We start from the raw sequence: 55587 nt of genomic DNA on the forward strand, positions 1-55587 counted from the left end.
CTTTTAAAAGGCCTCGAAAGTTCACCCTCGCCAGCTCTGTAGGCCGACTCTGTAGCGAAACTTCCCATTCTCGATCCCCTTTGTAAGGGGCTCGCGTTGAAGCGGATAAACAAGGCAAGATTTAGACCATGGCGTTGCGCTATCACCCACTCTTCGATGAACGTCGAGGTCGTTAGCAGGCTAAGGGGATGGCGCTGCTGCACTGAAAAATGGCACATTGACGCACCTGCCCGTGTGCACCCTCTGTTGTACGGAAATTCTCATGGCTATCAGCAATGCCCAGACCGGCGCTACGCCGGCATCCGCGACCCCGCAAACCAGTCCTTTAGTGATGCGTATCATCGGCGCGGTGGCGCTGGCGCACTTGATCAATGACTTGATTCAGTCAGTGCTGCCGTCGATTTATCCGATGCTCAAGGCCAACTATGGCCTGACATTCACCCAGGTCGGCCTGATCACCCTGACATTCCAACTGACGGCCTCGCTGCTGCAGCCGTGGGTCGGTTACTACACCGATCGCCATCCCAAACCTTGGCTGTTGCCGGCCGGGACGGTGTGCACGCTGATCGGCATTCTGATGATGTCAGTGGTCGGCACTTTTCCATTGATTCTGCTGGCGGCGGGATTGATCGGCATCGGTTCCTCGACCTTTCACCCGGAAGCTTCTCGCGTGGCGCGACTGGCCTCGGGCGGGCGCTTCGGCTTGGCGCAATCGACCTTCCAGGTCGGCGGTAACGCGGGTTCGGCGTTCGGCCCATTGCTGGCGGCGGCGATCATCATTCCCTACGGCCAGGGCCATGTCGCGTGGTTCGGGTTGTTCGCGGTGTTTGCGCTGTTCGTGCTCTACCGTATCAGCCGCTGGTACGCCAACCACTTGAACCTGTTCAAGCTCAAGCAAGGTCAGGCGGCCACCCACGGCTTGTCGAAAAACCGGGTGATCAGCGCGCTGGTGGTGCTCGGGTTGCTGGTGTTCTCCAAGTATTTCTACATGGCGAGTTTCACCAGTTACTTCACCTTCTACCTGATCGAGAAGTTCGACCTGTCGGTGGCCAGTTCACAGCTGCACTTGTTCCTGTTCCTGGGCGCGGTGGCGGCGGGGACGTTCTTCGGTGGGCCGATTGGCGACAAGATCGGGCGTAAGGCGGTGATCTGGTTCTCGATCCTCGGCGTTGCGCCGTTCACCCTGATCCTGCCCCATGTCGACCTGTTCTGGACCAGCATCCTCAGCGTGGTCATCGGCTTCATCCTGGCCTCGGCGTTTTCCGCCATCGTGGTGTACGCCCAGGAATTGGTGCCGGGTAATGTCGGGATGATTGCCGGGGTGTTCTTCGGCTTGATGTTTGGTTTCGGCGGGATTGGCGCGGCGCTGCTGGGGCATCTGGCGGATGTCCACGGGATTGAATACGTGTACTTCCTGTGTTCGTTCCTGCCGCTGTTCGGGGTGTTGGCGATCTTGTTACCGCGTACCAAAAAGGCCTGAACCCACACCATTCCCCCTGTGGGAGCGGGCTTGCTCGCGAAGGCGGTTTAACATTCAACGATGATGTTGACTGACACACCGCCTTCGCGAGCAAGCCCGCTCCCACAGTTGTTCGGTGGTGTGGCACAGGATTATTTCAGGGACAAAAAAGCCGCGTATCAAACGCGGCTTTTTCTTGGGCAGGTGCTTCGTGCGAAGACTTAGACGTTGAAACGGAAGTGCATCACGTCGCCGTCTTTCACGATGTAGTCCTTGCCTTCCAGACGCCATTTACCGGCTTCTTTGGTGCCGGCTTCGCCCTTGTACTGGATGAAGTCGTCGTAGGCGATGACTTCGGCGCGGATGAAGCCTTTTTCGAAGTCGGTGTGGATCACACCAGCGGCTTGTGGTGCGGTGGCACCGACGCGCACGGTCCAGGCGCGGACTTCTTCGACACCGGCGGTGAAGTAGGTCTGCAGGTGCAGCATCTCGTAGCCGGCGCGGATCACGCGGTTCAGGCCAGGTTCTTCGAGGCCCAGGGCTTCGAGGAACATGTCTTTCTCTTCGCCGTCATCCAGTTCGGCAATTTCCGCTTCGATCTTGTTGCAGACCGGAACCACCATGGCGCCTTCTTCTTCGGCGATGGCTTTGACGATGTCCAGCAGCGGGTTGTTCTCGAAACCGTCTTCAGCGACGTTGGCGATGTACATGACCGGCTTGGTGGTCAGCAGGTGGAAGCCACGAACCACTGCTTTATCGTCGGCGCCCATGTTCTTCATCAAGGTGCGCGCTGGCTTGCCGAGGGTGAAGTGAGCGATCAATTGCTCCAACAGGCCTTTCTGGACTACGGCGTCCTTGTCGCCACCCTTGGCGTTGCGCGCGACTTTCTGCAGTTGTTTCTCGCAGCTGTCGAGGTCGGCGAAGATCAGTTCCAGGTCGATGATTTCGATGTCGCGTTTCGGGTCGACGCTGTTGGAGACGTGAATCACGTTCTCGTCTTCGAAGCAGCGGACCACGTGGGCGATGGCATCGGTTTCACGGATGTTGGCCAGGAACTTGTTGCCCAGGCCTTCACCTTTCGAGGCGCCGGCAACCAGGCCCGCGATGTCGACGAATTCCATGGTGGTCGGCAGGATGCGTTTTGGATTGACGATGGCTGCCAGGGCTTCCAGGCGCGGATCCGGCATCGGCACGATACCGGTGTTCGGCTCGATGGTGCAGAAGGGGAAGTTCTCGGCCGCGATCCCGGATTTGGTCAGGGCGTTGAATAGGGTGGACTTGCCGACGTTAGGCAGGCCGACGATGCCGCAATTGAATCCCATGGTGTTTTCCCCGAGGAGTGAGTCAGGCCTTCTGGCTGTGCAGGTTTTTCATCGCGCGGTTCCATTCCCCGGCGAGGATATCCGGCAGCACGCCGAGGGCAAAGTCGATGCTGGCATCGAGTTTTTCCTGTTCGGCGCGTGGCGCACGACCCAGGACGAAATTTGAAACCATACTGGCAACGCCCGGGTGGCCAATGCCAAGCCGCAAGCGATGAAAGGTATTCTGATTGCCCAGTTGCGCGATGATGTCGCGCAACCCGTTGTGACCGCCATGGCCGCCGCCCTGCTTGAGCTTGGCAACGCCCGGAGGCAGGTCGAGTTCGTCATGCGCCACGAGGATTTCTTCAGGCGTGATGCGGAAGAAGCCAGCGAGTGCCGCGACGGCCTGGCCGCTGCGGTTCATGTACGTGGTGGGAATCAGCAGACGAACATCCTGACCCTGATGCGAATAGCGCCCGGTCAGGCCGAAATATTTGCGATCCGCCACAAGGTTTACGCCTTGTGCGTTCGCGATGCGCTCAACAAAAAGGGCCCCTGCGTTATGCCGGGTCTGTTCGTATTCAGCGCCTGGATTTCCCAGGCCAACGATCAGTTTGATGGCAGTCACGATAGGGGCCCTTCCTTGGAGTGGTGGATAACATCGCCGCAATCAGGGAGTGCGGCGAAAGTGGACGACAAGTGCTCATTTACCATTATGTAAACTCCGCGTTCTCGCCCGCTTTCTCGCTACGTTCTAGTCCGCGATGTTTCCGGTCACTCCGGCGAACAGAGTGAAATTACTCTGCTGCGCCTTCTTCGGTAGCTTCTGGAGCAACACGTGGAGCGTGGACGTTGGCAACAGCCTTGTCATCACCGTGTGCCAGAGCAACAAACTCAACGCCTTTAGGAGCTTTGAGGTCGGACAAGTGAATGATCGAGCCGACTTCGGCGTTAGCCAGGTCAACTTCGATGAATTCAGGCAGGTCTTTTGGCAGGCAGGTCACTTCGATTTCCGAAACAACGTGCGAAACTTCGCCGCCTTTCTTGATCGGGGTTTCTTCACCAACAAAGTGCACAGGCACGATAGCGGTCAGTTTCTGGCCGGCTACTACGCGTACGAAGTCAGCGTGCAGCACGTGGCCTTTGGCCGGGTGACGCTGCAGGGCTTTGATGATGACGTTCTGCTTGGTGCCGCCAACGTTCAGCTCGATGATGTGGCTGTAGGCCGCTTCGTTTTCGAGCAGTTTGGCAACTTCTTTAGCCAGCATGCTGATGGATTCAGGGGCTTTTTCGCCACCGTAAACTACAGCTGGAACCAGGCTTGCGAGACGACGCAGGCGGCGGCTCGCACCTTTCCCCAGGTCGGAACGCACTTCAGCATTCAGAGTAAAATCGTTCATGTTGTATCTCCAAAATAACCACATTCGCCCCAGCGGTTGCGACCAGCGCTAAAGGCGATATGGGCAAAAAAGCCCCGCCCCGACAGGAATGCCGGGGCGGGGCGCTTTTCGTCAACGAGACATTCGAGAAGGGCAGGGCCCTTAGCGGAACATCGCGCTGATCGATTCTTCATTGCTGATGCGGCGGACCGCCTCGGCAACTACCGGCGCGATATCCAGTTGACGAATACGCGAGCAGGCTTGAGCAGCAGCGGACAACGGGATGGTGTTAGTCACCACCAGTTCGTCCAGCATGGAATTTTCAATGTTTTCGATCGCCCGACCGGACAGCACAGGGTGTGTGCAGTAGGCGAAAACCTTGGCAGCGCCATGCTCTTTCAGGGCCTTGGCCGCGTGGCACAGAGTGCCGGCGGTATCGACCATGTCATCGACCAGAATACAGGTACGCCCTTCGACATCACCGATGATATGCATCACTTCAGAGTGATTGGCTTTCTCACGGCGTTTGTCGATGATCCCGAGATCCACGCCCAGGGATTTGGCAACAGCCCGTGCACGCACGACGCCGCCAATGTCCGGGGACACGATCATCAGGTTTTCGAAGCGCTGATCTTCAATGTCATCCACCAATACCGGGGAGCCGTAGATGTTATCTACCGGAATATCGAAGAAACCCTGGATTTGGTCAGCATGCAGATCAACCGTGAGAACACGATCGATGCCGACTACGGTAAGCATGTCAGCAACGACTTTCGCGCTGATAGCCACACGTGCGGAACGCGGACGGCGATCCTGACGGGCATAACCAAAGTAAGGAATAACAGCAGTGATACGAGTAGCCGAGGAGCGGCGGAAGGCATCAGCCATCACTACCAGTTCCATCAGGTTATCGTTGGTCGGAGCGCAAGTCGGCTGAATAATGAAGACATCTTTACCGCGGACGTTTTCATTGATCTCGGCTGTAATTTCGCCGTCGGAAAACTTGCCGACAGAGATGTCACCGAGAGGGATATGCAGCTGACGTACAACACGCCGAGCCAGATCGGGGTTAGCGTTCCCCGTAAAGACCATCATCTTGGACACGCGCAGTACCTGAAGGCTGAGGGTAACCTGGATGAGTATAGGAAAATGGCAGGGGCGGCTGGATTCGAACCAACGCATGGCAGGATCAAAACCTGCTGCCTTACCGCTTGGCGACGCCCCTGTATCTGTTGCAACGATTACCCAGTAATCGGTTCCTTTAGAGCAGATTTTGCAGCTTGCGATGCAACATCGAAACGTTGCTTCCTTTTGCTACAAACCCTGTAAGGGTCTCTGTAAGAAGGGCCGAGACTTTATCAGCTTCAGCTTTGCTTGGGAAGCCCCCAAACACACAACTTCCAGTGCCGGTGAGTTTTGCTTCGGTAAATTTACCTAACAAATTCAATGCGTTACGTACCTCTGGATAACGCCTTGCTACTACCGGCAAGCAGTCATTACGACTGTTTCCCTTGGGAACGGGGCGCACTTTAATGGGAGAAGAGTTACGTGTCAACAAAGGATCTGAAAAAATTTCTGCTGTACTTACAGATACTTGCGGCACGAGCACGAGATACCACGGTTCTTCGGGGTCTACAGGGGTGAGTTTCTCCCCGACACCCTCGGCAAAAGCGGCGTGTCCACGGACAAAAACCGGGACGTCGGCGCCCAGCGTCAGGCCCAGCACGGCTAGCTGATCCTCGTCCCAGCCCAGCTGCCACAGGTGATTGAGGCCGAGCAATGTCGTCGCGGCATTTGAGCTGCCGCCGCCGATTCCACCGCCCATGGGCAGGATTTTATCGATCCAGATGTCGATGCCGAGGGCGCAACCGGATTGCGCCTGGAGCTTTTGCGCCGCTCGAACAATCAGGTTGCTGTCGTGGGGAACACCCTCGAATTCGGTGTGCAAACGAATCACACCGTCGTCGCGAACGGCGAAGGTGATTTCATCACCGTAATCGAGAAACTGAAAAATCGTCTGCAACTCGTGATAACCGTCTTCACGGCGCCCAAGAATGTGCAGCATCAGATTGAGCTTGGCCGGCGAGGGCAGCGTCAAGCGCGGAGCCGTCATGTTCACTGCCCCAGTTTGCGTGGTTGCCATTCCTTGATCACCAGCGTGACATCAAGGTCGGTGCCGTGCAGTTTGATCCGCTCGGGCAGCCAATAGCCGTTTTGTTCGGCATAGCTCAGGTATTCGACCTGCCAGCCATCCTGCTCGAGGTTGGCCAGATGGCTGTCGGCGTCCAGGGTCAGGCGGCTTTTGCTGTCCGGAGCCGGGAGCCCGCGAACCCACCAGGCCAGGTTGGACACTGGCAACTTCCAGCCCAGTTGTTCTTCGAGCAAGGCTTCAGGAGAGGTTGCGTCATAGCGGCCCTGGTTGGCGACTTCCAGCGAGACCTTGCCGGGACGTCCGGTCAGGCGTGCGGCACCGCGGCCCAGTGGGCCGGAGAGGCGGATGTCGTAGTAATCCTGACGCTGCAGCCAGAACAGCGTGCCGCTGCCCGAATCCTTGGGCGCGCGAATACCGATCTTGCCGTTGATCTGCCAGCCGTCGAGGGCGGTCATCTGCTGTTTGTAGGTGTTCCATTGGGCCGGGTTTCCCTGGCCCTGGACCGACTCACGGGCGCCGAAGCCCGCGCAACCGGCGAGCAGGGCAATGAAGCTGAAAACGATAACGTGGCGCAAAAACATAATCTTAAAGAGTCTCTGATCCGGTCAGGCGCTTGATGGTGCCGCGCAGGGTAGGGCTGTCGGGTTGGTCCTTGAGGAACTTGCCCCAGATTTGCTTGGCTTCCCGCTGTTTGCCGTTGGCCCACAGGACTTCGCCCAGGTGAGCGGCGACTTCCTGATCGGGAAAGCGCTCCAGCGCCTGACGCAAGTAGCGCTCGGCTTCATCGAGGTTGCCCAGGCGGAAATTCACCCAGCCGAGGCTGTCGAGAACCGCCGGGTCTTCCGGATTGAGCTGGTGCGCGTGCTCAATCAGGGCCTTGGCTTCTTCGTAACGGGTCGTGCGGTCGGACAGGGTGTAGCCGAGGGCGTTCAGCGCCATGGCATTGTCCGGGTCGCGCTTGATGATCAGGCGCAGGTCTTTTTCCATCTGCGCCAGATCATTGCGTTTTTCCGCGAGCATGGCCCGGGTGTAGAGCAGGTTCAGATCGTCCGGGTATTGTTGCAAGGCTTTCTGCAACACGCCCCAGGCCTTGTCGCCCTGCTTGTTGGCGGACAGGGTTTCGGCTTCGATCAGGTACAGCTGAATCGCGTAATCGGGTTGCGTGTCGCGTTCGACCGCCAATTTGCTTTGGGCCTCGGCGGTCTTGCCGTTGTTCATCAGGATATCGGCCTGGCGCAATTGCGCCGGCAGGTAATCGTTGCCGGGGCCGACCTGGGCGTACTCGATCAGGGCGCCTTGCGGGTCGTTGCGCTCTTCAGCGATACGGCCGAGGTTCAGGTGCGCCGAGTCCACATGGCTTTCCCGGGCAATCAGGTCTTCCAGATAACCCTTGGCCTCGTCCCAGGCCTTGGCTTCCAGGCACACCAGTGCCAGGGAATAACGCAGTTCGTCGTCTTCCGGGTATTGCTGAACCAGGCTGGAGAACTCGACCTTGGCGTCGTCCATGCGGTCCTGCTCAACCAGCATGCGCGCGTAAGTCAGGCGCAGGCGTTTGTCGTCCGGGTATTTCTTGATACTTTTTTGCAGCAGCGGCAGGGCTTCGCTGCCACGGTTGAGTGTTTGCAGCAGGCGCGCCCGCAGCAGAATCGGGGCGATTTCGCCTTCGTCCGGCGGATTGTCTTCCAGCAGGGTCAGCGCGCCTTTGGCGTCGCCGTCCTGTTGCATCAACAAGGCCTTGCCGAAAATCAGCTGGCCGTTGTTCGGATGGCGCTGCAACAAACGGTCAAAACTTTTCATCAGACCGTTGCGAGTGTCCTGGTCGGTATCCGCTGCGGACAGGGCGAGGAAGTCGAAATGCGTGTCGCCCTTGCCCAGCAGGACTTTCTCCATATAGACCATGGAGTCGTCATAGCGCCCGGCGCGCGCCAGTTGCACGGCGGCTGCGCGTTGCGCTTCGAGGTCGTCCGGAGCGTTTTTCGCCCAGATCAGCGCGGTATCCAGGGCGGCCTGATCGGCGCCCAGGTACTCGGCGATGCGGAATGCCCGCTCGGAGACGCCCGGATCCTGCGTGTTGATCGCCTGGGTGACGTAGTTGTCCAGCGCAATGTCGAAACGATTGCGTTGGCCAGCCAGTTCGGCGCTCAACAGACTGAAGACGGTTTCTTCACTGAATGAGCTGTAAACCTTGGGCTTTTCAGGGGCCGGAGTGCTGTCTTCGACCGACGGCGTACCGTCCGGTGAAACGGGTGCCATAGCCTGGCAGCCGCTGAGGAAGACAAAAGCGAGGAGCAACGCGGAAGATCTATTCATATAGGAGAAGGACGACTAACCTGCGGTCGGATCATCATGACACAAGCCTTCGGCCAAACATAACCGAGTCTCAATTGATGCCTTTATAGAGGCAAGTGATTGGGACAATAGTCAGCGGTAGTTGTTCTGTCTGTGTCGAAGTAGGACAATTGCCGGCTTCACGTCACCATCAGCGACCTTGAATGGCCTTCCTTGCACTCGGTATTAACCACAAGACTGCTTCAGTAGACGTCCGCGAGCGCGTGGCCTTTACCCCTGAGCAGCTGGTGGAGGCGTTGCAGCAGCTCTGCCGACTCACCGACAGCCGCGAAGCTGCGATCCTTTCCACCTGCAATCGCAGTGAACTGTATATAGAGCAGGATCACCTTTCGGCGGACATCATCCTGCGCTGGCTCGCCGATTATCACCATTTGAGCCTCGAAGAGCTGCGCGCGAGCGCTTATGTGCACGAAGATGATGCGGCAGTTCGTCACATGATGCGGGTCGCCTCCGGGCTTGATTCGCTGGTGTTGGGCGAGCCGCAGATTCTCGGCCAGATGAAATCGGCATACGCCGTGGCGCGTGAGGCCGGCACCATCGGGCCGCTGTTGGGCCGACTGTTCCAGGCGACGTTCAATGCGGCCAAGCAAGTGCGCACTGACACCGCCATCGGCGAAAACCCGGTGTCCGTGGCGTTTGCCGCGGTCAGCCTGGCCAAGCAGATTTTCAGTGACTTGCAACGCAGCCAGGCCTTGCTCATCGGTGCCGGCGAGACCATCACCCTGGTCGCCCGTCATCTGCACGAGTTGGGTGTGAAGCGCATCGTCGTCGCCAACCGCACCCTGGAGCGCGCCAGCATCCTGGCCGAACAGTTCGGCGCCCACGCCGTGCTGCTCTCGGACATTCCGGCGGAACTGGTGCGCAGCGATATCGTGATCAGTTCGACCGCCAGTCAGTTGCCGATTCTCGGTAAAGGCGCGGTGGAAAGTGCCCTGAAGCTGCGCAAGCACAAGCCGATCTTCATGGTCGACATCGCCGTCCCACGGGATATCGAGCCTGAAGTCGGCGAACTCGACGACGTTTACCTGTACAGCGTCGACGATCTCCACGAAGTGGTCGCCGAAAACCTCAAGAGCCGCCAGGGTGCAGCCCAGGCCGCGGAAGAGATGGTGTCGATTGGCGCCGATGACTTCATGGTGCGCCTGCGCGAACTGGCGGCGGTGGATGTGCTGAAAGCCTACCGCCAGCAAAGCGAGCGCATGCGTGACGAAGAATTGCAAAAGGCCCAGCGCATGCTGGCCAACGGCAGCAGCGCCGAAGACGTGCTGGTGCAACTGGCCCGTGGCTTGACCAACAAACTGTTGCACGCCCCCAGCGTACAGTTGAAAAAGTTGACTGCCGAAGGCCGCCTCGATGCGCTGGCCATGGCCCAGGAACTCTTTGCCCTCAATGAGGGCTCGTCGGATAGCTCGGATAAAAAACCGCAATGAAAGCGTCACTGCTCAATAAGCTGGACATCCTCCAGGACCGTTTCGAGGAATTGACCGCTCTGCTTGGCGATGGCGAGGTCATTTCCGATCAGGCCAAATTCCGCGCCTATTCCAAGGAATACGCGGAGGTCGAGCCGATTGTCGACACCTATAAACAGTTGCTCAAAGTACAAGGCGACCTCGAAGGCGCCCAGGCACTGCTCAAGGACAGCGACCCGGACATGCGCGAAATGGCCGTGGAAGAAGTTCGCGAAGCCAAAGAGCAACTGATCGAAATCGAAGCCCGGCTGCAACGCATGCTGTTGCCCAAGGACCCGAACGACGGGCGCAACGTGTTCCTCGAAATCCGTGCCGGCACTGGCGGTGACGAAGCGGCGATTTTCTCCGGCGACCTGTTCCGCATGTATTCGCGATACGCCGAGCGACGTGGCTGGCGCGTGGAGATCCTCTCGGAGAACATCGGCGAGCACGGCGGCTATAAAGAAGTCATCGCCCGGGTCGAAGGCGAGAACGTCTACGGCAAGCTGAAATTCGAATCCGGCGCACACCGCGTGCAGCGGGTTCCGGCCACTGAATCCCAAGGTCGCATCCACACCTCGGCGTGCACCGTGGCCGTGTTGCCCGAGCCGGACGAGCAGGAAGCAATCGAGATCAACCCGGCGGATATACGGGTCGATACCTACAAGTCCTCCGGCGCCGGTGGCCAGCACGTCAACAAGACTGACTCGGCGATCCGCATCACGCATATACCGTCCGGTATCGTCGTTGAATGCCAGGAAGAACGTTCCCAGCACAAGAACCGCGCCCGGGCGATGTCCTGGCTGTCGGCCAAACTTAACGACCAGCAGACCAGCGCCGCCGCGAATGCCATCGCCAGCGAGCGTAAACTGCTGGTGGGTTCGGGTGATCGCTCCGAGCGGATCCGCACCTACAACTTTGCCCAGGGTCGGGTCACCGACCACCGGGTCAACCTGACGCTGTATTCCCTCGACGAAATCCTCGCCGGTGGCGTCGATGCGGTGATCGAGCCGTTGTTGGCCGAATTCCAGGCCGATCAATTGGCGGCGATAGGTGAGTAAATGACGATCATTGCCAGTTTATTGCGTGCTGCCGAACTACCCGACTCGCCGACGGCGCGCCTGGATGCCGAACTGTTGCTGGCCGCTGCGTTGGGCAAGTCCCGCAGCTTCCTGCACACCTGGCCCGAGCGCATTGTGCCGAGTGAAGCGGCACTGACCTTTGCCAGTTATTTGCAGCGTCGTCGCGGCGGTGAGCCGGTGGCGTACATCCTAGGCCAGCAAGGTTTCTGGAAGCTCGATCTGGAAGTCGCACCGCACACTTTGATCCCGCGCCCGGACACTGAATTACTGGTGGAAGCCGCGCTGGAGCTGTTGCCCGCGACCCCGGCCACGGTCCTCGACCTTGGCACCGGCAGCGGTGCGATTGCCCTGGCCCTGGCCAGCGAACGCCCGGCCTGGAAAGTCACCGCCGTGGATCGCGTGATCGAAGCCGTGGCGTTGGCCGAACGCAATCGCCAGCGCCTGCACCTGAGCAACGCCACGGTGTTGAGCAGTCATTGGTTCAGCGCCCTCGAAGGTCAACGCTTTCAACTGATCATCAGCAACCCGCCGTACATTGCATCTGCCGATCCGCATCTGGCGGAAGGCGATGTGCGTTTCGAACCGGCCAGTGCCTTGGTCGCCGGTATCGACGGGCTCGACGACCTGCGTTTAATCGTCGCCCAGGCCCCGGATTACCTCGAAGCCGGCGGCTGGTTGATGCTGGAACACGGCTATGATCAAGCCGACGCGGTGCGCGATCTGCTGCTGACCCGCGGTTTCGAAGAAGTCCACAGCCGCACCGATCTGGGCGGTCACGAACGAATCAGCCTGGGGCGCCTGCCGTGCTGAATGACCAGGAATTGTTGCGCTACAGCCGACAGATTCTGTTGCAACACGTCGATATCGACGGCCAGTTACGGCTTAAGGAAAGCCGTGTGCTGATCGTCGGACTCGGCGGTCTTGGCTCGCCGGTGGCGCTGTACCTGGCGGCGGCCGGGGTCGGTGAGTTGCATCTGGCGGACTTCGACACGGTCGACCTGACCAACCTGCAACGCCAGATTATTCACGACACCGACAGCGTCGGCGTGAGCAAGGTCGATTCGGCGATCCGTCGTTTGAGTGCGATCAATCCCGAGATTCAACTGGTGGCCCATCGTGCGGCGCTGGACGAAGATTCCCTGGCCGCCGCCGTCGCGGCGGTGGATCTGGTGCTGGACTGTTCCGACAATTTCTCCACCCGCGAGGCCGTCAACGCCGCGTGTGTGGCCGCGCGCAAACCCTTGGTCAGCGGCGCGGCGATTCGCCTGGAAGGGCAGTTGTCAGTGTTCGACCCACGCCGTCCGGAAAGTCCGTGCTACCACTGTTTGTACGGGCACGGCAGCGAAGCCGAACTGACCTGCAGCGAAGCCGGGGTGATCGGCCCGCTGGTGGGCCTGGTCGGCAGCCTGCAGGCGCTGGAAGCCCTGAAGTTGCTGGCCGGTTTCGGCGAACCGCTGGTGGGTCGCTTGCTGTTGATCGATGCCTTGGGCACACGCTTCCGTGAATTGCGGGTCAAGCGTGATCCGGGTTGCAGCGTCTGTGGTACTGCCCATGCGTGAAGCGCCGATTGGCGTGTTCGACTCCGGCGTCGGTGGGCTGTCGGTGCTGGCCGAGATCCAGCGTTTGCTGCCCAATGAATCGCTGTTGTATGTCGCCGATTGCGGGAACATTCCCTACGGCGAGAAGACTCCGGAATTTATCCAGCAGCGCTGCAGCGCTATCGCCGGATTTTTCCAGCAGCAGGGCGCCAAGGCACTGGTGCTGGCTTGCAACACCGCCACCGTGGCCGGCGTTGCCAATTTGCGTCGCGATTATCCCGAGTGGCCCATCGTCGGCATGGAACCCGCCGTCAAACCGGCCGCCGCCGCTACTCGCAGTGGCGTGGTCGGTGTTCTCGCCACTACCGGCACCTTGCAGAGCGCCAAGTTTGCTGCGTTGCTCGACCGCTTCGCCACGGATGTGCGGGTGATCACCCAACCTTGCCCAGGGTTGGTGGAGTTGATTGAAAGTGGCGATCTGCACAGTCAGGAACTGCGTCAGTTACTCCAGGGCTATGTCGAGCCGTTGCTGGCCGCCGGCTGCGACACGATAATTCTCGGCTGCACGCATTATCCCTTTCTAAAGCCTTTGCTTAAGCAGATGATCCCAGAGGACATCAGCCTGATCGACACGGGTGCCGCCGTGGCGCGGCAACTGCAACGCCTGTTGGCCGAGCGTGAGTTACTCGCCGAGGGGCCTGCTCGAGCCGCGCAATTCTGGACGAGTGCCGAACCGGAACATTTTAGAAATATCCTGCCGGTACTGTGGAATTCGGCTGGCATTGTGCAAAGCTTCAAGTACTAGAAAAAAAGGCTGGGGCAAACGCGTAATTGGGGTGAACTTCTGATTAAACGTCGACTTCTATAGCTGTGTCTGTGAGCAACAAAAAAGAATCCACACGAAATCGTTCCGGAAAGGATGTTTCTAATGAAGCGACTATTCTGCTTGGCCGCGATTGCGGCCGCATTGATGGGGCAAAGTCTTACTGCACAGGCGGCAGGCGTAGAATTCGGGGTGGGGGCCACCAGCGATTCGACCATGACCTACCGGCTGGGTATGCAATTCGATTGGGACAAGAGCTGGCTGCAAAGTGATGTCGGTCGAGTGACCGGTTACTGGAGCGGCGCTTACACCTATTGGGAAGGCGACAAGACTTCCGGCACCAGCAGCCTTTCGTTCTCTCCCGTGTTTGTTTACGAGTTTGCCGGGCAAAACGTCAAACCGTATGTTGAAGCGGGGATCGGTGTTGCGTTGTTCTCCAATACCAAACTGGAAGACAACAACATCGGGCAGGCTTTTCAGTTCGAAGACCGTTTCGGGTTCGGCCTGCGTTTTGCCGGTGGGCATGAAGTCGGGATTCGGGCGACGCACTATTCCAATGCCGGCCTGAACAGCAACAACGACGGTGTGGAAAGTTATTCGCTGCACTACACGATGCCGTTGTAAACGCGGTCAATGTGGGAGCGGGCTTGCTCGCGAAAGCGGTCTGACATTCAACATTTCCGTTGACTGTAAGATCGCTTTCGCGAGCAAGCCCGCTCCCACATCAGATCTTGGGTGACCAGGATTCAGCGATACACCGACACAATCCCCTGCCGCTCTTCGATGCACTCCGGTGAGCCCGTCTCGAACTCCCGGCAGATCAGCGGGCGTTTTTCGTAGATGGTGCACATCATCGTGTTGCGATCCAGCGCCGCGCACCAGCCGTCATCCAGCCGCAACATCACTTCCCCGCCCCAGTCATCGGTATCGATAAAACGCTCAGGCACGCCCGTTTCGGTGATCAGCATGACTTCTAGCTGACAGCAGCAGGCTGAGCAGGTCGAGCAAGTGACCGCCGGTTCGGCGATTTGCGTGTGGGGGATGGTTTTCATGGGGCGCAGTGTAAGGCAGTGGGCCGTTGCTGTGTGAAAGGCCTGACGGACGCTCAGTCGGGGTTATCCGCCGCCAGTCGCTGGGCCATGAAGTGCAGTGTCGGAAACAGCATTGCCCACAATAGTGCGATGCCAATCAGTGTCGGGACCTGGCCGTAGGGAAATTGCACGCCCGCCAGTTGGCTGCCGGCGTAATACGACAGCGGTCCACCGATGGCGCCGAGCAAACTGGCCAGCCACCAGGGATTGGCGCTCCACATCAGACAATGACGCAAGGTGGTCGCCAGCAATGCCCACAACAGCATCAGCCAGAGCGGAATCAATGGCGCCACGTCGGTGAAATCGAACACCCCCAGCCAGCGCAATGAACTGTCGACGGTGGTGCCCAGCAACACCACGCTGAGGATCAGTCGGCCCTCATCGCTCCAACGACTTATCCACAGCAGATGAATCACCAGTGCCGCCAGCGCTACCAACAGCCACAGACTGTTGCCGCCCACCACGCAGGCGAACCAGCCGAGCTGGAATAGTGCGGCGTTGGCCAAACGTTCAAGCATCGAAACGACCGAGCAGGGGCGCCGGCATTGCCGCCGGTTTGGCCAGCAGCAATTGCGCGGTGCCGATGGTGCGTTCCAGGAAACCACCTTCGCAGTAGCACAGGTAAAATTCCCACAACCGCAGGAAATAGTCGTCATAGCCCAATTCGCTCAAGCGACCGTGGGCGCGGCGAAAATTCTCATGCCACAGGCGCAGGGTCCGCGCGTAGTGCAGGCCGAAATCTTCCATGTGCAGCAGGTTCATGTCGGTGTCGCGGCTGACGATCTCCAGCATCTTCTGCACACAGGGCAGGGCGCCGCCGGGGAAAATGTAGCGCTGGATAAAATCGACGCTGGTCTTGGCTTGTTCGTAACGCTGCTCGCGGATGGTGATGGCCTGCAACAACATCAGGCCATTGCTCTTGAGCAGGTGCGCGCATTGCTTGAAGTAGGTCGGCAGGAAGCGATGGCCGACCGCTTCGATCATCTCGATCGATACCAGTTTGTCGTACTGGCCGGTGAGGTCGCGGTAATCCGACAGCAGCAAAGTGACCTGGTCTTGCAAACCCAGGGTTTCGATTCGCTGGGCGGTGAAGGCGAACTGCTCTTTGGACAGCGTGGTGGTGGTGACTTTGCAGCCGTAGTGCTCGGCGGCGTAGATCGCCATGCTGCCCCAGCCGGTGCCAATTTCCAGCAGGTGATCGCCGGGCTGGAGGTCGAGCTTCTGGCAAATCCGCTCCAGTTTGTTCAGTTGCGCCTGTTCCAGGGTGTCGTCGGGGCTGAGGAATTGCGCCGCCGAATACATCATCGTCGGGTCGAGAAACTGTTCGAACAGGTCGTTGCCCAGGTCGTAGTGGGCGGCGATGTTTTTCTGCGAACCCTTGCGCGTATTGCGGTTGAGCCAGTGCAGGCCTTGCACGAACGGCCGGCTGAGTTTGGCCAGCCCACCTTCCAGTGCATCCAGCACCTCAAGGTTGCTGACAAACACCCGGATCACTGCGGTCAGGTCCGGCGAGGTCCAATAACCGTGGATAAACGCTTCGCCGGCGCCGATTGATCCGTTGCTCGCCACCAGCCCCCAAACCGCTGCATCAAGGATATGGATCTCCCCCAGCAGATGCCCGCCGGCCGTGCCGAAGACATGCCGCTCGCCGTCCTCGATCACCACCAGTTGCCCGTGCTTGAGGTGCGCCAATTGGCGTAAAACGCCACGGCGCAGCAGCGAGCCGGACAAGCCGTTGGTGCTGAGCAGATTGGCTTTGGCCGAAACGCTAGGGGATTTCATGGCGGCGATCCTGTGGGGCGACGATGGCGGTTTGAAAGCTGCCATCGGCAGCCCGGTGAGCAAAGATCGGCGCGCGTTTGAGCAGCAGGCGCACGGCCTGCCAGTAGATCGCCAGACAGGTTTTCGCAGTCATCCACGGGAAACGCCGCAAGTGACGGTGCAGGCTGTGGCGATCCAGCGGTTCGCGTTGCAGGTTGAGCGTGGCGTCGAACAGCTTCTGTTCGCCCTGCCAGTCGGCCATGTGCACACCGAGTTTTTGCGCGGCGGGGCTGAAGCTCATGCGGTATTCGAGGTCCGGCGGCAGAAACGGCGACACATGAAAGGCCTTGGCCACGGCGAAATGCTGATGGAAATCGCCCAAGTGTTCCGGCGCCTTGGCCGGCAACACGTAGTGATAACGCTCGCGCCACGGGGTGTTGGTGACTTCGCAGAGAATCGCCGCCAGTTGGCCATCGGCCTCGTGGCAATAGAAAAAACTTACCGGGTTGAATGACAAGCCCCAGCTGCGGGCCTGGGTCAGCAGGCAAATCGAGCCTTGGGGCTCGTGGCCGATGGCTTGGCCGACCTGTTTGCGCACGGCGTCGATCAGACGCATGCCCGCGCCGGTAAAAGTTTTCAGATAGTCGCCCTCGCGAAACGAGAACGCGGCAAAACGGCTGCGGCCCGACAGCGGCGACAAACCCAGCACCGCGTCCTGTTCGTCGAGATCGAGGTACAGCAGGCCGATCCTGTAGCGGAATTCATGGCGCCTGGGCGCAAACCGCCGATGGGCGATCCAGCCGCTGTAGAGGGCGCTGTTCACAGGGTTTCACCCAACGATCGGGCGACGCGCAAGGCACTGACCACCCCGTCTTCGTGAAAGCCGTTGGCCCAATAGGCGCCGCAATAATAGGTGTGTTGCGCGCCGTTCAATTCTTCCCAGCGTGCCTGCGCCGCCACCGCTTTCAAGCTGTATTGCGGATGGGCATAGGTGTATTTGGCGAGCACCTTGAACGGACTGATGCCGGCGCTCTGGTTGAGGCTGACGCAGAACGTGGTGTCGCTCTGGATGCCTTGCAGGATGTTCATGTCGTAAGTGACGGCGGCCCGGGTGTGTCCGGCGCCACCGAGGCGAAAATTCCAGCTCGCCCAGGCGAGTTTTCGCTCAGGCAGCAGGCGGGTATCGGTGTGCAAAACCACTTCGTTGTCAGCGTAGGGCAGGGCGCCGAGGATCGACTGCTCGGCATCGCTCGGCTTGGCCAGCAGTTTCAGGGCCTGATCGCTGTGGCAGGCGAACACCACTTTGTCGAAGCGCTCGCTGCCGGCGGGGCTGTGGATAACTACGCCATCGGCATCGCGTTCGACGCGGGTTACCGGGCAATTGAGGCGAATCTTCTCTTTAAACGATGCAGTCAGTGGCGCGACATAAGCGCTCGAACCACCCTCGATCACACACCATTGCGGGCGATTACTGACGGACAGCAAACCGTGATTCTTGAAAAACCGCAGGAAGCACTGCATCGGGAAACCGAGCATGTCGGCCATGGACATCGACCAGATCGCCGCGCCCATCGGCACGATGTAATGCAGGATGAAGCGCTCGCCGTAGCCGCCGGCCTTCAGGTATTGATCGAGGGTGGTGTCAGCGCCGATCCGGTGTTCCTCAAGGTCGCGCAGGGCTTGTTTATTGAAACGCTGGATGTCGCGCAACATGCCCCAGAACCCCGGCGACAGTAGGTTGCGCCGCTGGGCGAACAGGCTGTTGAGGTTGTTGCCGTTGTACTCAAGGCCTGAGTCCGGGTCGGTGACCGAGAAACTCATCTGCGTGGGTTTGAACCCGACGCCGAGCTGGCCCAGCAGGCGCATGAAATTTGGATAGGTCCAGTCGTTGAACACAATAAAACCCGTGTCCACGGCGTAGGGCTGGCCATCGACGGTCACGTCCACCGTGTGGGTGTGACCGCCGACCCAATCGCCGGCCTCGAACAGGGTGATCTCGTGGCGGCTATTGAGCAGGTAAGCGCTGGTCAGCCCCGAGATACCGCTGCCGATAATGGCGATGTTCACGGCTGGTCCTTGATCGGCGGACTGCTGCGGACCATGCGTTTGCCGATCGCCAGCTTCACCCGGTTGGGCAATTTCGACAGCGGCCAGAGCGCCGCCATGAACAGCGCAGGGAAAGCGATTTCCAGTGGACGGTTCTTGAGTTTGGCGAAGATATGCCGCGCGGCTTTATCCACAGGCCAACTGAGTGGCATCGGGAAATCGTTTTTCTCAGTCAGCGGCGTATCGACGAATCCGGGGCTGACCACGGTGACTTCGATGCCTTCCGGCGCCAGGTCGATGCGCAAGGATTCGAACAAGTAACGTAGCCCGGCCTTCGACGCGCCATAGGCTTCGGCCCGTGGCAGTGGCAGGTAGGTCACCGAACTGGCGACGCCCACCAGGTGTGGCGCGGTGCCTTGGCGCAGCAATGGCAGGGCCGCTTCGATGCAATAGCTGCTGGCCAGCAGGTTGGTGCGCACCACGTGCTCGACGATCGAGGCATCGAACTGCTTGGCGTCAACGTATTCGCACGTGCCGGCGTTGAGGATCACCGTGTCCAGGGAACCCCAATCCTCGGCGATCCGCTCGCCGATTTCACGCACGGTCTGGCTGTTGGTCAGGTCGCCGGCGACCACCATCACTTGCCCCGGATAACGCTGGGACAGGATTTTGAGTGGCACGATCGAGCGTGAGCTGACCGCCAGATGCGCGCCGGTTTTCAAGATCTCTTCGGCCAGCGCGGCACCAATGCCGCTGCTCGCACCCGTCAACCAGTATCGCCGTGGAGGTGTAAGACTCATCCCATTCTCCTTTTCAGCCAGGCAATCGCCCGGCCCAATACGGGTAGATGTTCATAAAGCAGTGCCCCGGCATCGAAATAATCCCGGTGGCGATAAACCTTGTCGCGCCATCGCAGGTGCGAGCAGCCGTCGACGCGAATCAACTGGCCGCCGGCCAGGCGCGGATGGCGATAGCTCATGACCCAGCGTAGATAACCTTCGCCTTCACCAATCTGGTCAAAGCCATGGAAGTCGAAGCGCAGTTCGCTGACGTTGGCGTAGAGCTCGGAGAAGTAGCCGCGCAATTGCTGTAAGCCCTGTACTTCATGCAAAGGGTCGGTGAACTGCACGTCGTCCGTATACAACTCGTTCAGGCGTTGCAGATTATCCTTGTGCAGTTCGCCGAACTGCCGGGCAAAGCGCCGCAGAAAGTCACTCATGGTCACCTCCGGTATTTTGCCGCGACGGCAGGTTCTTGAACGCAGCCAGGGCTCGTTCGCGGGACTTGCTTAGATTGACGATTGGCGAGGGGTAATCTGTAACGCCGAACAAGCCCCCAAGGTTGGCCGGGTTGTGCACTTCTTTTTTATTCAGCCCGGCCAGTTCCGGCAGCCAGTGCTTGATGAACACGCCTTCGGCGTCGAATTTTTCCGACTGGCTCAGCGGGTTGAAGATGCGGAAGTAGGGCGCCGAATCGGTGCCGGTGGACGAGCTCCATTGCCAGCCGCCGTTGTTCGCCGCCAGGTCGCCATCGATCAGGTGCCGCATGAAAAAGCGCTCGCCTTCGCGCCAGTCGATCAGCAGATTCTTGGTCAGGAACATCGCCACCACCATGCGCAGGCGGTTATGCATCCAGCCGGTTTCGAGCAATTGGCGCATGGCCGCATCGATGATCGGCAGACCGGTGCGGGCTTCTTGCCACGCGGCGAGTTCATCCGGCGCATCGCGCCAGGCCAGGGCTTCGGTTTCCGGGCGGAAGGCGCGGTGGCGCGAAACCCGTGGGTAGCCCACCAGAATGTGTTTGTAGAACTCGCGCCACAGCAGTTCGTTGATCCAGGTCACCGCGCCAACCTTGCCGCTTTCGAATTCGCCCTGATTGCTTTGCAGTGCGGCGTGCAGACACTGGCGCGGAGAAATCACCCCGGCCGCCAGATAGGCCGAGAGCTGACTGGTGCCGGGCTTGGCCGGGAAGTCGCGTTCGCTTTGGTAGTAATCGATTTGCGCGTCGGCGAAGGTGTCGAGACGGCGCCGGGCTTCGCTTTCACCGGCGGGCCAGAGCGCGATCAAACTGTCATTGGGCGTTTCGAAGCCGTCGACACGCGAAGGAACTTCATCGCTGTCGATGTTTAGCGGCGCTTGCACGCCGGGAGCGATCACCCGACTCGGCAGTGAGCGGCGCAAGCGGTCGTAACAGACTTTGCGAAACTGACTGAACACCTGAAAGTAGGTGCCGGTCTTGGTCAGCACGGTGCCCGGTGTGAACAGCAGTTGATCGAGGTAGCTGTGGAAGTCGATGCCCTCGGCTTTCAACGCCTGGGCCACCGCTTCATCACGGCGACTTTCATGGATGCCGTATTCCTCGTTGACGTGCACCGCGTTGATCTTCAACTGCCGGCACAGGTCGAGCAGCACTTTCGGCGCCGCCTCCCAGCGAGACGCCGTGCGGATCAGCAGGGGAATGTTGAGCTTGCCCAGCGCCAGGCTCAACTCGCTCAGGTTGCGCAGCCAGAAATCCACTTTGCACGGCGCGTCGTCATGTTCCAGCCATTGTTCCGGGCTCAACAGATACACCGCCACACTCGGGCCGCGAGCAGCGGCAGCCGAAAGGGCGGTGTTGTCATGCAGGCGCAGGTCGCTGCGCAGCCAGATCAATTGCATGGTGTTTCCCGTACTCAACATTTAAATAAGCCCACGCTGAACGAGGTCCTGATGCGCCGACAAGGGATCTTCGGCCAGGAACAAATCAGCAATCTCGGTGGTTCTTACGGACAACTCGGCGTGGTGGATGCATACCGTTGGTCCGACAATCATTTTTGGGCAGCTGACGCCACTCAAAAGTTTCGGCAGCTGCGCGAGGTTCATGGCTTTGCTGGAATACAGCAGTACGCCGCGGGCTTGCAGGTGTTCGACCGCCAGTGCGAGTTCCCCGGCCGGTAGTGGCCAATCGAAAACTTCCACCGGGCAATCGGTGCTGCTGATCAGCCAGGCGGTGAGCCACAAATGAGGCTCCAGGGACACATCCGAGTGGTTGATCAACAGCAGGGGCGCGGAACGCAATTGCCGGTTGTTATGGTAGATGCGCGCACCGAATTTGCTGCGCAACCAGGAATAAAAGAACACGCGTTCCATCTGCGCGCCGAACTGGCCTTGCCAGCGTTGTTCCAGTTCGGTCAACAACGGCATCAGCAGTTGTTCGCACAGGGTCCGTGGCGGATACAGCGCCATGGCTTGGTTGACGGTGTCATCGAGCCTGCGTTCGGCCAGTTGAGTGACCGCTTGCAACAGCGTGTTACGCAGCAATTGCCAGTCGTTTTCGACAGCCTCGGTAAAGGCTTGCGGGGTGTCGAGCAGTTGCTTGACCTGACTGACCGCCACGCCGCGATTGAGCCAGGTGAGAATCGTCAGGATCCGTTGCACATGTTCGGCCGAGAACAACCGATGCCCCTTGGGCGTGCGTTGCGGCACGATCAAGCCGTAACGCCGTTCCCAGGCGCGCAGGGTGATCGCATTGACCCCGGTCTGGCGCGCCACTTCACGAATCGGCAACCAGCCTTCGTCCAGGGCCTTCTTGAAATCGGCGCCGAGGTCTTCGCGGGCACTGGTGTCGGGTGTGTTGTTCATTTAGATCGCATTTCGCAGGCTAAGGTTTTCCGGGTGCGGTTGCAGGTAAACCTGTTGCGCAATGTACGGGTCCGGGTGTTGGCGGAAGTAATGCTTGAGCAGCGTCAACGGCACCACCAAGGGCACGATGCCGTGGCGGTATTGGCCGATGACATGCTGCATTTCCTGTTTGTCTTCTGCGCTGATGACCTGCTTGAGGTAACCACTGATGTGCTGCAGGACATTGGTGTGGGTGCGGCGCGTGGCGCATTTTTTCAGCGCCTCCATCAACTCGCTGAAATAGCGCGGGCCGAGTTCTTTCGGGTCGGTCTGGCCCATGTTGCCCAGCAGATTGCCCAGGGTTTTGTAGTGCACCGGGTTGTGGGCCATCAGCAGGTATTTGTAGCGCGAGTGAAAGTCCATGAGGCCGCGACGGCTCAGGCCTTCTTGCAGCAATTGTTGCCAGGCGCTGTAGGCGAATACGCGCGTGAGGAAGTTTTCCCGCAGCACCGGATCATTGAGGCGACCGTCTTCTTCCACCGGCAGGTCCGGGTGTTGTTCGCAAAACGCCTGGGCATAGATGCCGCGCCCACCGCCCTCCACCGGCGCACCGTTGGCGTGGTAGACCTTGACCCGCAACAACCCGCAGGACGGCGACTTCTGCATGAAGATGTAGCCGCAGATATCGCCCAGTTCAGCGGCCATTTTCTGGCCGTACTCGGCGAGCGGTTGGGTGACGTTGATTTCGCGGTTGAGCGTGCCGACGGCTTCGGGATGTTCGGCATCGCCCACGAGGCGAATCGGTTCGCGAGGAATCCCGAGGCCGATCGCGACTTCCGGGCACACCGGGACAAAATCGAAATAGTCAGTGAGGGTGCGACTGCACAGCCGCGATTCCTTGTGCCCGCCATTGAAGCGCACCTCGGCACCCATCAGGCAGGCGCTGATTGCGATTTTCGGTTTGGCGGGGGCGATGGGCATTGCAGCACCTCGAATCTAATACCTGTACAGAGCATCAACTCTGTACAACATAATCCTCATCATAGATTCGAAGCTGTACAAGTCAAATTATTTGTATAGGTTTTTCGAGGGCGCGATTTGTACCTTGTGGGAGCGGGCTTGCTCGCGAATGCGGTGGGTCAGCCGCACATGTGTTGAATGACACACTGCATTCGCGAGCAAGCCCGCTCCCACAGGGGATCTACTTCCAGCCCGATAGCCAGGTGTTGTTGTCTTTCAGCGTTTGCCAATCAATGCGCTCACTGCGCTGCGTCAACACTGCCTGCAACTCAACCGCCAGCACCGTGCCGTCCTCGTCCCGGAACAACTCGGTCACCAGAAAATGTTTTTCGCGATTTTGCGGTTGGGCTGCTGTCCATTTCGACAGCAGCAATTTACCCGGATTGAGGCGGTTCACTGCAGGTGCGCGTGCAAGCGGCGGGCGGCTTCCTGGCCGCTGAGCCAGGCGCCTTCGACACGACCGGACAGGCACCAGTCGCCACACACATACAGGCCCAGGTCGGCATCCGCCAACACGCCCCATTCATGACTGCTGGCGGGGCGCGCGTAGAGCCAGCGGTGGGCGAGACTGAAGGTGGGCGCAGGCATCGCGCTGTGCAGCAGCTCGGCGAACGCACCGTGCAATTGCTCGATCACGGCTTCCTTGGATAGGTCGATATGTTGCCGGCTCCAGGTGCTGGTGGCGTGTAACACCCACGTGTCCAGCGTGTTGTCGCGCCCGGGTTTGCTGCGGTTGCGGGCCAGCCAGTCGAGCGGACTGTCCTGCACGAAGCAGCCTTCCATGGGCGTATCGAGTGGTGTGTCGAAGGCGAGGGCAATGGCCCAGGTCGGGTCCATTTTGACCCCGGCGGCGGCCCCCGCCAGTTTCGGCGCAGAGGCCAGCAACGCGGTGGCCTGAGGCGCCGGCGTCGCAATGACTACGTGGCTGAACGGGCCGTGAGTGAAACCTTCGGCGTCCTGCAGATGCCAGTGTTCTTCGCCGCGATAGACCTCGGTGATCCGGCAGGCGAAATGCACTTCCAGGTCGCCGAGCAGCGCGCGGGTGATGGCGCTCATGCGCGGTGTGCCGACCCAACGGGTTTGCTCATCCGGCGACAGGTTTAGCTGGCCGCCCTGGAACGTATAGAGCTGCGGCGTCCATTCGGCGACCCAGCCATTGGCTTGCCAGCGTTGCACTTCGGTGACGAAGCGCCGGTCACGTGCCGTGAAATACTGCGCGCCCATGTCCAGAGCGCCAGCGTCACTGCGCTTGCTCGACATGCGTCCGCCGCTGCCACGGCTTTTATCGAAAAGTTGAACGACATGCCCGGCCTCCGTCAGGGCCTGGGCGGCGGAGAGTCCGGCGATGCCGGTGCCGATGATTGCGATAGGTACAGTCATAGGGGCCTCGTTTACCTTTCTGTACAGACTACGCCGTGGATTAAACCTGTACAATATTGTTTTTTGGTATAACTTTTAGCGTTCTCGTTCTGACAGCTTGGCCTATTGTTAAACACAGACCCTGCCCGATACCAAAGATCCCTGCTTATAAAAATAGACTAGTGATCAAGGTAAAACGCCACGCGAGGAAGAAGTCATGCACATATTGCTGACCGGCGGTACTGGTTTGATAGGACGTCAGCTCTGCCATCACTGGTCGAGTCAGGGACATCGCCTCACGGTCTGGAGTCGCACGCCGGAAAAAGTCGCCAAAATCTGTGGCGCTCAGGTGCGCGGCATTGCCCGTCTCGAAGACCTCGGCCAGGAACCGGTCGATGCCATTATCAACCTGGTGGGCGCACCGATTGGTGATCGTCTGTGGACGCACAAGCGCAAGACGCTGCTGTGGAGCAGCCGGATCGGCCTCACCGAATCCCTGTTGGCCTGGCTCGAAACCCGTGAGCAAAAACCTCAAGTGCTGATCTCCGGTTCTGCGGTCGGCTGGTATGGCGACGGTGGCGAGCGTGAGTTGACCGAAGAGTCGCCGCCCGTGATCGATGATTTCGCCAGCCAGTTGTGCATCGCCTGGGAGGAAACCGCGCAGCGGGCCGAAGCCTTGGGCATCCGGGTGGTTCTGGTGCGCACCGGGTTGGTCGTGTCCGCCGAGGGCGGCTTTTTGTCGCGGCTGTTGCTGCCGTTCAAACTCGGGCTGGGCGGCCCGATCGGCAACGGTCGGCAGTGGATGCCGTGGATTCATATCAAGGATCAAATCGCCCTGATTGATTTTCTTCTGCATCGCATTGATGCCAGCGGTCCATATAATGCCTGCGCGCCGAAACCGGTGCGCAATCGCGAATTTGCCAAGACGCTGGGCAGCGTGTTGCACCGCCCGGCGTTCATGCCCATGCCGGCCCTGGCGCTGAAGGTAGGCCTGGGCGAGATGTCGCTGCTGTTGCTGGGCGGCCAGAAAGCCGTGCCAGCGCGCTTGCTGGCAGCGGGTTTCACTTTCCAGTTCACCGATTTACGCGCGGCGTTGGATGACGTGTCCAGCCGCCTCTGAAATAGGACGTTGCATGACCGATCACGCGTTGCTTCTGGTCAATCTGGGCTCTCCGGCCTCCACCTCGGTGGCGGATGTGCGCAGCTACCTCAATCAATTTCTGATGGACCCGTATGTGATCGACCTGCCGTGGCCGGTGCGACGCTTGCTGGTGTCGCTGATCCTGATCAAGCGTCCGGAGCAGTCGGCCCACGCCTATGCCTCGATCTGGTGGGAAGAGGGTTCGCCGCTGGTGGTGCTCAGTCGGCGCCTGCAACAGGCCATGACCGCCCAGTGGACTCATGGCCCGGTCGAACTGGCGATGCGTTACGGCGAACCGTCGATTGAATCGAAACTGGTGCAGTTGGCCGCTCAGGGCCACAAGCGAATCACGATTGCACCGCTCTATCCACAGTTCGCCGACAGCACCGTGACCACGGTGATCGAGGAGGCCCGGCGCGTGGTGCGCGAGAAGAAACTCGATGTGCAGTTCTCGATTCTCCAACCGTTCTACGATCAGCCGGAATACCTCGATGCGCTGGTCGCCAGCGCCAAGCCTTACCTTGAGCAGGATTACGATCACCTGCTGCTGAGCTTCCATGGTTTGCCGGAACGTCACCTGACCAAGCTCGATCCGACCGGCCAGCATTGCTTCAAAAATGAAGACTGCTGCAAGAACGCCTCGCCGGCTGTATTGGCGACCTGCTACCGCGCCCAGTGCCTGCGCACGGCAGCCGAATTCGCCAAGCGCATGGGCCTGCCGGACGGCAAGTGGTCGGTGTCGTTTCAGTCTCGATTGGGTCGGGCAAAGTGGATCGAACCCTACACCGAAGCACGCCTGGATGAGTTGGGCAAAAGCGGCGCGAAGAAGATTCTGGTGATGTGCCCGGCGTTCGTCGCCGATTGCATCGAGACCCTGGAAGAAATTGGCGATCGTGGGCAGGAGCAATTCCGCGAAGCGGGAGGGGAGGAGTTGGTGCTGGTGCCGTGCCTTAACGATGATCCGCAGTGGGCGAAGGCGTTGAATGCGTTGTGTGAGCGAGCACCTCTGGTCCTGTAAAAGCATCGCGGGCAAGCCTTGCTCCTACAGGACTTACGTCGTTCCACATTGATGTGGTCGACACAAAACTGTAGGAGCAAGGCTTGCCCGCGATAGCGATCTTGAGGCCGACTTACAACAACGGCTCATCCGCCTTCTTGTGCTTCCAGCTGTCATTGCCCGGCAGCAACAGGTTCAGCGCAATCGCCACCACCGCGCACAACGCGATGCCTTTGAGGCCGAAATCGTCAGGCCCGGTGCCGGTGCCGACCAGCACACCGCCAATCCCGAACACCAACGTCACCGAGACAATCACCAGATTGCGCGCCTCGCCCAGGTCGATCTTGTGGCGAATCAGCGTGTTCATGCCCACCGCCGCAATCGAACCGAACAACAGGCACAGAATCCCGCCCATCACCGGCACCGGAATGCTTTGCAGCAGCGCACCAAACTTGCCGACGAACGCCAGGCTGATGGCAAAGATTGCCGCCCAGGTCATGATTTTCGGGTTGTAGTTTTTGGTCAGCATCACTGCGCCAGTCACTTCGGCGTAAGTGGTGTTGGGTGGGCCGCCAAACAGACCGGCAGCCGTGGTGGCAATGCCATCGCCGAGCAGGGTGCGGTGCAGGCCCGGTTTCTTCAGGTAATCGCGACCGGTCACGCTACCGACCGCGATCACGCCGCCGATGTGCTCGATGGCCGGGGCGAGCGCCACCGGAACGATGAACAGAATCGCCTGCCAGTTGAACTCCGGCGCCGTGAAGTGCGGAATCGCGAACCACGGTGCGGCGGCAATCTTCGCGGTATCAACTACGCCGAAATAGAACGCCATGGCAAAACCGACGAGCACGCCGGAGATGATCGGCACCAGGCGGAAAATGCCTTTGCCGAACACCGCAACGATCAGGGTAGTCAGCAGCGCCGGCATCGAGATCAGCATCGCGGTCTGGTAATGAATCAGCTCGCTACCGTCGCCAGCCTTGCCCATCGCCATGTTGGCGGCGATCGGCGCCATGGCCAAGCCGATGGAGATGATTACCGGACCAATCACCACCGGTGGCAGCAAGCGGTCAATGAACCCGGTGCCTTTGATCTTCACGGCCAGGCCGAGGAAGGTGTAGACGAAACCTGCCGCCATCACGCCGCCCATGGTCGCCGCGAGGCCGAACTGGCCCTTGGCGAGAATGATCGGGGTGATAAAGGCAAAGCTCGAAGCCAGGAACACCGGCACCTGACGCCCGGTGACGATCTGGAACAGGATCGTCCCCAGACCGGCGGTGAACAGCGCCACGTTCGGGTCGAGGCCGGTAATCAGCGGCATCAACACCAGGGCGCCGAACGCCACGAACAGCATCTGTGCACCCGACAGCACTGTGCGCCAGAGCGGATCGTTGAACTCATCCTGCATGCTCAAGCGTCCTTCTGCTTGGTACCGAAGATCTTGTCACCGGCATCGCCCAGGCCTGGGATGATGTAACCGTGCTCGTTGAGTTTTTCGTCGATGGACGCGGTGTAGATCATCACGTCCGGGTGAGCTTTCCCTACAGCGGCGATGCCTTCGGGAGCGGCGACCAGCACCATGGCGCGGATGTCGCGGCAACCGGCCTTTTTCAGCAGGTCGATGGTCGCAACCATGGAGCTGCCCGTGGCGAGCATCGGGTCGATGATCATCGCCAGGCGCTCGTTGATTTCCGGCACCAGTTTTTCCAGGTAGGTGTGGGCCTGCAGGGTTTCTTCGTTGCGGGCCACGCCTACGGCGCTGACTTTGGCGCCCGGGATCAGGCTCAGCACGCCTTCGAGCATGCCGATACCGGCGCGCAGGATCGGCACCACGGTAATCTTCTTGCCGGCGATTTTTTCCACCGAGACAGTGCCGGCCCAACCTTCGATATCGTAGGTTTCCAGGGGCAGGTCTTTGGTGGCTTCATAGGTCAGCAGGGCACCGACTTCCTGAGCGAGCTCACGGAAATTCTTGGTGCTGATGTCTGCGCGGCGCATAAGGCCAAGTTTATGACGGATCAGCGGATGGCGGATCTCTTGGATGGGCATGGGGAAAGGCTCCGGCGGCGGGCAAAAAAACCGGCCTAGATTAATCTATCCGAGGGTGTTGTCCTATAGACATAAGGTACGTTAGTCCACAAACGCTTGATCTGGACGTGCGGGATGCGTACCTTTGCCCGCTTTTCCCGAATCCGTCCCTCCTGGAGAGCGCCATGTCTGCTGATCTCGAGCATATCCGTCAAATCATGCGAGAGGCTGACTGCCTGTACACCGAAGTTGAAGTCGAGGCGGCCATCGCCCGTGTCGGTGCACACATCAACGAGCAACTGGCTGACACCAACCCGGTGGTGTTCTGTGTGATGAACGGCGGCCTGATTTTCGCTGGCAAGCTGCTGACTCATCTGCACTTCCCGCTGGAAGCGTCCTACCTGCACGCCACCCGTTATCGCAACGAAACCAGCGGCGGCGACCTGTTCTGGAAAGCCAAACCGGAAGTTTCGTTCCTCGACCGCGACGTGCTGATCATCGACGACATCCTCGATGAAGGTCACACCCTGGGCGCGATCATCGACTACTGCAAACACGCCGGCGCCCGTGCCGTGCACACCGCCGTGCTGATCGACAAGGATCACGACCGCAAGGCTCGCCCGGACCTGAAAGCCGATTTTGTCGGCCTGCCGTGCATCGACCGCTACATCTTCGGTTATGGCATGGACTACAAAGGTTACTGGCGCAACGCCAACGGGATCTTTGCCGTTAAAGGCATGTAACTCAGACGCCGGCCTCTGTAGCAGCTGGCGCAGCCTGCGTTCGGCGGCGAAGCCGTCGTAAACCCTGAACTCACGGTTCAACTGAAGAACCAGAGTGCTTGATCTCACGACTGCTTCGCAGCCGGACGCAGCCTTCGGCAGCTGCTACAGTGCTCGGCCCCGCCCTCCGGAGCCTGTCATGAGCCTTTTGATCCGCAGCTGCGCCGCCCTGTTGCTGACCCTCAGCCTGCCCCTGGCCGCCGCGCCGGCGCTGATGCACGGGCAGTTCCTGCCGCCGGACGACCTGACCCTGCGCGACGCCGAACCGGAGCAACAACAATTGTTGCAGGTCACCGACTATTCGGTGGTGGTGGGCAGCCAGCGTCAGTCGACCCAACAACCGATCCCGGTGACGTCGCCGCTGTTGATCCGCCTCAAGGGCAAATCCCTGAACAAAGGCGCGACCATCAGCCAGGTGCTGGTCAACTTCGATGGCGAAAGCAAAAGCCTGAAAAAGCCGATCTACGACGAAAAGAGCAAAACCCTGACGCTCTACTACCCGCTGGCGCAATACCGGGTGGTGATCGATTTGCTGCGCAATGACACGGTGTATTGCCAGTTCCTCAGCTACGCCAACGGCCATGTCTGGGCCGATCTGCACACCGGCAGCGTTCGCGCGCGTTGAGCCCGGCGCCCGGAGGGGGGTAAACTGCCCGCCCCGTGAAATGTCTGCGAGCTGGAGTCGGCAATGCGTAAAGATAAGAAGCAAGTGATTGGTGACGAGATCGGCGATGAGCAGATCAAACTGTTTCTCGATTTTGAACCGGTCGACGCCACTTCGCCGTCCCTGCACAAACTGATCAAGGCCTATCGCGGTTTGCGCGTCGACGACTTCGAGCGTTTCCTGACGTTTTTCGTCGAGGCCGGGTTTGATCTGGATGGCAAGGATGAGCATGGCGATGACTTCGTCGCGGTGATCAAGGATCAGCGCAATGCGGCCGAGTACATCGAATTGATTGCCAAGGCGCGCGGTTAAGATCTTAAGATCAAAAGATCGCAGCCTCGTTTCACTCGACAGCTCCTACAGGTGTACGCGTTGTAGGAGCAAAGCTTGCTCGCGAAGGCGATCTCAAGGACGCCATCGCCGGCAAGCCGTGCTCCTACAGGAAGGCATAAAAAACGCCCCGCTCTCACTGAGGACGGGGCGTTTTTTGTGGAGCCGAATCAAGCGTAGCTTTCGGTCTCGTTACTGGCTTCAACCAGTTCCAGCGCGACGTTGTTGTGCGCATTGATCTTGCGATACAGCGCTGCGTCGGTTTCCAGGACCTTTTCCCGAGCCGGGAAAATTTCCGCCAGTTTGGCCGCCCATTCACCGGACGCCTTGTTCGGGAAGCATTTCTCGATCAGTTCCAGCATGATCGAAACGGTCACCGAAGCACCTGGCGAAGCGCCGAGCAGGGCCGCAAGGGAGCCGTCCTTGGCCGCGACCAGTTCAGTGCCGAACTGCAGAACGCCACCCTTTTTCGGGTCTTTCTTGATGATCTGCACCCGTTGGCCGGCCACTTCCAGGCGCCAGTCTTCGGCTTTCGCTTCCGGGTAGAAACGACGCAGGGATTCCAGGCGTTGCTCCATCGACTGCATCACTTCGCTGACCAGGTACTTGGTCAGGTCCATGTTGTTTTTCGCCACGGCCAGCATCGGCCCGATGTTGCCGGCGCGCACCGACAGCGGCAGGTCCATGAAGGAACCGTGCTTGAGGAACTTGGTGGTGAAACCGGCATACGGCCCGAACAGCAGGGACTTGTTGCCATCGACCACGCGGGTGTCCAGGTGCGGCACGGACATCGGTGGCGAACCCACGGCCGCCTGGCTGTAGACCTTGGCCTGGTGGTGTTTGACCACTTCCGGGTTGTCGCAACGCAGCCACTGGCCACTGATCGGGAAGCCGCCGAAGCCTTTGCTTTCTTCGATGCCCGACGCCTGCAACAACGGCAATGCCGCGCCGCCAGCGCCAAGGAAGACGAACTTGGCGTCGACTTCACGGGTGTTGCCGCTGTTCACGTCCTTGATGCTGACGGTCCAGCCGCTGCCGTTACGCTTCAGGCCGGTAACGCGCTTGCAGTACTTGACCTGGGCATCGGGTGCGCTGGTCAGGTGCTTGAGCAGTTGATTGGTCAGGGCGCCGAAGTTGACGTCAGTGCCGTTCATCACGCGAGTGGCCGCGAGGACTTCGTCCGGCGAGCGGCCCGGCATCATCAGCGGCATCCACTCGGCCATCTTGGCCTTGTCTTCGGTGTATTCCATGTCCGAAAAAGCGTGATGCTTGCTCAGCACGTTGAAGCGCGACTTGAGGAAGGACACACCGCCGTCGCCCTGTACGAAGCTCAGGTGCGGCACCGGGCTGATGAAGGATTTGCACGAGCCGAAGGTGCCTTTCTTGGTCAGGTACGACCAGAACTGCTTCGACACCTCGAACTGGGTGTTGATGTGCACGGCTTTCTTGATGTCGACGGTGCCGTCGGCGGCCTGAGGCGTGTAGTTGAGCTCACACAGCCCGGCGTGACCGGTACCGGCGTTGTTCCATGGGTTGGAACTCTCCGCGGCACCGGAATCCATCAGCTCGACGACTTCCAGCTTGATCGCGGGGTCGAGCTCTTTGAGCAGTACAGCGAGGGTGGCACTCATGATGCCGGCCCCAACGAGTACTACGTCGACTGCTTCGTTATGCGCCATTTAACGCGTCTCCAAAATCTGCAGCACCAAATTGTCGGCATGGCTGCCAGGCGTTCCGGGGCGTGTCAGTGATGCCCCACGTACCCATGGCAGTGTCGCCATGTCCGAATCTTCGCAATTTTTCGCAACTTCGACGGACGTTACCGGTTGGGTTAATGAGCCCTATGAACTCACTTCAACGCGCAACTGGCAATTCGACTTATGGTCGAGACATCCGTTTGTGCAACCAAATCCGTAGCGGACAGGCTTCAGGCTCCGGTATTTGAGGTGTACCCGGTCCTGTGTCGTTGGGCTGTTTCAGACGCTAATGGTGCATGTTCAGACGCAAAACTATTCATTTGCTCGCCACACTCTTGTGAAGTTGTGAAAACCCGTTTTTTTCACGCTCTTTTGAAGACGTGAACCTCAAAAAAGGGCTGTCCCAGCCTGGCACCGTGCCCGGGTGAATTGCCGCCATGGGGTACATGACAGGCAAAACGGGCAAACAGCTCAGTGACCGAGCGTAATGACAGCTCTGCAGATTCGCGAAAAGTGGGGTTTTTGCTCAAGGAACAGCAAGCGCGCCAGCTTCACTCGATCTGTGTGGGCGGCTCTCTGTGGGCGGTGCGGGGTGCCAATACCGAGGCATTGACGATGCTGCGAGGCCCGATCAGGAGACGTCCTTATAATCGGGGGGAGATTGTATCTAAGAAACGCAGGGAAATGGTCGTGATTAATGACTTTTATTAGGCGTCTGGTCAGATGGACAACAGCGCCTGTATCCGTGAGCGAGGCTGATGCTGGCGAACACGGGCGCTCGGGGGCAGGGGATGGTGCAGCCAGTTGAGGCGGATTTCTTCGATTTCGACCCAGCCGTCGCCCATGGGTTGCAGGCTGCATTGCTTGAACGCCTGGCAATGACCGTTGTGATCGAGCAGGGCAAAGCAGCGATGCAGCGGGCGTGGCGCGAACAACGAGATGAGATAACGCATGGCGAAGTACCTTGTGGGGTGACTGCTGTGAAGGTTGCCATCGGGCCGTGACGTGCCCGTGTATGGGCGATGACAGGTGTGTGACAGGAACCGGCGTGTGCGGGGTTTGTCAGAGATTTCAGCAATCGTTGCGAGACGCTAGTTCGCGACGATGGCCCACCGCTATACTGCGGGCCTGTTTGTGCCTGATTCTGGAGAGAAGAGCATGTTGCAACGCCTGTTGTTCGGTTTGATCACTGTGACCGGTTTGACCCTGGCCGGCTGCGCCCACAGCCCGCAACAACTGAGCCCGGAACCGAAGCTGACCACTCAGCTCGCGCCGGTTGGCCATGGCCAGCAAGTGGTAGTGCGTGTGGTGGACGGTCGTCCGTCGCCAACCCTGGGCACTCGTGGTGGTCTGTACCCTGAAACCAGCGCAATCACTGTGCAAGGCGCGCAGATCCTGCCGAAGCTGCAAGCCCAGGCCGAAGCCGCCGTGCGTTTGCTGGGTTTCACCCCGGTATCCAACGGCATGAACGCGCCGCAGTTGACCGTGACCCTGGCCGAACTGAAATATCAGTCGCCTAAAGAAGGCATGTACGTGACTGAGGCCACCATCGGCGCGACCTTCCGCTCCGATGTGCAGAATGCCAACCGTCGCTACAGTGGCCGTTACGGTGCATCCCTGGATCAGCGTTTTGGTATGGCGCCGAACCAGGAAACCAACACCAAACTGGTCAGCGATGTGTTGAGCGATGCCCTGACGCGGTTGTTCAAGGACCCGACAGTGGGTCAGATTCTCGGCGAGTAACCTTTCGCGAGAAGCAAAAAAGCCCGGCGCCAGTGATGGCCCCGGGCTTTTTCATGAACGTACACCAAACCCCTGTGGGAGCGGGCTTGCTCGCGAAGGCGGAGTGTCAATCGACCTCCATGCAACTGACACACCGCTTTCGCGAGCAAGCCCGCTCCCACAAGGGGGGGACGGTGTTGTCAGGCCGCTTCGGAGTAGAAATCCAGCACACTCACGCCCGTCAGCAAATCCGTCTCCGGCAAGTCCGCATGTTGATGCCCGCCGAGTGCGCAATACACCAGCCAGTGACGGTCCTGGACATTGAAGGCAAGGCTTCCAACGAGGTTTTGCTGTTCGTCGCTTTGTGCGATCAGGTAGAGGCGGTCCTGGTTTTCGGCGTGCAGCATGGTGTGCTCAGTGTCGGTTTCGAGGGGCGACAGACTGGCGCATTCAGATGACGATGGCGTGACGCAGGGCAGGAATCGGCCAAGTGGTTCGTTTTTTGTCGCAAGCTTTCGGTAGAATCCGCGCCGCAGTCGTCGGTCCGGCGCCTGCCACCTTAGTTTTGCCGAGGTCCGTGATGTCGTTGCATTTGATTTCGTTGTTTACCAACCATCCCGCCAAGTTGATCAACCTGCTGGCCTTGCTGCTGGCGTTCCCGGGCAGTTGGCTGTTGCATGCCACCCGGCGCCGCGAACAACGCGCGTTGGCGGTGCTTGAGGCGGCGACCCAGAACCGGCGTATCGATGACGCGACGTTGATGCTCGATGGCGCCACCCAACGCATGAACCGGTTTTTCTACCGCTTCGGTTTTGCCTGCCTGGGCGTGGCGTTGATCGTTTCGTGGATCAGCACGCGCTTCTGAATCGCTGAAAGCAAAAGATCGCAGCCTCGTTGCACTCGACAGCTCCTACAGGATGAATGCGATCCCATGTAGGAGCTGTCGAGTGCAACGAGGCTGCGATCTTTTGATCTTGCCTTAAAGCGGCAACCCAGCCTTCACCCGATACTGATTCCTCACCGGCGTCGCATATTGCAACACCAGGAACGGCCGATGTTCCTCAGGGCAAGCGTCCAGACGGCGCTGCCATTCTTCCTGGGCCTTGGCCAGTTCATCCGCCGCAAACACGTCGGCGGCTTTCGGCACCAGAAGCTGCGGATCAGCATCCTTCCACTGCGCATACGCCAGGTAGTGCACCGGGAACAACCGGTAACCGCCGAGAATCTGCTGGTCCATCTCGATCGCCAATTGCTTGGTGTCATCGAACAGCTCGGTGATCGGCTTGGCGAAGTTCACGTGGACCCGGCCCTTGTAGCCGGTGATGCCCTTGGCGATGCTCACGTCGTCTTCGCCCGGCACTTTGGTGTAGCTGCCGGTGGTGGCGCGGATGAACAGTTCGCGGGCCTTGGCCTGGTCGCACGGGTCGTATTCGTAGCTGATCGACACCGGGGTCACGTTCAGCGACTGAATGACCTCGCCGAACGGCTCGTCCTTGCGGCTCATGTGGAACATCTTGAGGATCGCCGACTCGGTACGGTCGTCGCCGTCCTTGGCCCGGCCTTCGGCCTGGGCGATCCAGATCGAAGCGCAATCGTTGCGGATCGAGTGGTTGATATAGGCCGACAGCAGTTGATAAGCGGCCATCTTCTCGCGGCGACCGGTGATCGAACGGTGCACGATGAAGCTCTTGTTCAAACGCATCAAATCGCTGACAAACGGCTTTTGCAGCAGGTTGTCGCCAATGGCGATGCGCGGGGTCGGCAGGCCGGCGTGGTACACGGCGTAGTTGACGAAGGCCGGGTCCATCACGATATCGCGGTGGTTGGCGATGAACAGGTAGGCGCTGCCGGACTTGAATTGCTCGACGCCGGTGTAGGTCACGCCGTCGGTGGCACGCTCGATGGTGTGGTCGACGTAAACCTCGACTTTGTCCTGCAACGTGGCCACCGAATTGACGCCGGCGAACTCACGGCGCAGCCGATGAGCTATAAGAGGTTTGAGCATCCAGCCGAAGGCACCGGCATAACGCGGGAAGCGGAAGTGAATGAGGATGTCTAGAAATGCCTTGTCGCCGAGCAGCCGGTCCAGCACTGCAGGGACTTCGCTGTCGTCGTAAGGTCGGATGGCATCGAATTCGCCCATCATGCTCTCTTGTTAGAAACGGCTAGGGTAAGTAAAGGTTTTGATCGAAAACCAACGGGGCACGGTCTGAAAAGGTAGCCAGACAAAAATAGCCCTGCAAATAGACCGGCGATTATACGCACAAGTCACCTGGGAGACCGCGATGCTGGAAGCCGCACTGTATGAATGTCCGTATTGTGGTGAAGAGGTTGAGACCACGGTGGATTTGTCCGGGGGTGATCAGACCTATATTGAGGACTGTCAGGTGTGTTGTCGGCCGATCACGTTTGTGTTGCAGGTTGACGGAGAGGAATGGCATCTCGAGGTTTTCAGCGAAAACGAGTGAGGGGCGCCCATGCAGCGAATCTACGAACCGGAAAACCTGATGGAAGGCGAGTTGCTGCAAGGAATGCTGGCCAGCGAGGGCATTGAGGCGCATCTGGTGGGGCGGGATCTGCTCGGTGGCACCGGCGAATTGCCGATCTTCGGCCTGCTGGGGTTGTCGGTGGATAACGATCAGGCCGAATACGCCCGGGAGCTGATCACCGCCTACAATGCTGCGCTGCCGATGCCGGGTGATGAACCGGAAAGTTTTCCCGGCACGCTGGTCTGTTAGGCTGACGTTCGTTTGATCAAGAGTCGTGTTGCCCCATGTGTGGACGTTATGCCCTGTTTCGCTGGAACCCCGCCTTCGCAGCCCTGCCTGGCTTTCCTGCCGATCAGCAGGCCCAGTGGAATATTTCCCCCAACGATTCGGTGTTGATGTTGCGTGCCGGCACTGAGGGTCAGCGCGAATTGGCCCGTGCCCGCTGGGGCCTGACGCCGCCGTGGCTGACCGATCTGTCGCGCACGCCGGCACATGCCCGCGCCGAAACCGTCGCCGAACAACCGATGTTTCGCCAGGCCCTGCGCGAGCGCCGTTGCCTGTTGCCGGCCAATGGTTTCTACGAATGGCGCGGCACCACGCGCAAGCGTCCGTATTGGCTGACACCGGGGGAGGGCTCGGCGCTGTTTTTCGCGGCGATCTGGGAAGCGTATCCGGTGCAGGAGCAGGTGTGGCTGAGCACGGCGGTGATCACGCAACCGGCGGCGAGTCAGCGTCGGCCGTTGATTCTGGACGAGGCGGGGCAGGCGGCGTGGCTCGATCCCGAGACGCCGTTGCACGTATTACAGGGGTTGCTGGCCAGTGAGCCGGCGGCGTTGCGCGAGCGAGTGTTGGCGAATCTGGTGAATGATCCGAAGTTGAATGGGCCGGAGTGTCTTACTCCGGGTTGAGGTCTGTGTCTGGTTCAAAAACCACCCCTCACCCCAGCCCTCTCCCCACGGGGGAGAGGGGGAAAGGGAGCCGATCTTCATGCTTTTCAAAACCTGCGTTCGGCGCGATATTTCAGGTCGCAAAATTTCTTTTAAACACCTCGGTCAGTCCCCTCTCCCTCCGGGAGAGGGTTAGGGTGAGGGGCTCGTCAGACCTTGAACTGATTGATCAACCGCCGCTGCTGCTCAGCCAATTTGGTCAAATCCGCACTGGCCGCGCTCGATTCATCCGCGCCGCCCGCCACTTCATTGGCCACCTGCCCGATATTGATCACGTTACGGTTGATGTCATCAGCCACCGCGCTCTGTTCCTCGGCCGCACTGGCAATCTGTGTATTCATGTCGTTGATCACCGACACTGCCTGAGTAATCGTCTCCAGCGCTTCGGCCGCTTTCGCCGCATGCTGCACGCTTTCGTCGGTACGGTTCTGACTGTCTTCCATGACCCGCACCACATCGCGGGTGCCTTGTTGCAACTGCTGGATCATGGTCTGGATTTCTTCGGTGGCTTTCTGAGTCTTCTGCGCCAGGTTGCGCACTTCATCAGCCACCACCGCAAAACCACGGCCCTGTTCACCGGCGCGCGCCGCTTCAATCGCCGCGTTCAAGGCCAGCAGGTTGGTTTGTTCGGCGATGCCGCGAATGGCGGTGAGGATCGCGTTGATGTTCTCGCTGTCCTTGGCCAGGGTTTGCACCACGGCCACCGCTTTGCCGATTTCCACGGCCAGCACGCCGATTGAATTCGATGTATCGCGCACGATCTGCATGCCTTGGGCCGCGGCCTTGTCCGCATGGCTGGCGGCTTGCGCGGCCGACGTTGCATTGCGCGCCACGTCCTGGGCGGTCGCGGTCATTTCATGCACCGCCGTGGCCACTTGATCAATCTCGGCCATTTGTTTGTGCACGCCGATGTTGGTGCGGATGGCGATGTCGGCGGTGTGTTCCGACGAATCGCTGACACTCTGCACCGACGTCACCACTTGGGTGATCATCGCCTGCAACTTGGCCAGGAACGTATTGAAGCCTTTGGCGATCGAGCCCAGTTCGTCGGCGCGGTCGCTGGTCAGGCGGCGCGTGAGGTCGCCTTCGCCCTGGGCGATGTCGTCGAGCATGGCCACCATTTGCTTGAGCGGACGCGCGATGCCGTGGCCCACCAGCCAGATCACCAGCAAGCCGATACTGGCGATCAGCAGGCCAACCATGGCCATGCCAAACGTGTCGGATTTGCGTTGTTTATCCAGGTCGCCCTGCAGTTTTTGCAGGTCCGCCATTACCGCGTTCAGCGGCAGTTGCAGCATCAGGGTCCAACGCGCGTCGGTCTGGCCGATGCCGAAGGGTAGGTACAACTCGATCCGGCCATTGGCCTTGTCGACGGTGTAGGTCACTTCGCCGCGCTTGAGATTGGCCATGTTGGCAATCTGCTGGCTGTCGAGGATGTCGCTGACCTTCTCGCCGAATTTGCTCGGGTCCTTGGTGTAGGCCACGATCCGGCCGTTGCCGCCGATCAGCGCCATCACGCCGGAACCGCCATACAGTTTCTGGTTGGCGCCCAGGAGCATTTCCTGGATGAAGTTCACCGACAGGTCGGCGCCGACGATGCCCTGAAAGGCGCCGTTGAGCATGATCGGCTCAATAAAGGAGGCGAGCATGACGATTTTGTCGCCGACCTTGTAGGGCGCAGGATCGATCACGCAGGATTTCTTGGTTTCTTTCGAGCACAAGTAGTACTCGCTGGCGCGCACGCCGGTGGACAGGGTTTTCTGGTCGTCGACGTCCACCAGTTTGTCCAGGCCCAGGCTACCGTCCTCGTTGCGGAACCACCACGGCAGGAAACGCCCGTTGCTGGCGTCGATGCCGACCACTTTGGTGTCAACGTAGGCCGCGTCATTGTGGTCCAGTGCGTTTTTTTCCCAGCCGATGTAGGTGCCGAGAATTTTCGGATTCCTGGTGACGTTTTGCTTGATCAGGCTGATCAACTGCTCACGGTTGAGGCTCAGTTGCGGCTGGCCGTCGGCCCCTGGCGTGCCGATCAATTCGTTGATCCGCACCAGTCCGCCGGCAATCAGCAGTGGCGCTTCGAGTTCGCGCTGAATCTGACTGACCTGGGTTTGCGCCAGGGAAGTCAGGCGTTGTTCGATGACTTGCTCGAACTGCGCCTGGGTCCGTTCCTGGACCATGTCTTGCGTCCGCGCACCGGAAAACAGCGCATACAGCACCAGGGCCGCCACGACACTGAGGACGATGGCACCGGCAAGGGCCGCTACGGAAAACTGGATCGACTTGAATTTCATGGGTGCTCCGCACGCAAGAGGACGTCTGCGCTGTTGTATCGGCCAGGCAATTGGAGTCCATGAGCGGGTCGTGGCGAAATGACTGTTTTGGAGCGCTGGATGTCGCAAATGAGGCATTGCGCGCGCGGGGTGCGGGATTGTGTGAATTTTTTCCTACGAAGATCGGCGTCTTTTCTGAAAGTAGCGTGCAACACGTCTGTTGTATCTGGCGCCGATACAATTCCGCGCCTAGGATACGCGGCATGTTTTCAGGGAGCTATTTGATGAACAAGACATTGGTTGTAAGTGCTTTGAGCGCAGCATTGCTGCTGGCCGGTTGCCAGTCGGTCAACACCACCAGCGGCGGAGCCGTCGGGGTTGAGCGCAAACAGTACATGTTCAGCATGTTGTCCTCGGATGAGGTCAACCAGATGTACGCCCAGTCCTATCAGAAGACAGTAGGCGAGGCGACGAGCAAAGGCGTACTGGACAAGACCAGTACCGAAGCCAGGCGCGTCCAGGCGATAGCCGATCGGCTGATCGCCCAGGCGCCGAATTTCCGTCCGGATTCGGCCCAGTGGAAGTGGGAAGTCAACCTGATCAAGAGCGATGAACTCAATGCCAACTGTGGTCCGGGCGGCAAGATCATTTTCTACACCGGGCTGATCGACAGCCTGAAACTCACCGACGATGAAATCGCCGCGGTCATGGGCCATGAAATCGCCCACGCCCTGCGTGAGCACGGTCGTGAAGCCATGTCCAAGGCCTACGGTATCGAAATGGCCAAGCAGGGCGCCGGCGCCTTGTTCGGTCTGGGGCAGGACAGCCTGGCCCTGGCCGACACCGTGGCCAATTACGGCATGACCTTGCCGAACAGCCGCGCGAATGAAAACGAGGCCGATCTGATTGGCCTGGAGCTGGCGGCTCGCGCCGGCTACAACCCGAATGCCGCGATCACCTTGTGGAACAAGATGAGCAAGGCGTCGGAGGGTTCGCCGCCGGAATTCATGAGCACACACCCGGCGTCGGCCAGTCGTATTTCTTCGTTGCAGGCGGCGATTCCTAAAGTGATGCCGCTGTACGAGAAAGCCTCGAAATCCTGATGGTTATTTGGCGGGGCTGATGGCGCCTTCGCGAGCAAGCCCGCTCCCACAGGGGATTTTTTGTGACCACAATATTTGTGAACACTGGAGATCCAATGTGGGAGCGGGCTTGCTCGCGAAGAACGATCACACGGTGCTACTGACCAAGCGCGTCAAATCCACCCACTGCTCTGCATCGCCTTGTACACCGCGACAATCGCCAATACGAAGAACGCCGACGCTGCCAGTCGACGGATCAACGTCAACGGCAGTTTGTCCGCCGCAAAGTTACCGGCCAGTACCACCGGCACGTTGGCAATCAACATACCGGCGGTGGTGCCGATGATCACCAGCCACAGGTCCGGGTATTGCGCGGCGAGCATCACCGTGGCGACCTGGGTCTTGTCGCCCATTTCGGCGAGGAAGAACGCGATCAACGTGGTGAGGAACGGCCCGAACTTGCGAGCGGTGCTGGCTTCATCGTCGTCCATCTTGTCCGGCACCAGGGTCCACAACGCGGTCGCGGTGAAACTCGCGGCGAGGATCCAGTGCAGCGTCGCATTCGAGAAGAAACTGCCGAACCAGGCACCTACCGCACCGGCTGCCGCGTGGTTGGCCAGGGTCGCGGCGACAATGCCGGCGATGATCGGCCAGGGTTTGCGAAAGCGAGCCGCAAGAATGAGCGCGAGCAGTTGCGTCTTGTCGCCGATTTCGGCCAAGGCAACGATTGCGGTGGGTACGAGAAGTGAATCCAGCATCAGGGTTTTCCTAAGGGGCGGGTCGACACGGCTATGACACGTACAGCCTTCCCGCCCCGGGTAAGGTGTTCGTGTCATAGGTCTTGTCAAACCCTGGCGATCCGTCTGTGCGGACGCTTGGGTCGCATACGCCATGGTCTGTTGACCAAGTATGTTGACGTATGCCGGACGAGCATGGCGCTCGTGGGAGACTACTCCCCTAGGACGGAGCGGATTCTGCCTAGGCAAATCCGATTGGGCAAGAACAAATTTCTAGCCGCGTTTGGCTCGGTAGATTCTGAAACCCTGTCCTTCGGCCTTGATCGCGCACACCCCAAGGTGCTCTTCGATCAGCGGCTGATACTTCAGGAAGCTGTTGGCGACCAAGCGCAGTTCGCCACCGTTTTTCAGATGTTTAGCCGCTTTTCGCAGCAAGTTCTCGGTCGCAAAATAATCGGTATGCACGCCGACGTGGAACGGCGGGTTGCTCAAAATCGCGCTCAAACCCATCGGCGCCGCATCGATACCGTCACCGGTAATCACCTCGGCTTCCAGACCGTTGGCGGCCAATGTCAGACGACTGCTGGCGGCGGCAAACGCATCCACATCGAGCAACGTCACCTGATTGTGCGGATAACGCCGCTTGACCGCCGCGCCCAATACGCCCGCGCCGCAACCGAAGTCCAGCAAATGGCCGCTCGGCAACTTGTCCAGATGTTCGAGCAACAAGGCGCTGCCGCGATCCAGCCGACCATGGCTGAACACGCCCGGCAGGCTGATGACTTTCAACGGGCCTTCGGCCAGTGGCAGTTCGTATTCCTGGGCCAGGCTTTCCAGCGATTTGGCTTCTGGCGCATTGGCCACGGTGACCAGCCACAGCTGGCAATGCCGCGCGCTGTCGAGCTTGCGCGGTTTGCCAAACGGGTTCAGTTGCTTGGCCGCGCCTTCGATACCGCTGCGCTTTTCACCCACCAGATACAACTCGCGACCGGCCAGCCGAGAGGCGAGGGCGTTAAGGATGTAGTCGGTCAGGTCCTTGGACTTGGGCAGGAACACCACGGCGGTGTCGAACTCGCGCTCGGGTGCATTTACGCCAAACTGACTGCGCTCGGCAAAGCGTGCATCCAGCGCTGCTTGATCGCCGGCGTGCCAGCACCAGCCGTGGGCGTCGGGCAGGCGACCGAGCAAATCGTCGGCGGGTAAACCGGCCAGCAACACCGAACCCTGGAATAACTCGGCCTGACGAAGCAGTACTTCACTGCGCGGATCCATACTCTGCTCCTTGAAAAAAGTGCGGCAGTTTATCAACTGACGACCCGCAGCGCTGTACCGCTGAAGAACGCCAGAGCGTTTTCAGTCAACTGGCCAACGATCCGCTGACGCGCCTCGCGACTGCCCCAAGCGTTGTGCGGGGTGACAATCAAGCGAGGGATGTCAGCGGCCAGCAGTGGATTGCCGTTGACCGGCGGCTCGACACTCAGCACATCCGTGGCCGCACCGCCCAAGTGACCGTTACGCAAGGCATCGGCCAACGCCTGCTCGTCGATCAAGCCACCGCGAGCGGTGTTGACCACGAAGGCACCGGGTTTCATCGAGGCCAGCTCACGGGCGCCGATGAAGTGGCGGGTGTGTTCGTTGAGCGGGCAATGCAAGGTCAGGGCGTCGATTTGCGGCAGCAGTTCATTCAGTGGCAAACGATCCGGGCGGGCAGGGCGGCCGGGAATCTGCCCCAGCAACACACGCATACCGAAGGCTTGCGCCAACCGCGCGACGGCGCCGCCCAGTTCGCCGTGGCCGAGCAGGCCGAGGGTTTTGCCTTCGAGTTCGACGATCGGGTAATCCAGCAGGCAGAACTGTTTGGCCTGCTGCCAGCGACCTTCGCCGACGGCTTTTTGGTAATCCGCCAGACGTGTCGCCAGGTTCAGCAGCAGCATGATCGTGTGCTGAGCCACCGACGGCGTGCCGTAGCCCTGGCAGTTGCAAACGGTAATCCCGTGGGCGCGGGCGGCGGCCAGATCGACGTTGTTGGTGCCGGTGGCGGTGATCAGAATCAGCTTGAGTTCAGGGCTGGCGGCGATGGCGGTTGCATCGATCAGGATCTTGTTGCTGATCGCAACAGTGGCGCCCTTGAGGCGTTCGATCACCTGGTCCGGCGTGGTCTGGGCGAACAATTGCAAGTCGCTGAAACAGTCGCGCAAAGGCGTCAGGTCGAGGTCGCCCAGATCCAGTGACGGATGGTCGAGGAAAACGGCGCGGCGAGAGTTCGTCATCAACTGTACCTTTTGTGCAATGAACTGAAGGCGTAATCTGCCGAGCCTACCAGATGAAACATATGGTTACGCACTACCGGACTGAGCGCTGACCCCTTGTGGGAGCGGGCTTGCTCGCGAAGGCGGTGTGTCAGGCAACATTTACATCGACTGACACGCCCTCTTCGCGAGCAAGCCCGCTCCCACGGGGGATGGCTTCAAACCTGTGAATTTTCAATTTGACCGATCTGCCCCAGAGGAGCCCCCATGTACTGGACAGAATTCTTGACCGTTGCCCTGATTCACCTGCTGGCCGTGGCCAGCCCCGGCCCGGACTTTGCCGTGGTGGTGCGTGAGAGCGTAACCCACGGTCGACGTGCCGGGACCTGGACCGCATTGGGTGTGGGCACGGCGATTTTCCTGCATGTCGGGTATTCGCTGCTTGGCATTGGCCTGATCGTGTCGCAGTCCATCGTGCTGTTCAACGCCTTGAAATGGGCCGCCGCCGCGTACCTGCTGTACATCGGCTTCAAGGCCTTGCGCGCGCAACCGGCCAAACCGGTGACTGACGACCTGCACAAGGAAGTCGGTGAGCGCACCGCCCGTGGTGCTTTCACCTCGGGTTTCGTGACCAATGGCCTGAACCCGAAAGCCACGTTGTTTTTCCTGTCGCTGTTCACCGTGGTAATCAACCCGCACACACCGCTGGCGGTGCAGGCCGGCTACGGAATTTACCTCGCCTTTGCCACGGCGCTGTGGTTCTGCCTAGTGGCCAGGCTGTTCAGCCAACAACGGGTACGCGCCGGTTTCGCTCGCATGGGTCACTGGTTCGACCGGACCATGGGCGCGGTGCTGATCGCCATCGGTGTGAAACTCGCGTTTACCGAGATGCATTGATAAAACGCGGACCCTTGTAGGAGCTGCCGAAGGCTGCGATCTTTTGATCTTTAGCGTCATCGAAAACGCCAAAAGATCGCAGCCTGCGGCAGCTCCTACAGAAGCGGATTGAGTTCGCTCAATTTGTTCAGTGCGTTCAGGTATTCCCGGGGATTTTCCCCAAGCAAACGGCGAAACATCGCGCTGAACGCCCGGGCGCTGCCGTAGCCCAGATCCCGCGCCACGCTCTGCACGCTTTCCCCGGCGAGCAGGCGGGGCAGGGCTTCCATCAGGCGCAGTTGTTGGCGCCAGGCATTGAAATTCATCTGCAGTTGTTGCTGGAACAGCCGCGCCAGGGTGCGTGAACTGGCGCCGACCTGCTGTGCCCAGTCTTCCAGGGTGTTGGGGTGATCGGGTGTGCGCAGCAACGCGAGGCAGATGCCTTGCAGGCGACGGTCCTCGGGCATCGGAATGTGCAGGGGAAGGTTGTCCAGGCCGGCGATTTCTTCGAGCATCAGGCTCTGAATCAACGGGTTTTCCGCGTGTTGCGGACCTTGCACCGCGCGCAGGATCAGTTCGCGCAGCAACGGCGTGACGGCCAGCACACAGCACTGTTGCAGGCTCGGCGGCGACAGTTCGGCGGCAATGAATAGCGAGCGCATGCGCACCTCGCCCGACATGAAAATCTCATGTTCCACAAGCGGCGGAATCCACACCGCCCGGGTCGGCGGAATGACCCACGCGCCTTGCGCCGTGACCACACGCATGGTGCCGTACACCGCATAGAGCAACTGCGCTTCGCGGTGTTGATGCAGTTCCTGATGAGCACCGTCCACGTAATCCCGTGGGTAGGCGCTGACCGGGCCGTGCAGGAAATGGCTGATTAACATGTCAGATCCGATGACTTTGTTGTCAGGAATACGCTTTTTCGCCAACTTAGCATAAGCCGCTCACTACAACGTAAAGCGTGCCGCGATGAACCAGTCCAGAAATGTCATCCGCTACATCAACGCAGCCCATGTGATCGACCACATGTTCATGCTGATTTTTCCCGCCGCCATCCTTGGCATGACCCAGGCTTTCGCGCTGGACTACGCCGCGCTGATCGGCCTGTCACTTGGGGGCTTCATTGCCTTTGGCGCCTGTTCGCTACCGGCCGGTTGGCTGGGGGATCACTGGAGTCGGCGGCAAATGATCCTGGTGTTTTTCTTCGGCATCGGCGCTTCGGCGATCTTTACCGGGTTGAGCAACAGCGTACCGATGCTGGTACTCGGCCTGACGCTGATCGGGATTTTCGCCGCGATCTACCACCCGGTCGGCACTGCGATGTTGGTGGCCTACGCGCAGAACCGTGGCCGGGAAATCGGTATCAACGGCATGTGGGGCAACCTCGGCGTGGCGTTTTCGGCATTGATCACCGGGTTGCTGGTGGCGCAATTCGGCTGGCGTTCGGCATTCATTCTGCCGGGCGTGGTGGCGATTGCCCTGGGCATCGGCTTTGCCTTGCAGGTGTGTGAAGAGCCGATCCCCAAACGTCCCCACTCACCGCTCAAAGGCGCGGCCGGCCAGCGGATTTCCATGGTCATGGTGTTCGGCGTACTCGCGCTGGCCACGGCCACCGGCGGCGTGGTGTTCAACGCCACGACCATGACCTACCCCAAACTGTTTCAAGAGCGCCTGCACGACCTGTTCGCCTCGCCGCAAACCCTGGGCGTCGTGGTCAGCCTGGCGTATGCCTTCGGTGCCGTAGCACAGTTGAGCATTGGCCGAATCTTGCATCAGTTCAGCCTGAAATGGCCGTTCATCGTGTTGACGCTGTGCCAGGCGCCTCTGCTGTTCGGGTTGGCCTACGTCGACGGCTGGGCCGTGATTGCGCTGGGCGCGGCGTTCATGTTCGTGGTGTTTGGCCAGGTCACGGTGAATGACGCGATGGTCGCCAACTTCGTCGCGCCGCAATGGCAATCCCGGGTCTTCGCCCTGCGTTACTGTTTATCCTTCGGCGCCAGTGCGACGGCGATTCCGCTGATTTCGTTTGTCGAACCGCGCCAGGGATTTGTAGGGCTTTACCTGATATTGGCGGGTTTCGCGGTGTTGACCTTCGTGGCTGCACTGGTTTTCCCACGGACCCCGTCTGAGGCCGCTGTAGGACAAACGGCATAACCGGTGATGAAATCCTGCAAGTGCTGGCGCAAAGCTAGCATTTGTATGGTTGTGCAAATCATACCTTTGGCTGATTTAGCTGCGGTATAACGGCTCTAGAGTGCTTATCTCCAAAGCCAAGACCGTGCAGTCAGAAAAGGGATTCTTATGTTGCAGACTCGCGTTATCCCGCCAGCCGAAGGCGCCTACCAGTATCCGTTGCTGATTAAACGACTGCTGATGTCCGGCGCTCGTTACGAGAAAACCCGCGAGATCGTGTACCGCGACCAGTTGCGCTACAGCTATCCGACCCTGATCGAACGGGTCGCACGGCTGGCCAACGTGCTGACGGCGGCCGGGGTCAAGGCTGGCGATACCGTGGCGGTAATGGACTGGGACAGCCATCGTTACCTGGAGTGCATGTTCGCCATTCCGATGATCGGCGCGGTGATCCACACCATCAACGTGCGCCTGTCACCGGAACAGATCCTCTACACCATGAACCACGCCGAGGACCGCTTCGTGCTGGTCAACAGTGAGTTCGTGGGCCTGTACCAGGCCATCGCCGGGCACCTGACCACCGTCGAGAAAACCCTGCTGCTGACCGACCTGCCGGAAAAAACCGCCGACTTGCCGAACCTTGTCGGCGAGTACGAGCAGTTGCTGGCCGCTGCGAGCACGCAATACGACTTCCAGGATTTCGACGAAAACTCCGTCGCGACCACTTTCTACACCACCGGCACCACCGGCAATCCGAAAGGCGTGTACTTCACTCATCGGCAACTGGTGCTGCACACCCTCGGCGTGTCGACCATCATGGGCGCCATCGACAGTGTGCGGCTGTTGGGCACCAACGACGTCTATATGCCGATTACGCCGATGTTCCACGTGCACGCCTGGGGCTTGCCATACGTGGCGACGATGCTCGGGCTCAAGCAGGTTTATCCCGGCCGCTATGACCCGGAATACCTGGTGGAGCTGTGGCGCAAGGAGAAGGTCACCTTTTCCCATTGTGTGCCGACCATCCTGCAAATGGTCCTCAACGCCAAAGCGGCGCAGAACACCGATTTCGGCGGCTGGAAAATCGTCATCGGCGGCAGCGCGCTGAACCGCGCCTTGTACGAAGCCGCCAAGGCCAAGGGCATTCAGTTGACGGCCGCCTACGGCATGTCGGAAACCGGGCCATTGGTTTCGTGCGCTCACCTCAATGACGAGTTGATGGCCGGCACCGAAGACGAACGCACCACGTACCGGATCAAGGCCGGCGTGCCGGGGCCACTGGTGGAGGCGGCAATCGTCGACACTGACGGCAATTTCCTGCCCGCCGATGGCGAAACCCAGGGTGAACTGGTACTGCGTGCGCCGTGGCTCACCGAAGGCTATTTCAACGAGCCGCAGAAGGGCGCCGAGCTCTGGGCCGGCGGCTGGCTGCACACCGGCGACGTGGCGACCCTCGACAGCATGGGCGTGATCGACATTCGCGACCGGATCAAGGACGTGATCAAGACCGGCGGCGAGTGGATCTCGTCCCTGGACCTCGAAGATTTGATCAGCCGTCACGTAGCGGTACGCGAAGTAGCAGTGGTGGGCATCGCCGATCCGCAGTGGGGCGAGCGACCATTTGCCTTGCTGGTGATCCGTGAGGGCCATGTGATCGGGGCCAAAGAACTCAAGGAACACCTCAAGCCGTTCGTTGAATTGGGGCACCTGAGCAAGTGGGCAATCCCGAGCCAGATCGCCCTTGTTACTGAAATTCCCAAGACCAGCGTCGGCAAGCTCGACAAGAAGCGTATCCGCCTCGACATCACCGAATGGCAGGCTAACAACAGCACCTTCCTCTCGACGCTTTAAGCGCGTCCTGACCTCCACTGGCGTGCCCGAAAAGGCACGCCAGCCCCACCAAGCAAGCGCTTGGCTTGTGAAATCCGAATTTTCAGCCATCCTTGCCGTGCCGACATGTGTCGGACTGGCGAAAGGACTGTTCCAGAGTGGCCGGCAGCTGCAAATCACACTTTAGAGGGATCAAGCAGTACTACCTGCTGGCTATAGTCCGCTCAAGGATTTTTAAGAACGGAGCAAACGCACAAACGGGGCGATGCACATTGGGATTGAATTCGGGACGCCTTGGCTTCCGGTCATCCACAACGTTTTTAAAAGTACTCACTGCCATAACAATAATGCACATGGAGTAGCGTCGATGACATCAGTAAACCAGTTCTGGCGCCGGGCGAAACTGCCCCTGGCGGTCAGTCTCGCCTCTTCGCTCGCCGGGCCTGCATTCGGCGTCAGTTTCAACGTCGGTGAAATCGAAGGTCAGTTCGACTCATCCCTGTCGATCGGTGCCAGTTGGTCTACTCAGAGTCCCAACAAGAACCTCATCGGCGTCAACAATGGCGGCCACGGCCTGTCGCAGACGTCCGATGACGGTCACGCAAACTTCAAGAGCGGGGAAACCTTCTCGAAAATCTTCAAGGGCATCCACGACCTTGAGTTGAAATACGGCGATACCGGGGTCTTCGTCCGTGGCAAATACTGGTACGACTTTGAACTCAAGGACGAAAGTCGGGAGTTCAAGGACATCAGCGACCACAACCGCAAGGAAGGCGCCAAATCCTCCGGCGGGCAGATCCTCGATGCCTTCGTCTACCACAACTACTCCATTGCCGATCAGCCGGGTTCCGTGCGTCTGGGCAAGCAAGTAGTGAGCTGGGGTGAAAGTACCTTCATCGGCGGCGGCATCAACTCGATCAACCCGATCGACGTGTCCGCGTTCCGTCGTCCGGGTGCCGAGATCAAGGAAGGCCTGATTCCGGTCAACATGTTCTACGTGTCCCAGAGCCTGACCGAAAGCCTGTCGGCCGAGGCCTTCTACCAGCTCGAGTGGGACCAGACCGTCGTCGACAACTGCGGCACGTTCTTCTCCCAGCCAGATATCATTGCCGACGGTTGCGACAGCAACCTGCGCGTGCTGAACAAGCGTTCGCAGATTCCAGCCGTTGCGTTGGGCCCATTGGGCGGCGCCGGTGTCGACGTTAACGAAGAAGGTGTGCTGGTGCGTCGCGGTCCGGATCGCGATGCCCGTGACAGTGGCCAGTGGGGCGCGTCCCTTAAATACATGTTCGACCCGCTGGACACCGAGTTCGGCGCGTACTTCATGAACTACCACAGCCGTGCGCCGATCTTCAGCGCCACGGGGGCCCCGCAGTCGGTCTATAACACCGCGCGTGCGTTGCCAGGGCCGTTCGCGGCACTCGCGCCACTGTTGGTGGCAGGCAACTCGCAATACTTCGTCGAATACCCGGAAGACATCCGTCTGTACGGTTTGAGCTTCTCCACCACTCTGCCTACCGGTACGGCGTGGAGCGGTGAACTCAGCTACCGTCCGAACGCGCCGGTGCAACTGAACTCCACCGACATCCTGTTCGCCGGTGTACGTCCGATCGGTGGCGCCTTGTCCAACGCGTCCTTGCTGACCGGCGTGCCGGGCCAGGACCTGCACGGCTATCGCCGTAAGGAAATTACCCAGTTCCAGACCACCCTGACGCACTTCTTCGACCAGGTCATGGGCGCGAGCCGTCTGACCCTGGTGGGCGAAGTGGGCGTGACCCACGTCGGCGGCCTGGAAAGCACTTCCGATGTCCGTTACGGCCGTGATCCGGTCTACGGTCCGGGTGAACTGCCAGCCACTGGTACTGCCGATACCTGCGCCAACATCCTCAATGCCAGCACCATCAATGGCGCCGGTCCAGGTTCGCCACAGAACAACCGCAGCCGCAACTGCACCAACGAAGGCTTCACCACGGCGACCTCGTGGGGTTATCGCGGTCGGGCCATCTGGGAATACAACGACGTGTTTGCCGGCGTGAACCTCAAGCCGAACGTGGCCTGGTCCCATGACGTCAGCGGTTACTCGCCAGGCCCTGGCGGCAACTTCGAGGAAGGTCGCAAAGCGGTGAGCCTGGGTGTCGATGCCGAATACCAGAACACCTACACCGCAAGCCTGGCCTACACCAATTTCTTTGATGGCAAGTACACCACCGTGGATGACCGTGACTTTGTCGCGCTCAGCTTCGGCGTGAACTTCTAAGCACTGCTTTTTCAGGACGAACACACCTATGAAAATAACAAAGAGTCTGTTCCACGCCGGTGTTCTGGGGCTGTCGCTGCTGGCGACAGGCGTCATGGCCGCGGTGCCTGCCGCTGAAGCGGACAAGCTGGGCAAGAGCCTGACCCCGATGGGCGCCGAGATGGCGGGCAATGCCGACGGTTCGATCCCGGCCTGGAAACCGATGGCCAAAACGGCCGGCTCCGTTGACAGCAAGGGCTTCCTGTCCGACCCGTACGCCAGTGAAAAGCCGCTGTTCACCATTACCGCGCAGAACGTTGACCAATACAAAGAGAAGCTTGCCCCGGGCCAGTACGCGATGTTCAAGCGCTACCCGGAAACCTTCAAGATGCCGGTCTACCCGTCCCATCGCGGTGCCACCGTGCCGGATGACGTGTTTGCCGCCATCAAGAAAAACGCCACCAACACCAACCTGGTGTCCGGCGGCAACGGTCTGGAAAACTTCGAAACCGCCGTCCCGTTCCCGATTCCGAAAAGCGGCGTGGAAGTCATCTGGAACCACATCACCCGCTATCGCGGCGGCAGCGTGACCCGTCTGGTGACCCAGGCCACGCCACAGCCGAACGGCTCGTTCAGCCTGGTGTACTTCCAGGACCAGTTCGTCTTCCGCGATAAAATGAAGGACTACGACCCGAAAAACCCGGGCAACATCCTGTTCTACTTCAAGCAGAAAGTGACCGCGCCGGCACGTCTGGCCGGTGGCGTGCTGCTGGTGCACGAAACTCTCGACCAGGTGAAGGAACCGCGTTCGGCGTGGGTCTACAACGCCGGTCAGCGTCGTGTACGTCGCGCTCCGCAAGTGTCCTATGACGGGCCGGGTACCGCCGCCGATGGCCTGCGTACTTCCGACAACCTGGACATGTACAACGGTGCGCCGGATCGCTACGACTGGAAACTCGAAGGCAAGAAAGAGATGTACATCGCCTCCGACAGCTACAAGCTCGACGATCCGAAGCTGAAATACGCCGACATCATCAAGGCCGGCCACATCAACCAGGACCTGGCTCGTTACGAGCTGCGCCGGGTCTGGCATGTGGTTGCCACCCTGAAGGAAGGTCAGCGCCACATCTATGCCAAACGTGACTTCTACATCGACGAAGACACCTGGCAGGCTGCGGTGATCGACCATTACGACGGTCGTAATCAACTGTGGCGCGTTGCAGAAGCCCACGCCGAGAACTACTACGACAAGCAAGTGCCGTGGTACGCCCTGGAAACCTTGTATGACCTGCAATCGGGTCGCTACCTGGCGCTGGGCATGAAGAACGAAGAAAAATCGGCGTATGACTTCGGCTTCACCGCCACCACCAGCGACTTTACCCCGGCCGCACTGCGTCAGGATGGTGTTCGCTAACACGCCGTAGACAGAGGCCGCATCCTCGAAAAACGCCCCGACTGGTTCGGGGCGTTTTTTTTGCCTGGCTGGAAAGGTGTGGTGATTGCGCTGGCCTCTTCGCGAGCAAGCCCGCTCCCACATTTAACCGAGTTCTCCCGGAAGAATACGGTCGAGTGTGGGAGCGGGCTTGCTCGCGAAGGGGACGACACGTTCCATCAGAAAAACCGCTGACATCTTTGCATGTAGTCTTTTTGTAGCCATTTGTAGCAACTACCTTCAATACCTCTTCGTTTACCGCTAGTCTGCGGACATCTGCAACGCCGCCAACAGCATTTCAAACAAGAGCCGGCCATGACTGATCTGTCCCCACTTCCGGGTCCTGCAAACGTTGCCGTCGCGGCACTGGACGGGCGTTTCTTCCGGCCCCCGCTGCCTGACGGCCATGTGCTGCGACCCCGCCTGTGCGAGCGCCTGAGTGCGGGGCTGGGTGGTCGGTTGCTGCTGGTCAGCGCCCCGGCGGGGTTCGGCAAGAGTTCGCTGGCGGTGGAGTTCTGCCAGGGGCTGCCGGCGCATTGGCAAAGCCTCTGGTTGGGCTTGAGCCCCCGGGACAATGATCCGGGCCGCTTCCTTGAGCGTCTGCTTGAAGGTCTTCAAGACTATTTCCCGCAATTGGGCAGCAAGGCACTCGGGCTGCTGAAAATGCGCCAGCGCCATCAACCGTTTGCCTTCGAAGAATGGCTGGACGGTTTGCTCGATGAACTGGCTGTGCACCTGTCGCCGAGTACACCTTTGTTACTGGTGCTGGATGACTATCACTTGGCCCAGGGGCCGGTGCTCGATCGCTGCCTGCAATTTTTCCTCAATCACCTGCCCGACGGCCTGCTGGTGATGGTCACCAGTCGGCAGCGTCCCGACTGGCATCTGGCGCGACTGCGGCTGTCGCGACAACTTCTTGAACTGCATGAGCAGGATCTGCGCCTGACCCATGACGAAGCCCTGACCCTGCTTGATCGCCACAGCAGCTCATTGCGCGGCGAGGCCCTGGAAAACCTGATCCAGCGCAGCGAAGGCTGGGTGGCCGGCCTGCGGTTCTGGCTGCTGGCGGCGTCTGAAGCCGGCAGCGAGGGTGCATTGCCGCAGTCGCTACACGGCGGGGAGGGGCTGATTCGCGACTACCTGCTGGAAGAAGTCATCGATTGTTTGCCTGCCGAAGTGCAGTCATTCCTATATGACACCGCGCCCCAGGAACGTTTTTGCAGCGCGCTGTGCGACGCCGTGCGCGAGGCCCATGACAGCGCGGAAATCCTGCGCTTCCTGTTGGCCCACCAGGTTTTCCTGGTGCCGCTGGATGAGCACGGTCACTGGTATCGTTATCACCATCTCTTTTCCGACTTGTTGCGCACGCGACCCAAAACCCAGGCCCTGGTGCCGGCAGCCAGCCTGCATTTGCGTGCCTGCCGCTGGTTCAACGCCCAAGGGTTGCTCGACGAGGCCGTGGAGCAGGCCTTGCGCGCCGGTCACCTGGACGTTGCGGCCAACCTGGTGCAAAACCTGTCGGAAGAACAACTGCTGGCGGAGCAAAACGTCGGCATGCTGCTGCGCTGGAAAATGGACTTGCCCGACAGCCTGCTGATCAGCACACCACGGCTGATCGTGCTCTACAGCTGGGCACTGGGGCTGGCCTGTCAGCTGGACGCTGCCGAAGAGCTGGCCAATCACTTGAGCCGTTTCCTGCCGGCGCCATCGGCCACGGCGCAGAAGTCCATGCTGGCGCAATGGCTTGCCCTGAGCGGCATCATCGCCCGAGGGCGCGGCAATCGTGAATTGACGCTGCTCTATTGCACCGAAGCGCTGGAGAGCCTGCCGGCCAAACGTTACGGCCAGCGACTGATGTGCCTCTCGACCTTGTCCAACCTGGCCATCGCCGATGGCGACTTGTGGCGTGCCCGGGGGTTGAACCGGGAGTCCCTGGAGCTGGCGCAGCGCGTCGGCAATCCATTGTTCGAGGCTCTGGCCCATTACGATCGTGCCCGGGTGTTGCAGGCGCGAGGGGAAATTCTGCGTTCGCTGGATGAAGTTCACCAGGGTCTGCAACGCCTGCAGGGCTTGTCGCCACAACGGCTGTATGCGGTGCGGGCCCGTCTGATCTTGTATGAAGGCTTCCTGCTGGCCCTGCGCTTGCAGCCAGAGGCCGCGCGCTTGCGTTTGCAGGCTGGTTTGAGCGAAGCCCGGGCCTGTCGCGATATCAGCGTCTTGATCGGCCATTGTGTGATCGCCAGGCTGGAGGGCAGCCGCGGCGAATTCGCCAAAGCCTTCGCCGAACTGGCCGAAGCCGAACGACTGATGCACATCTGGGACGTCCCGCCGATCTACTACCTGGCGATGATCACCTTGGTCAAATGCGAACTTTGGCTGGCCCAGGGCCGCACCGACCTGGCCGAAGCCTGGCTCGTACGCTTGGGCCAGACCTACAACGGCGAACGCGCCGCCGCGCCGCCGGAATTCCATCCACAGCTGCCACTGCACATCGAACTGCAACAAGCGCTGCTTGATGTGATTCAGGGCCAGCCGATGCTGGCGGAAGGGCGATTGAATGCGCTGCTGGAGCACGGGCAGCAAACGGGCCGGCAGATGCTCAGTGTGATGGCGCTGACGCAGAAGATTACGTTGTTGCTGGCGGGTGGACGCGAGCCAGAGGCGCGCAAGGCGCTGGCGCAGGCACTGGAAGCGGCGGCGGGTGGTGTGCTGCAACCGTTTGACGGATTGTTAGCCGAACATTCGGATTGGATGCGCGGGCAACTTCAACTCTGTGCACCGACAACGGTTTCGCAAAACCTTGTCGACAAACTGCCTGCCGCAATCTCACGTCCGGCGTTGGAGATATCCACAGGCGCGGAAACCCTCAGTACCCGTGAGCTGGCGGTCCTGCGATTGATCGCCCAAGGTTGCTCGAACCAGGAAATCAGCGATCAGTTGTTTATTTCCCTGCACACGGTGAAGACCCATGCCAGTCATATCAACAGCAAGCTTGGGGTTGAACGCAGAACCCAAGCGGTGGCGCGGGCCAAGGATTTGGGCGTGTTGGGTTAACTGAGACGTTGCGCACAAAAAAAGGCGCCCCGGGCGTTTTTTTTGGCCCCGGCCTGCTTCACAGGCCGGGAGCCGTTTTTGCGATGAACGCCTCAGACCACCAGATCGTGGGCGCTGAAGGTATTCACACCCACCAACTGAATCTCGAAGTCCGGGCCAGCATTGCCGCTGACATTGCCTGAAAGTACATGGTCGACGAAGCGTAGTTGCCCAGCGCCGCTGAAGTCATTGGCGCCGATGAAGTTGAAGCCGTTGATGCCAGCGGTAAGCAGATTGGCGTCGAAGTGGGTCAGATCGATCTTGTCACCCTGCAGGCTGTTGAAGTCGGTGATGATGTCCCGCAGGTCGCCAACTCCCGTTTCGTTCCAAGCGTTGAAGGTGAAGACGTCTGCTCCATTGCCCCCAGTCAATGTGTCGGAGCCCAAACCCCCGATGAGTGTGTCGTTACCGTCTCTGCCATCAAGCACATTGTTGCCGG

The 55587-nt window shown here is 59.8% G+C and carries 55 protein-coding genes, 1 tRNA gene and 1 riboswitch; of the genes, 24 read left to right on the forward strand and 32 right to left on the reverse strand.

All coding sequences use genetic code 11. The annotated features are described in order from the left end of the window. Window positions 1-262 precede the first annotated feature (262 nt). Complete coding sequence (locus HB680_RS30365; RefSeq protein ID WP_213941982.1) at window positions 263-1480, forward strand: MFS transporter; 1218 nt, start codon at window positions 263-265, stop codon at window positions 1478-1480. A 200-nt stretch (window positions 1481-1680) separates the two neighbouring features. Here HB680_RS30365 and ychF read toward each other — a convergent pair whose 3' ends face one another. From ychF to HB680_RS30405, 8 genes are all read right to left on the reverse strand, one after another. Then, window positions 1681-2781 carry a redox-regulated ATPase YchF gene (gene ychF / locus HB680_RS30370; protein WP_213941983.1) on the reverse strand — a complete coding sequence of 367 codons (1101 nt, stop codon included), beginning with the start codon at window positions 2779-2781 and terminating at the stop codon, window positions 1681-1683. A gap of 22 nt (window positions 2782-2803) precedes the next feature. After that, window positions 2804-3388 carry an aminoacyl-tRNA hydrolase gene (pth, locus tag HB680_RS30375; protein ID WP_008153430.1) on the reverse strand — a complete coding sequence of 195 codons (585 nt, stop codon included), beginning with the start codon at window positions 3386-3388 and terminating at the stop codon, window positions 2804-2806. A gap of 169 nt (window positions 3389-3557) precedes the next feature. Beyond that, window positions 3558-4160, reverse strand: a complete 603-nt coding sequence (locus tag HB680_RS30380) for a 50S ribosomal protein L25/general stress protein Ctc (RefSeq protein WP_213941984.1) — start codon at window positions 4158-4160, stop codon at window positions 3558-3560. Window positions 4161-4301: 141 nt separating this feature from the next. After that, window positions 4302-5243: a ribose-phosphate pyrophosphokinase gene (locus HB680_RS30385; RefSeq protein WP_003208392.1), complete on the reverse strand. Its 942-nt coding sequence runs from the start codon at window positions 5241-5243 to the stop codon at window positions 4302-4304. Between the two features lie 46 nt (window positions 5244-5289). Beyond that, window positions 5290-5364, reverse strand: a tRNA-Gln gene (locus HB680_RS30390). A 36-nt stretch (window positions 5365-5400) separates the two neighbouring features. Then, complete coding sequence (gene ispE, locus HB680_RS30395; RefSeq protein WP_213942028.1) at window positions 5401-6252, reverse strand: 4-(cytidine 5'-diphospho)-2-C-methyl-D-erythritol kinase; 852 nt, start codon at window positions 6250-6252, stop codon at window positions 5401-5403. 2 nt (window positions 6253-6254) lie between these two features. Then, the gene (gene lolB, locus HB680_RS30400; RefSeq protein ID WP_213941985.1) at window positions 6255-6872 is read right to left on the reverse strand and encodes a lipoprotein insertase outer membrane protein LolB; all 618 of its coding nucleotides are present in this window, start codon (window positions 6870-6872) and stop codon (window positions 6255-6257) included. Between the two features lie 4 nt (window positions 6873-6876). Then, window positions 6877-8601 (reverse strand): tetratricopeptide repeat protein, encoded by a 1725-nt coding sequence (locus HB680_RS30405; RefSeq protein ID WP_213941986.1) that lies wholly within the window; start codon window positions 8599-8601, stop codon window positions 6877-6879. 182 nt (window positions 8602-8783) lie between these two features. On the opposite strand from HB680_RS30405, the gene hemA reads away from it, so the two are divergent. The 6 genes from hemA to HB680_RS30435 all read left to right on the forward strand — a co-directional run bounded on the left by hemA (window position 8784) and on the right by HB680_RS30435 (window position 14155). Next, window positions 8784-10070, forward strand: a complete 1287-nt coding sequence (gene hemA, locus HB680_RS30410; protein WP_213941987.1) for a glutamyl-tRNA reductase — start codon at window positions 8784-8786, stop codon at window positions 10068-10070. After that, window positions 10067-11149 carry a peptide chain release factor 1 gene (prfA, locus tag HB680_RS30415; protein ID WP_213941988.1) on the forward strand — a complete coding sequence of 361 codons (1083 nt, stop codon included), beginning with the start codon at window positions 10067-10069 and terminating at the stop codon, window positions 11147-11149. Before hemA ends, prfA begins: the two co-directional genes overlap by 4 nt. Further along, window positions 11150-11980 (forward strand): peptide chain release factor N(5)-glutamine methyltransferase, encoded by an 831-nt coding sequence (gene prmC, locus HB680_RS30420; RefSeq protein ID WP_213941989.1) that lies wholly within the window; start codon window positions 11150-11152, stop codon window positions 11978-11980. Then, window positions 11974-12729 (forward strand): molybdopterin-synthase adenylyltransferase MoeB, encoded by a 756-nt coding sequence (locus HB680_RS30425; RefSeq protein ID WP_213941990.1) that lies wholly within the window; start codon window positions 11974-11976, stop codon window positions 12727-12729. The genes prmC and HB680_RS30425 overlap by 7 nt, the downstream gene beginning before the upstream one ends. Further along, window positions 12722-13513, forward strand: a complete 792-nt coding sequence (gene murI / locus HB680_RS30430; protein ID WP_213941991.1) for a glutamate racemase — start codon at window positions 12722-12724, stop codon at window positions 13511-13513. Before HB680_RS30425 ends, murI begins: the two co-directional genes overlap by 8 nt. Before the next feature lie 123 nt (window positions 13514-13636). Continuing rightward, a complete protein-coding gene (locus HB680_RS30435; protein WP_213941992.1) occupies window positions 13637-14155 on the forward strand; it encodes an acyloxyacyl hydrolase in 519 nt (172 codons plus the stop codon). Between the two features lie 122 nt (window positions 14156-14277). Here HB680_RS30435 and HB680_RS30440 read toward each other — a convergent pair whose 3' ends face one another. The 12 genes from HB680_RS30440 to HB680_RS30495 form a co-directional block, all read right to left on the reverse strand. After that, a complete protein-coding gene (locus HB680_RS30440) occupies window positions 14278-14583 on the reverse strand; it encodes a YkgJ family cysteine cluster protein (protein WP_133840256.1) in 306 nt (101 codons plus the stop codon). Between the two features lie 53 nt (window positions 14584-14636). After that, window positions 14637-15140, reverse strand: coding sequence for a DUF2878 domain-containing protein (locus HB680_RS30445; RefSeq protein WP_213941993.1), 504 nt, complete (start codon window positions 15138-15140; stop codon window positions 14637-14639). Beyond that, a complete protein-coding gene (locus HB680_RS30450; protein WP_213941994.1) occupies window positions 15133-16404 on the reverse strand; it encodes a cyclopropane-fatty-acyl-phospholipid synthase family protein in 1272 nt (423 codons plus the stop codon). The genes HB680_RS30445 and HB680_RS30450 overlap by 8 nt, the downstream gene beginning before the upstream one ends. Beyond that, the gene (locus HB680_RS30455) at window positions 16391-17206 is read right to left on the reverse strand and encodes a DUF1365 family protein (protein ID WP_213941995.1); all 816 of its coding nucleotides are present in this window, start codon (window positions 17204-17206) and stop codon (window positions 16391-16393) included. The genes HB680_RS30450 and HB680_RS30455 overlap by 14 nt, the downstream gene beginning before the upstream one ends. Further along, window positions 17203-18450 (reverse strand): FAD-dependent oxidoreductase, encoded by a 1248-nt coding sequence (locus HB680_RS30460; RefSeq protein WP_213941996.1) that lies wholly within the window; start codon window positions 18448-18450, stop codon window positions 17203-17205. Before HB680_RS30460 ends, HB680_RS30455 begins: the two co-directional genes overlap by 4 nt. After that, window positions 18447-19229, reverse strand: coding sequence for an SDR family NAD(P)-dependent oxidoreductase (locus HB680_RS30465; protein ID WP_213941997.1), 783 nt, complete (start codon window positions 19227-19229; stop codon window positions 18447-18449). Before HB680_RS30465 ends, HB680_RS30460 begins: the two co-directional genes overlap by 4 nt. Further along, complete coding sequence (locus HB680_RS30470) at window positions 19226-19648, reverse strand: nuclear transport factor 2 family protein (protein ID WP_213941998.1); 423 nt, start codon at window positions 19646-19648, stop codon at window positions 19226-19228. The genes HB680_RS30465 and HB680_RS30470 overlap by 4 nt, the downstream gene beginning before the upstream one ends. Then, entirely contained in the window at window positions 19641-21086 is a 1446-nt protein-coding gene (gene phrB / locus HB680_RS30475) for a deoxyribodipyrimidine photo-lyase (protein WP_213941999.1), read from the reverse strand. Before phrB ends, HB680_RS30470 begins: the two co-directional genes overlap by 8 nt. A 21-nt stretch (window positions 21087-21107) precedes the next feature. Next, window positions 21108-22049: a MerR family transcriptional regulator gene (locus tag HB680_RS30480; RefSeq protein WP_213942000.1), complete on the reverse strand. Its 942-nt coding sequence runs from the start codon at window positions 22047-22049 to the stop codon at window positions 21108-21110. Further along, window positions 22050-23009: a 2-thiouracil desulfurase family protein gene (locus tag HB680_RS30485; protein ID WP_213942001.1), complete on the reverse strand. Its 960-nt coding sequence runs from the start codon at window positions 23007-23009 to the stop codon at window positions 22050-22052. A gap of 220 nt (window positions 23010-23229) precedes the next feature. Further along, on the reverse strand, window positions 23230-23445 hold the full coding sequence (locus tag HB680_RS30490) for a TIGR02450 family Trp-rich protein (RefSeq protein ID WP_213942002.1): 216 nt from the start codon (window positions 23443-23445) through the stop codon (window positions 23230-23232). Beyond that, window positions 23442-24428: an NAD(P)/FAD-dependent oxidoreductase gene (locus HB680_RS30495; protein WP_213942003.1), complete on the reverse strand. Its 987-nt coding sequence runs from the start codon at window positions 24426-24428 to the stop codon at window positions 23442-23444. The genes HB680_RS30490 and HB680_RS30495 overlap by 4 nt, the downstream gene beginning before the upstream one ends. A 196-nt stretch (window positions 24429-24624) precedes the next feature. Here HB680_RS30495 and HB680_RS30500 point away from each other — a divergent pair, with 196 nt between their 5' ends. Further along, window positions 24625-25527, forward strand: a complete 903-nt coding sequence (locus HB680_RS30500) for a TIGR01777 family oxidoreductase (protein ID WP_213942004.1) — start codon at window positions 24625-24627, stop codon at window positions 25525-25527. Between the two features lie 13 nt (window positions 25528-25540). Next, window positions 25541-26566: a ferrochelatase gene (gene hemH / locus HB680_RS30505; RefSeq protein WP_213942005.1), complete on the forward strand. Its 1026-nt coding sequence runs from the start codon at window positions 25541-25543 to the stop codon at window positions 26564-26566. Window positions 26567-26678: 112 nt separating this feature from the next. Here the strand turns inward: hemH and HB680_RS30510 are convergent, their stop codons facing one another. Both HB680_RS30510 and upp read right to left on the reverse strand, forming a co-directional pair. Then, on the reverse strand, window positions 26679-27953 hold the full coding sequence (locus HB680_RS30510; protein WP_054613540.1) for a uracil-xanthine permease family protein: 1275 nt from the start codon (window positions 27951-27953) through the stop codon (window positions 26679-26681). Window positions 27954-27955: 2 nt separating this feature from the next. Continuing rightward, window positions 27956-28594 carry a uracil phosphoribosyltransferase gene (upp, locus tag HB680_RS30515; protein ID WP_213942006.1) on the reverse strand — a complete coding sequence of 213 codons (639 nt, stop codon included), beginning with the start codon at window positions 28592-28594 and terminating at the stop codon, window positions 27956-27958. 164 nt (window positions 28595-28758) lie between these two features. On the opposite strand from upp, the gene HB680_RS30520 reads away from it, so the two are divergent. From HB680_RS30520 to HB680_RS30530, 3 genes are all read left to right on the forward strand, one after another. Beyond that, window positions 28759-29316 carry a hypoxanthine-guanine phosphoribosyltransferase gene (locus HB680_RS30520; RefSeq protein WP_213942007.1) on the forward strand — a complete coding sequence of 186 codons (558 nt, stop codon included), beginning with the start codon at window positions 28759-28761 and terminating at the stop codon, window positions 29314-29316. 178 nt (window positions 29317-29494) lie between these two features. Continuing rightward, window positions 29495-29980, forward strand: a complete 486-nt coding sequence (locus HB680_RS30525) for a hypothetical protein (RefSeq protein WP_213942008.1) — start codon at window positions 29495-29497, stop codon at window positions 29978-29980. 63 nt (window positions 29981-30043) lie between these two features. Beyond that, window positions 30044-30331 carry a PA4642 family protein gene (locus tag HB680_RS30530; RefSeq protein ID WP_213942009.1) on the forward strand — a complete coding sequence of 96 codons (288 nt, stop codon included), beginning with the start codon at window positions 30044-30046 and terminating at the stop codon, window positions 30329-30331. Between the two features lie 188 nt (window positions 30332-30519). On the opposite strand, the gene mqo is transcribed toward HB680_RS30530, so the two are convergent. Further along, window positions 30520-32028, reverse strand: coding sequence for a malate dehydrogenase (quinone) (mqo, locus tag HB680_RS30535; RefSeq protein WP_213942010.1), 1509 nt, complete (start codon window positions 32026-32028; stop codon window positions 30520-30522). 737 nt (window positions 32029-32765) lie between these two features. Continuing rightward, window positions 32766-32999, reverse strand: coding sequence for a hypothetical protein (locus tag HB680_RS30540; RefSeq protein ID WP_213942011.1), 234 nt, complete (start codon window positions 32997-32999; stop codon window positions 32766-32768). 205 nt (window positions 33000-33204) lie between these two features. Here HB680_RS30540 and HB680_RS30545 point away from each other — a divergent pair, with 205 nt between their 5' ends. Continuing rightward, window positions 33205-33789 (forward strand): YajG family lipoprotein, encoded by a 585-nt coding sequence (locus tag HB680_RS30545; RefSeq protein ID WP_123509216.1) that lies wholly within the window; start codon window positions 33205-33207, stop codon window positions 33787-33789. A gap of 179 nt (window positions 33790-33968) precedes the next feature. Here HB680_RS30545 and HB680_RS30550 read toward each other — a convergent pair whose 3' ends face one another. Beyond that, on the reverse strand, window positions 33969-34175 hold the full coding sequence (locus HB680_RS30550; RefSeq protein ID WP_054045634.1) for a hypothetical protein: 207 nt from the start codon (window positions 34173-34175) through the stop codon (window positions 33969-33971). Window positions 34176-34348: 173 nt separating this feature from the next. Here HB680_RS30550 and HB680_RS30555 point away from each other — a divergent pair, with 173 nt between their 5' ends. Then, window positions 34349-34633, forward strand: a complete 285-nt coding sequence (locus tag HB680_RS30555; protein ID WP_213942012.1) for a hypothetical protein — start codon at window positions 34349-34351, stop codon at window positions 34631-34633. A 114-nt stretch (window positions 34634-34747) separates the two neighbouring features. On the opposite strand, the gene HB680_RS30560 is transcribed toward HB680_RS30555, so the two are convergent. Further along, window positions 34748-35911: a 1-acyl-sn-glycerol-3-phosphate acyltransferase gene (locus HB680_RS30560; protein ID WP_213942013.1), complete on the reverse strand. Its 1164-nt coding sequence runs from the start codon at window positions 35909-35911 to the stop codon at window positions 34748-34750. A gap of 142 nt (window positions 35912-36053) precedes the next feature. Between HB680_RS30560 and HB680_RS30565 the strand changes: the two genes are divergently transcribed. Genes HB680_RS30565 through HB680_RS30575 form a run of 3 tightly spaced genes read left to right on the forward strand, consistent with a single transcriptional unit; the run spans window position 36054 to window position 37165 of the window. Continuing rightward, complete coding sequence (locus HB680_RS30565; RefSeq protein ID WP_213942014.1) at window positions 36054-36236, forward strand: CPXCG motif-containing cysteine-rich protein; 183 nt, start codon at window positions 36054-36056, stop codon at window positions 36234-36236. Between the two features lie 9 nt (window positions 36237-36245). Next, window positions 36246-36506 (forward strand): DUF2007 domain-containing protein, encoded by a 261-nt coding sequence (locus HB680_RS30570; RefSeq protein ID WP_054045627.1) that lies wholly within the window; start codon window positions 36246-36248, stop codon window positions 36504-36506. A 35-nt stretch (window positions 36507-36541) separates the two neighbouring features. Further along, window positions 36542-37165 carry an SOS response-associated peptidase gene (locus HB680_RS30575; RefSeq protein WP_213942015.1) on the forward strand — a complete coding sequence of 208 codons (624 nt, stop codon included), beginning with the start codon at window positions 36542-36544 and terminating at the stop codon, window positions 37163-37165. Between the two features lie 188 nt (window positions 37166-37353). On the opposite strand, the gene HB680_RS30580 is transcribed toward HB680_RS30575, so the two are convergent. After that, on the reverse strand, window positions 37354-39495 hold the full coding sequence (locus tag HB680_RS30580; protein ID WP_213942016.1) for a methyl-accepting chemotaxis protein: 2142 nt from the start codon (window positions 39493-39495) through the stop codon (window positions 37354-37356). Between the two features lie 263 nt (window positions 39496-39758). Between HB680_RS30580 and HB680_RS30585 the strand changes: the two genes are divergently transcribed. Beyond that, window positions 39759-40577, forward strand: a complete 819-nt coding sequence (locus tag HB680_RS30585; protein ID WP_213942017.1) for a M48 family metallopeptidase — start codon at window positions 39759-39761, stop codon at window positions 40575-40577. A 152-nt stretch (window positions 40578-40729) separates the two neighbouring features. Here HB680_RS30585 and HB680_RS30590 read toward each other — a convergent pair whose 3' ends face one another. The 3 genes from HB680_RS30590 to HB680_RS30600 form a co-directional block, all read right to left on the reverse strand. Then, on the reverse strand, window positions 40730-41314 hold the full coding sequence (locus HB680_RS30590; RefSeq protein WP_213942018.1) for a TMEM165/GDT1 family protein: 585 nt from the start codon (window positions 41312-41314) through the stop codon (window positions 40730-40732). An 89-nt stretch (window positions 41315-41403) separates the two neighbouring features. After that, a riboswitch (yybP-ykoY riboswitch) is annotated at window positions 41404-41526 on the reverse strand. Window positions 41527-41566: 40 nt separating this feature from the next. Beyond that, the gene (locus tag HB680_RS30595; protein WP_213942019.1) at window positions 41567-42565 is read right to left on the reverse strand and encodes a class I SAM-dependent methyltransferase; all 999 of its coding nucleotides are present in this window, start codon (window positions 42563-42565) and stop codon (window positions 41567-41569) included. Window positions 42566-42597: 32 nt separating this feature from the next. Continuing rightward, complete coding sequence (locus tag HB680_RS30600; protein ID WP_213942020.1) at window positions 42598-43563, reverse strand: 2-hydroxyacid dehydrogenase; 966 nt, start codon at window positions 43561-43563, stop codon at window positions 42598-42600. A 246-nt stretch (window positions 43564-43809) separates the two neighbouring features. Between HB680_RS30600 and HB680_RS30605 the strand changes: the two genes are divergently transcribed. Further along, a complete protein-coding gene (locus tag HB680_RS30605) occupies window positions 43810-44439 on the forward strand; it encodes a LysE family transporter (protein ID WP_054045614.1) in 630 nt (209 codons plus the stop codon). Between the two features lie 95 nt (window positions 44440-44534). On the opposite strand, the gene HB680_RS30610 is transcribed toward HB680_RS30605, so the two are convergent. Next, complete coding sequence (locus HB680_RS30610; protein WP_213942021.1) at window positions 44535-45308, reverse strand: helix-turn-helix transcriptional regulator; 774 nt, start codon at window positions 45306-45308, stop codon at window positions 44535-44537. An 85-nt stretch (window positions 45309-45393) separates the two neighbouring features. Between HB680_RS30610 and HB680_RS30615 the strand changes: the two genes are divergently transcribed. From HB680_RS30615 to HB680_RS30635, 5 genes are all read left to right on the forward strand, one after another. Beyond that, window positions 45394-46578, forward strand: coding sequence for an MFS transporter (locus HB680_RS30615; protein WP_213942022.1), 1185 nt, complete (start codon window positions 45394-45396; stop codon window positions 46576-46578). 147 nt (window positions 46579-46725) lie between these two features. Further along, the gene (locus HB680_RS30620; RefSeq protein ID WP_213942023.1) at window positions 46726-48408 is read left to right on the forward strand and encodes a fatty acid--CoA ligase; all 1683 of its coding nucleotides are present in this window, start codon (window positions 46726-46728) and stop codon (window positions 48406-48408) included. A 346-nt stretch (window positions 48409-48754) separates the two neighbouring features. Beyond that, window positions 48755-50644, forward strand: a complete 1890-nt coding sequence (locus HB680_RS30625; protein ID WP_213942024.1) for a DUF1302 domain-containing protein — start codon at window positions 48755-48757, stop codon at window positions 50642-50644. A gap of 28 nt (window positions 50645-50672) precedes the next feature. Next, complete coding sequence (locus HB680_RS30630; RefSeq protein WP_213942025.1) at window positions 50673-52037, forward strand: DUF1329 domain-containing protein; 1365 nt, start codon at window positions 50673-50675, stop codon at window positions 52035-52037. Window positions 52038-52370: 333 nt separating this feature from the next. Then, window positions 52371-55109, forward strand: a complete 2739-nt coding sequence (locus HB680_RS30635) for a LuxR C-terminal-related transcriptional regulator (protein ID WP_213942026.1) — start codon at window positions 52371-52373, stop codon at window positions 55107-55109. Window positions 55110-55201: 92 nt separating this feature from the next. On the opposite strand, the gene HB680_RS30640 is transcribed toward HB680_RS30635, so the two are convergent. After that, the coding region (locus HB680_RS30640; protein WP_213942027.1) for a M10 family metallopeptidase C-terminal domain-containing protein at window positions 55202-55587 on the reverse strand (386 nt) is incomplete at its 5' end.

Source organism: Pseudomonas sp. dw_612 (assembly GCF_018449725.1).
Taxonomy (GTDB): Bacteria; Pseudomonadota; Gammaproteobacteria; order Pseudomonadales; family Pseudomonadaceae; genus Aquipseudomonas.

What these genes read in the sequence shown, in the direction of transcription:
- HB680_RS30365 (WP_213941982.1), top strand. Translation starts at nt 263, where the DNA reads ATGGCTATCAGCAATGCCCAGACCGGCGCTACGCCGGCATCCGCGACC.
- ychF (WP_213941983.1), bottom strand. Translation starts at nt 2,781, where the DNA reads ATGGGATTCAATTGCGGCATCGTCGGCCTGCCTAACGTCGGCAAGTCC.
- HB680_RS30380 (WP_213941984.1), bottom strand. Translation starts at nt 4,160, where the DNA reads ATGAACGATTTTACTCTGAATGCTGAAGTGCGTTCCGACCTGGGGAAA.
- ispE (WP_213942028.1), bottom strand. Translation starts at nt 6,252, where the DNA reads ATGACGGCTCCGCGCTTGACGCTGCCCTCGCCGGCCAAGCTCAATCTG.
- lolB (WP_213941985.1), bottom strand. Translation starts at nt 6,872, where the DNA reads ATGTTTTTGCGCCACGTTATCGTTTTCAGCTTCATTGCCCTGCTCGCC.
- HB680_RS30405 (WP_213941986.1), bottom strand. Translation starts at nt 8,601, where the DNA reads ATGAATAGATCTTCCGCGTTGCTCCTCGCTTTTGTCTTCCTCAGCGGC.
- hemA (WP_213941987.1), top strand. Translation starts at nt 8,784, where the DNA reads ATGGCCTTCCTTGCACTCGGTATTAACCACAAGACTGCTTCAGTAGAC.
- prfA (WP_213941988.1), top strand. Translation starts at nt 10,067, where the DNA reads ATGAAAGCGTCACTGCTCAATAAGCTGGACATCCTCCAGGACCGTTTC.
- prmC (WP_213941989.1), top strand. Translation starts at nt 11,150, where the DNA reads ATGACGATCATTGCCAGTTTATTGCGTGCTGCCGAACTACCCGACTCG.
- murI (WP_213941991.1), top strand. Translation starts at nt 12,722, where the DNA reads ATGCGTGAAGCGCCGATTGGCGTGTTCGACTCCGGCGTCGGTGGGCTG.
- HB680_RS30435 (WP_213941992.1), top strand. Translation starts at nt 13,637, where the DNA reads ATGAAGCGACTATTCTGCTTGGCCGCGATTGCGGCCGCATTGATGGGG.
- HB680_RS30440 (WP_133840256.1), bottom strand. Translation starts at nt 14,583, where the DNA reads ATGAAAACCATCCCCCACACGCAAATCGCCGAACCGGCGGTCACTTGC.
- HB680_RS30445 (WP_213941993.1), bottom strand. Translation starts at nt 15,140, where the DNA reads ATGCTTGAACGTTTGGCCAACGCCGCACTATTCCAGCTCGGCTGGTTC.
- HB680_RS30450 (WP_213941994.1), bottom strand. Translation starts at nt 16,404, where the DNA reads ATGAAATCCCCTAGCGTTTCGGCCAAAGCCAATCTGCTCAGCACCAAC.
- HB680_RS30465 (WP_213941997.1), bottom strand. Translation starts at nt 19,229, where the DNA reads ATGAGTCTTACACCTCCACGGCGATACTGGTTGACGGGTGCGAGCAGC.
- HB680_RS30470 (WP_213941998.1), bottom strand. Translation starts at nt 19,648, where the DNA reads ATGAGTGACTTTCTGCGGCGCTTTGCCCGGCAGTTCGGCGAACTGCAC.
- phrB (WP_213941999.1), bottom strand. Translation starts at nt 21,086, where the DNA reads ATGCAATTGATCTGGCTGCGCAGCGACCTGCGCCTGCATGACAACACC.
- HB680_RS30480 (WP_213942000.1), bottom strand. Translation starts at nt 22,049, where the DNA reads ATGAACAACACACCCGACACCAGTGCCCGCGAAGACCTCGGCGCCGAT.
- HB680_RS30485 (WP_213942001.1), bottom strand. Translation starts at nt 23,009, where the DNA reads ATGCCCATCGCCCCCGCCAAACCGAAAATCGCAATCAGCGCCTGCCTG.
- HB680_RS30495 (WP_213942003.1), bottom strand. Translation starts at nt 24,428, where the DNA reads ATGACTGTACCTATCGCAATCATCGGCACCGGCATCGCCGGACTCTCC.
- HB680_RS30500 (WP_213942004.1), top strand. Translation starts at nt 24,625, where the DNA reads ATGCACATATTGCTGACCGGCGGTACTGGTTTGATAGGACGTCAGCTC.
- hemH (WP_213942005.1), top strand. Translation starts at nt 25,541, where the DNA reads ATGACCGATCACGCGTTGCTTCTGGTCAATCTGGGCTCTCCGGCCTCC.
- HB680_RS30510 (WP_054613540.1), bottom strand. Translation starts at nt 27,953, where the DNA reads ATGCAGGATGAGTTCAACGATCCGCTCTGGCGCACAGTGCTGTCGGGT.
- upp (WP_213942006.1), bottom strand. Translation starts at nt 28,594, where the DNA reads ATGCCCATCCAAGAGATCCGCCATCCGCTGATCCGTCATAAACTTGGC.
- HB680_RS30520 (WP_213942007.1), top strand. Translation starts at nt 28,759, where the DNA reads ATGTCTGCTGATCTCGAGCATATCCGTCAAATCATGCGAGAGGCTGAC.
- HB680_RS30525 (WP_213942008.1), top strand. Translation starts at nt 29,495, where the DNA reads ATGAGCCTTTTGATCCGCAGCTGCGCCGCCCTGTTGCTGACCCTCAGC.
- HB680_RS30530 (WP_213942009.1), top strand. Translation starts at nt 30,044, where the DNA reads ATGCGTAAAGATAAGAAGCAAGTGATTGGTGACGAGATCGGCGATGAG.
- mqo (WP_213942010.1), bottom strand. Translation starts at nt 32,028, where the DNA reads ATGGCGCATAACGAAGCAGTCGACGTAGTACTCGTTGGGGCCGGCATC.
- HB680_RS30540 (WP_213942011.1), bottom strand. Translation starts at nt 32,999, where the DNA reads ATGCGTTATCTCATCTCGTTGTTCGCGCCACGCCCGCTGCATCGCTGC.
- HB680_RS30545 (WP_123509216.1), top strand. Translation starts at nt 33,205, where the DNA reads ATGTTGCAACGCCTGTTGTTCGGTTTGATCACTGTGACCGGTTTGACC.
- HB680_RS30550 (WP_054045634.1), bottom strand. Translation starts at nt 34,175, where the DNA reads ATGCTGCACGCCGAAAACCAGGACCGCCTCTACCTGATCGCACAAAGC.
- HB680_RS30555 (WP_213942012.1), top strand. Translation starts at nt 34,349, where the DNA reads ATGTCGTTGCATTTGATTTCGTTGTTTACCAACCATCCCGCCAAGTTG.
- HB680_RS30560 (WP_213942013.1), bottom strand. Translation starts at nt 35,911, where the DNA reads ATGGGCGAATTCGATGCCATCCGACCTTACGACGACAGCGAAGTCCCT.
- HB680_RS30565 (WP_213942014.1), top strand. Translation starts at nt 36,054, where the DNA reads ATGCTGGAAGCCGCACTGTATGAATGTCCGTATTGTGGTGAAGAGGTT.
- HB680_RS30570 (WP_054045627.1), top strand. Translation starts at nt 36,246, where the DNA reads ATGCAGCGAATCTACGAACCGGAAAACCTGATGGAAGGCGAGTTGCTG.
- HB680_RS30575 (WP_213942015.1), top strand. Translation starts at nt 36,542, where the DNA reads ATGTGTGGACGTTATGCCCTGTTTCGCTGGAACCCCGCCTTCGCAGCC.
- HB680_RS30580 (WP_213942016.1), bottom strand. Translation starts at nt 39,495, where the DNA reads ATGAAATTCAAGTCGATCCAGTTTTCCGTAGCGGCCCTTGCCGGTGCC.
- HB680_RS30585 (WP_213942017.1), top strand. Translation starts at nt 39,759, where the DNA reads ATGAACAAGACATTGGTTGTAAGTGCTTTGAGCGCAGCATTGCTGCTG.
- HB680_RS30590 (WP_213942018.1), bottom strand. Translation starts at nt 41,314, where the DNA reads ATGCTGGATTCACTTCTCGTACCCACCGCAATCGTTGCCTTGGCCGAA.
- HB680_RS30595 (WP_213942019.1), bottom strand. Translation starts at nt 42,565, where the DNA reads ATGGATCCGCGCAGTGAAGTACTGCTTCGTCAGGCCGAGTTATTCCAG.
- HB680_RS30600 (WP_213942020.1), bottom strand. Translation starts at nt 43,563, where the DNA reads ATGACGAACTCTCGCCGCGCCGTTTTCCTCGACCATCCGTCACTGGAT.
- HB680_RS30605 (WP_054045614.1), top strand. Translation starts at nt 43,810, where the DNA reads ATGTACTGGACAGAATTCTTGACCGTTGCCCTGATTCACCTGCTGGCC.
- HB680_RS30610 (WP_213942021.1), bottom strand. Translation starts at nt 45,308, where the DNA reads ATGTTAATCAGCCATTTCCTGCACGGCCCGGTCAGCGCCTACCCACGG.
- HB680_RS30615 (WP_213942022.1), top strand. Translation starts at nt 45,394, where the DNA reads ATGAACCAGTCCAGAAATGTCATCCGCTACATCAACGCAGCCCATGTG.
- HB680_RS30620 (WP_213942023.1), top strand. Translation starts at nt 46,726, where the DNA reads ATGTTGCAGACTCGCGTTATCCCGCCAGCCGAAGGCGCCTACCAGTAT.
- HB680_RS30625 (WP_213942024.1), top strand. Translation starts at nt 48,755, where the DNA reads ATGACATCAGTAAACCAGTTCTGGCGCCGGGCGAAACTGCCCCTGGCG.
- HB680_RS30630 (WP_213942025.1), top strand. Translation starts at nt 50,673, where the DNA reads ATGAAAATAACAAAGAGTCTGTTCCACGCCGGTGTTCTGGGGCTGTCG.
- HB680_RS30635 (WP_213942026.1), top strand. Translation starts at nt 52,371, where the DNA reads ATGACTGATCTGTCCCCACTTCCGGGTCCTGCAAACGTTGCCGTCGCG.